This window comes from Zongyangia hominis, assembly GCF_014385095.1.
In the GTDB taxonomy this organism is placed as follows: Bacteria; Bacillota; Clostridia; order Oscillospirales; family Ruminococcaceae; genus Zongyangia; species Zongyangia hominis.
In genome coordinates, this window is record NZ_JACRTC010000009.1 from 1 (window position 1) to 55,258 (window position 55,258).

The 55,258-nt window shown below is 49.1% G+C and carries 64 protein-coding genes and 4 pseudogenes (1 of these 68 cut by a window edge); 11 read left to right on the forward strand and 57 right to left on the reverse strand.

Going from position 1 to position 55,258, the window contains the following annotated elements; genetic code table 11:
• The 3 genes from H8709_RS10510 to H8709_RS10520 form a co-directional block, all read left to right on the forward strand.
• The coding region (locus H8709_RS10510; RefSeq protein ID WP_262398329.1) for a phospholipase D-like domain-containing protein at positions 1-597 on the forward strand (597 nt) is incomplete at its 5' end.
• 12 nt (positions 598-609) lie between these two features.
• Complete coding sequence (locus H8709_RS10515; protein WP_262398330.1) at positions 610-1,773, forward strand: AI-2E family transporter; 1,164 nt, start codon at positions 610-612, stop codon at positions 1,771-1,773.
• A 9-nt stretch (positions 1,774-1,782) separates the two neighbouring features.
• The gene (locus tag H8709_RS10520) at positions 1,783-2,643 is read left to right on the forward strand and encodes a diacylglycerol/lipid kinase family protein (protein ID WP_262398331.1); all 861 of its coding nucleotides are present in this window, start codon (positions 1,783-1,785) and stop codon (positions 2,641-2,643) included.
• A gap of 69 nt (positions 2,644-2,712) precedes the next feature.
• On the opposite strand, the gene mobQ (H8709_RS10525) is transcribed toward H8709_RS10520, so the two are convergent.
• The 8 genes from mobQ (H8709_RS10525) to H8709_RS10560 all read right to left on the reverse strand — a co-directional run bounded on the left by mobQ (H8709_RS10525) (position 2,713) and on the right by H8709_RS10560 (position 9,887).
• On the reverse strand, positions 2,713-4,425 hold the full coding sequence (gene mobQ, locus H8709_RS10525; RefSeq protein WP_262398332.1) for a MobQ family relaxase: 1,713 nt from the start codon (positions 4,423-4,425) through the stop codon (positions 2,713-2,715).
• Positions 4,337-4,819 carry a hypothetical protein gene (locus H8709_RS10530; protein WP_262398333.1) on the reverse strand — a complete coding sequence of 161 codons (483 nt, stop codon included), beginning with the start codon at positions 4,817-4,819 and terminating at the stop codon, positions 4,337-4,339. The genes mobQ (H8709_RS10525) and H8709_RS10530 overlap by 89 nt, the downstream gene beginning before the upstream one ends.
• Positions 4,797-5,000 carry a DUF3847 domain-containing protein gene (locus H8709_RS10535; RefSeq protein WP_262398364.1) on the reverse strand — a complete coding sequence of 68 codons (204 nt, stop codon included), beginning with the start codon at positions 4,998-5,000 and terminating at the stop codon, positions 4,797-4,799. Before H8709_RS10535 ends, H8709_RS10530 begins: the two co-directional genes overlap by 23 nt.
• A 179-nt stretch (positions 5,001-5,179) precedes the next feature.
• Entirely contained in the window at positions 5,180-5,536 is a 357-nt protein-coding gene (locus H8709_RS10540) for a hypothetical protein (protein WP_262398334.1), read from the reverse strand.
• On the reverse strand, positions 5,533-6,492 hold the full coding sequence (locus tag H8709_RS10545; protein ID WP_392391683.1) for a ParM/StbA family protein: 960 nt from the start codon (positions 6,490-6,492) through the stop codon (positions 5,533-5,535). Before H8709_RS10545 ends, H8709_RS10540 begins: the two co-directional genes overlap by 4 nt.
• 574 nt (positions 6,493-7,066) lie before the next feature.
• Positions 7,067-9,121, reverse strand: a complete 2,055-nt coding sequence (locus H8709_RS10550; RefSeq protein WP_262398336.1) for a DUF4368 domain-containing protein — start codon at positions 9,119-9,121, stop codon at positions 7,067-7,069.
• 2 nt (positions 9,122-9,123) lie between these two features.
• Positions 9,124-9,336 (reverse strand): transposon-encoded TnpW family protein, encoded by a 213-nt coding sequence (locus H8709_RS10555; RefSeq protein WP_262398337.1) that lies wholly within the window; start codon positions 9,334-9,336, stop codon positions 9,124-9,126.
• Positions 9,337-9,524: 188 nt separating this feature from the next.
• Entirely contained in the window at positions 9,525-9,887 is a 363-nt protein-coding gene (locus H8709_RS10560; RefSeq protein ID WP_262398338.1) for a cysteine-rich VLP domain-containing protein, read from the reverse strand.
• 157 nt (positions 9,888-10,044) lie between these two features.
• Between H8709_RS10560 and H8709_RS10565 the strand changes: the two genes are divergently transcribed.
• From H8709_RS10565 to H8709_RS10575, 3 genes are all read left to right on the forward strand, one after another.
• Positions 10,045-10,995 carry a hypothetical protein gene (locus tag H8709_RS10565; RefSeq protein ID WP_262398339.1) on the forward strand — a complete coding sequence of 317 codons (951 nt, stop codon included), beginning with the start codon at positions 10,045-10,047 and terminating at the stop codon, positions 10,993-10,995.
• 73 nt (positions 10,996-11,068) lie between these two features.
• Positions 11,069-11,971: a hypothetical protein gene (locus tag H8709_RS10570; RefSeq protein WP_262398340.1), complete on the forward strand. Its 903-nt coding sequence runs from the start codon at positions 11,069-11,071 to the stop codon at positions 11,969-11,971.
• Between the two features lie 19 nt (positions 11,972-11,990).
• On the forward strand, positions 11,991-13,448 hold the full coding sequence (locus tag H8709_RS10575) for an ATP-binding protein (protein WP_262398341.1): 1,458 nt from the start codon (positions 11,991-11,993) through the stop codon (positions 13,446-13,448).
• 44 nt (positions 13,449-13,492) lie between these two features.
• Here the strand turns inward: H8709_RS10575 and H8709_RS10580 are convergent, their stop codons facing one another.
• From H8709_RS10580 to H8709_RS10625, 10 genes are all read right to left on the reverse strand, one after another.
• Positions 13,493-13,864, reverse strand: coding sequence for a TnpV protein (locus H8709_RS10580; protein WP_262398342.1), 372 nt, complete (start codon positions 13,862-13,864; stop codon positions 13,493-13,495).
• A 274-nt stretch (positions 13,865-14,138) separates the two neighbouring features.
• Positions 14,139-14,336, reverse strand: a complete 198-nt coding sequence (locus H8709_RS10585; protein ID WP_002592708.1) for a hypothetical protein — start codon at positions 14,334-14,336, stop codon at positions 14,139-14,141.
• A 241-nt stretch (positions 14,337-14,577) separates the two neighbouring features.
• A complete protein-coding gene (locus tag H8709_RS10590; protein ID WP_002584323.1) occupies positions 14,578-15,915 on the reverse strand; it encodes a virulence-associated E family protein in 1,338 nt (445 codons plus the stop codon).
• Positions 15,884-16,528 carry a CHC2 zinc finger domain-containing protein gene (locus tag H8709_RS10595; RefSeq protein WP_002584324.1) on the reverse strand — a complete coding sequence of 215 codons (645 nt, stop codon included), beginning with the start codon at positions 16,526-16,528 and terminating at the stop codon, positions 15,884-15,886. The genes H8709_RS10590 and H8709_RS10595 overlap by 32 nt, the downstream gene beginning before the upstream one ends.
• A gap of 65 nt (positions 16,529-16,593) precedes the next feature.
• On the reverse strand, positions 16,594-18,174 hold the full coding sequence (gene mobQ / locus H8709_RS10600; RefSeq protein WP_002584325.1) for a MobQ family relaxase: 1,581 nt from the start codon (positions 18,172-18,174) through the stop codon (positions 16,594-16,596).
• A gap of 196 nt (positions 18,175-18,370) precedes the next feature.
• Positions 18,371-18,916 (reverse strand): AAA family ATPase, encoded by a 546-nt coding sequence (locus H8709_RS10605; protein WP_002584326.1) that lies wholly within the window; start codon positions 18,914-18,916, stop codon positions 18,371-18,373.
• 214 nt (positions 18,917-19,130) lie between these two features.
• Positions 19,131-20,591, reverse strand: a complete 1,461-nt coding sequence (locus tag H8709_RS10610; RefSeq protein ID WP_002584327.1) for an Lsa family ABC-F type ribosomal protection protein — start codon at positions 20,589-20,591, stop codon at positions 19,131-19,133.
• Between the two features lie 746 nt (positions 20,592-21,337).
• A complete protein-coding gene (locus H8709_RS10615) occupies positions 21,338-21,634 on the reverse strand; it encodes a DUF3847 domain-containing protein (RefSeq protein ID WP_002584328.1) in 297 nt (98 codons plus the stop codon).
• Positions 21,627-21,968 carry a DeoR family transcriptional regulator gene (locus H8709_RS10620; protein WP_002584329.1) on the reverse strand — a complete coding sequence of 114 codons (342 nt, stop codon included), beginning with the start codon at positions 21,966-21,968 and terminating at the stop codon, positions 21,627-21,629. The genes H8709_RS10615 and H8709_RS10620 overlap by 8 nt, the downstream gene beginning before the upstream one ends.
• On the reverse strand, positions 21,965-22,153 hold the full coding sequence (locus tag H8709_RS10625) for a hypothetical protein (protein WP_002584330.1): 189 nt from the start codon (positions 22,151-22,153) through the stop codon (positions 21,965-21,967). The genes H8709_RS10620 and H8709_RS10625 overlap by 4 nt, the downstream gene beginning before the upstream one ends.
• Before the next feature lie 483 nt (positions 22,154-22,636).
• Between H8709_RS10625 and H8709_RS10630 the strand changes: the two genes are divergently transcribed.
• Positions 22,637-23,443, forward strand: coding sequence for a helix-turn-helix domain-containing protein (locus H8709_RS10630; RefSeq protein ID WP_002584331.1), 807 nt, complete (start codon positions 22,637-22,639; stop codon positions 23,441-23,443).
• A 118-nt stretch (positions 23,444-23,561) separates the two neighbouring features.
• Here H8709_RS10630 and H8709_RS10635 read toward each other — a convergent pair whose 3' ends face one another.
• The 10 genes from H8709_RS10635 to H8709_RS10680 all read right to left on the reverse strand — a co-directional run bounded on the left by H8709_RS10635 (position 23,562) and on the right by H8709_RS10680 (position 30,865).
• Positions 23,562-24,053, reverse strand: a complete 492-nt coding sequence (locus tag H8709_RS10635; RefSeq protein WP_002584332.1) for a nucleotidyltransferase domain-containing protein — start codon at positions 24,051-24,053, stop codon at positions 23,562-23,564.
• A gap of 51 nt (positions 24,054-24,104) precedes the next feature.
• Positions 24,105-24,482 (reverse strand): TnpV protein, encoded by a 378-nt coding sequence (locus H8709_RS10640; RefSeq protein ID WP_002584333.1) that lies wholly within the window; start codon positions 24,480-24,482, stop codon positions 24,105-24,107.
• Positions 24,442-24,804 carry a helix-turn-helix domain-containing protein gene (locus H8709_RS10645; protein WP_007887891.1) on the reverse strand — a complete coding sequence of 121 codons (363 nt, stop codon included), beginning with the start codon at positions 24,802-24,804 and terminating at the stop codon, positions 24,442-24,444. Before H8709_RS10645 ends, H8709_RS10640 begins: the two co-directional genes overlap by 41 nt.
• Before the next feature lie 190 nt (positions 24,805-24,994).
• Positions 24,995-26,602 carry a recombinase family protein gene (locus H8709_RS10650; RefSeq protein WP_117530277.1) on the reverse strand — a complete coding sequence of 536 codons (1,608 nt, stop codon included), beginning with the start codon at positions 26,600-26,602 and terminating at the stop codon, positions 24,995-24,997.
• Between the two features lie 134 nt (positions 26,603-26,736).
• A complete protein-coding gene (locus tag H8709_RS10655; RefSeq protein ID WP_005946147.1) occupies positions 26,737-26,928 on the reverse strand; it encodes a transposon-encoded TnpW family protein in 192 nt (63 codons plus the stop codon).
• A gap of 12 nt (positions 26,929-26,940) precedes the next feature.
• Positions 26,941-27,780 (reverse strand): ATP-binding protein, encoded by an 840-nt coding sequence (locus H8709_RS10660; protein WP_008402238.1) that lies wholly within the window; start codon positions 27,778-27,780, stop codon positions 26,941-26,943.
• Positions 27,777-28,517, reverse strand: coding sequence for a phage replisome organizer N-terminal domain-containing protein (locus tag H8709_RS10665; RefSeq protein WP_117530275.1), 741 nt, complete (start codon positions 28,515-28,517; stop codon positions 27,777-27,779). The genes H8709_RS10660 and H8709_RS10665 overlap by 4 nt, the downstream gene beginning before the upstream one ends.
• A complete protein-coding gene (locus H8709_RS10670; protein WP_006573562.1) occupies positions 28,507-28,701 on the reverse strand; it encodes a hypothetical protein in 195 nt (64 codons plus the stop codon). Before H8709_RS10670 ends, H8709_RS10665 begins: the two co-directional genes overlap by 11 nt.
• A 174-nt stretch (positions 28,702-28,875) precedes the next feature.
• A complete protein-coding gene (locus H8709_RS10675) occupies positions 28,876-30,495 on the reverse strand; it encodes a relaxase/mobilization nuclease domain-containing protein (protein ID WP_262398345.1) in 1,620 nt (539 codons plus the stop codon).
• The gene (locus tag H8709_RS10680) at positions 30,467-30,865 is read right to left on the reverse strand and encodes a plasmid mobilization protein (protein ID WP_040647222.1); all 399 of its coding nucleotides are present in this window, start codon (positions 30,863-30,865) and stop codon (positions 30,467-30,469) included. The genes H8709_RS10675 and H8709_RS10680 overlap by 29 nt, the downstream gene beginning before the upstream one ends.
• A 111-nt stretch (positions 30,866-30,976) precedes the next feature.
• Between H8709_RS10680 and H8709_RS10685 the strand changes: the two genes are divergently transcribed.
• Complete coding sequence (locus tag H8709_RS10685; protein WP_262398346.1) at positions 30,977-31,279, forward strand: hypothetical protein; 303 nt, start codon at positions 30,977-30,979, stop codon at positions 31,277-31,279.
• A gap of 4 nt (positions 31,280-31,283) precedes the next feature.
• Here the strand turns inward: H8709_RS10685 and H8709_RS10690 are convergent, their stop codons facing one another.
• The 15 genes and pseudogenes from H8709_RS10690 to H8709_RS10755 all read right to left on the reverse strand — a co-directional run bounded on the left by H8709_RS10690 (position 31,284) and on the right by H8709_RS10755 (position 39,457).
• The gene (locus H8709_RS10690) at positions 31,284-31,481 is read right to left on the reverse strand and encodes a helix-turn-helix domain-containing protein (protein ID WP_262398347.1); all 198 of its coding nucleotides are present in this window, start codon (positions 31,479-31,481) and stop codon (positions 31,284-31,286) included.
• Positions 31,459-31,917: an RNA polymerase sigma factor gene (locus H8709_RS10695; protein WP_449354616.1), complete on the reverse strand. Its 459-nt coding sequence runs from the start codon at positions 31,915-31,917 to the stop codon at positions 31,459-31,461. Before H8709_RS10695 ends, H8709_RS10690 begins: the two co-directional genes overlap by 23 nt.
• A gap of 229 nt (positions 31,918-32,146) precedes the next feature.
• Positions 32,147-32,368 (reverse strand): PF20097 family protein, encoded by a 222-nt coding sequence (locus H8709_RS11895; protein ID WP_117541246.1) that lies wholly within the window; start codon positions 32,366-32,368, stop codon positions 32,147-32,149.
• A 51-nt stretch (positions 32,369-32,419) separates the two neighbouring features.
• Positions 32,420-32,602, reverse strand: a complete 183-nt coding sequence (locus H8709_RS10700; RefSeq protein ID WP_262398349.1) for a hypothetical protein — start codon at positions 32,600-32,602, stop codon at positions 32,420-32,422.
• A gap of 363 nt (positions 32,603-32,965) precedes the next feature.
• Positions 32,966-33,346: pseudogene (locus H8709_RS10705) on the reverse strand (zf-HC2 domain-containing protein); the annotation flags it as partial.
• 149 nt (positions 33,347-33,495) lie between these two features.
• Complete coding sequence (locus H8709_RS10710) at positions 33,496-34,488, reverse strand: DUF4367 domain-containing protein (RefSeq protein WP_262398350.1); 993 nt, start codon at positions 34,486-34,488, stop codon at positions 33,496-33,498.
• Between the two features lie 4 nt (positions 34,489-34,492).
• Positions 34,493-35,026: an RNA polymerase sigma factor gene (locus H8709_RS10715; RefSeq protein WP_117541252.1), complete on the reverse strand. Its 534-nt coding sequence runs from the start codon at positions 35,024-35,026 to the stop codon at positions 34,493-34,495.
• A 212-nt stretch (positions 35,027-35,238) separates the two neighbouring features.
• Positions 35,239-35,367, reverse strand: a pseudogene (locus H8709_RS10720) (Maff2 family mobile element protein); the annotation flags it as partial.
• 215 nt (positions 35,368-35,582) lie between these two features.
• Positions 35,583-36,407 (reverse strand): annotated as a pseudogene (locus tag H8709_RS10725) (VirD4-like conjugal transfer protein, CD1115 family); the annotation flags it as partial.
• A gap of 85 nt (positions 36,408-36,492) precedes the next feature.
• Positions 36,493-36,858 (reverse strand): hypothetical protein, encoded by a 366-nt coding sequence (locus H8709_RS10730; RefSeq protein ID WP_055195003.1) that lies wholly within the window; start codon positions 36,856-36,858, stop codon positions 36,493-36,495.
• A gap of 78 nt (positions 36,859-36,936) precedes the next feature.
• Positions 36,937-37,110, reverse strand: coding sequence for a transposon-encoded TnpW family protein (locus H8709_RS10735; RefSeq protein WP_005924807.1), 174 nt, complete (start codon positions 37,108-37,110; stop codon positions 36,937-36,939).
• A gap of 64 nt (positions 37,111-37,174) precedes the next feature.
• On the reverse strand, positions 37,175-38,038 hold the full coding sequence (locus tag H8709_RS10740) for an ATP-binding protein (RefSeq protein WP_262398351.1): 864 nt from the start codon (positions 38,036-38,038) through the stop codon (positions 37,175-37,177).
• A complete protein-coding gene (locus tag H8709_RS10745) occupies positions 38,035-38,787 on the reverse strand; it encodes a phage replisome organizer N-terminal domain-containing protein (protein ID WP_173699793.1) in 753 nt (250 codons plus the stop codon). Before H8709_RS10745 ends, H8709_RS10740 begins: the two co-directional genes overlap by 4 nt.
• A gap of 114 nt (positions 38,788-38,901) precedes the next feature.
• Entirely contained in the window at positions 38,902-39,300 is a 399-nt protein-coding gene (locus tag H8709_RS10750) for a cysteine-rich VLP domain-containing protein (protein ID WP_262398352.1), read from the reverse strand.
• Complete coding sequence (locus H8709_RS10755) at positions 39,281-39,457, reverse strand: hypothetical protein (protein ID WP_172674966.1); 177 nt, start codon at positions 39,455-39,457, stop codon at positions 39,281-39,283. The genes H8709_RS10750 and H8709_RS10755 overlap by 20 nt, the downstream gene beginning before the upstream one ends.
• A 106-nt stretch (positions 39,458-39,563) precedes the next feature.
• Between H8709_RS10755 and H8709_RS10760 the strand changes: the two genes are divergently transcribed.
• Positions 39,564-39,842 carry a type II toxin-antitoxin system RelB/DinJ family antitoxin gene (locus H8709_RS10760; protein WP_003509354.1) on the forward strand — a complete coding sequence of 93 codons (279 nt, stop codon included), beginning with the start codon at positions 39,564-39,566 and terminating at the stop codon, positions 39,840-39,842.
• Complete coding sequence (locus H8709_RS10765; protein WP_117142327.1) at positions 39,839-40,129, forward strand: type II toxin-antitoxin system YafQ family toxin; 291 nt, start codon at positions 39,839-39,841, stop codon at positions 40,127-40,129. Before H8709_RS10760 ends, H8709_RS10765 begins: the two co-directional genes overlap by 4 nt.
• A gap of 107 nt (positions 40,130-40,236) precedes the next feature.
• On the opposite strand, the gene mobQ (H8709_RS10770) is transcribed toward H8709_RS10765, so the two are convergent.
• The 11 genes from mobQ (H8709_RS10770) to H8709_RS10820 all read right to left on the reverse strand — a co-directional run bounded on the left by mobQ (H8709_RS10770) (position 40,237) and on the right by H8709_RS10820 (position 50,823).
• Positions 40,237-41,682 (reverse strand): MobQ family relaxase, encoded by a 1,446-nt coding sequence (gene mobQ / locus H8709_RS10770; protein WP_262398353.1) that lies wholly within the window; start codon positions 41,680-41,682, stop codon positions 40,237-40,239.
• 187 nt (positions 41,683-41,869) lie between these two features.
• Positions 41,870-42,160 (reverse strand): DUF3847 domain-containing protein, encoded by a 291-nt coding sequence (locus tag H8709_RS10775; RefSeq protein WP_262398354.1) that lies wholly within the window; start codon positions 42,158-42,160, stop codon positions 41,870-41,872.
• A gap of 28 nt (positions 42,161-42,188) precedes the next feature.
• Positions 42,189-42,650 (reverse strand): RNA polymerase sigma factor, encoded by a 462-nt coding sequence (locus tag H8709_RS10780; RefSeq protein WP_262398355.1) that lies wholly within the window; start codon positions 42,648-42,650, stop codon positions 42,189-42,191.
• A 10-nt stretch (positions 42,651-42,660) separates the two neighbouring features.
• Positions 42,661-43,113: an RNA polymerase subunit sigma-24 gene (locus H8709_RS10785; protein ID WP_262398356.1), complete on the reverse strand. Its 453-nt coding sequence runs from the start codon at positions 43,111-43,113 to the stop codon at positions 42,661-42,663.
• Positions 43,114-43,216: 103 nt separating this feature from the next.
• Positions 43,217-43,630, reverse strand: coding sequence for an RNA polymerase sigma factor (locus H8709_RS10790; protein ID WP_262398357.1), 414 nt, complete (start codon positions 43,628-43,630; stop codon positions 43,217-43,219).
• A 478-nt stretch (positions 43,631-44,108) separates the two neighbouring features.
• Entirely contained in the window at positions 44,109-44,480 is a 372-nt protein-coding gene (locus tag H8709_RS10795) for a metal-dependent transcriptional regulator (RefSeq protein WP_055200208.1), read from the reverse strand.
• A gap of 11 nt (positions 44,481-44,491) precedes the next feature.
• Positions 44,492-46,228 (reverse strand): ABC transporter ATP-binding protein, encoded by a 1,737-nt coding sequence (locus tag H8709_RS10800; protein ID WP_262398358.1) that lies wholly within the window; start codon positions 46,226-46,228, stop codon positions 44,492-44,494.
• 14 nt (positions 46,229-46,242) lie between these two features.
• Positions 46,243-47,988, reverse strand: coding sequence for an ABC transporter ATP-binding protein (locus H8709_RS10805; RefSeq protein ID WP_262398359.1), 1,746 nt, complete (start codon positions 47,986-47,988; stop codon positions 46,243-46,245).
• Positions 47,985-49,499, reverse strand: a complete 1,515-nt coding sequence (locus H8709_RS10810; RefSeq protein WP_262398360.1) for an ABC transporter ATP-binding protein — start codon at positions 49,497-49,499, stop codon at positions 47,985-47,987. The genes H8709_RS10805 and H8709_RS10810 overlap by 4 nt, the downstream gene beginning before the upstream one ends.
• Positions 49,500-49,504: 5 nt before the next feature.
• Complete coding sequence (locus H8709_RS10815) at positions 49,505-50,242, reverse strand: energy-coupling factor transporter transmembrane component T (RefSeq protein ID WP_262398361.1); 738 nt, start codon at positions 50,240-50,242, stop codon at positions 49,505-49,507.
• Positions 50,242-50,823, reverse strand: a complete 582-nt coding sequence (locus H8709_RS10820; protein WP_215633612.1) for an MptD family putative ECF transporter S component — start codon at positions 50,821-50,823, stop codon at positions 50,242-50,244. The genes H8709_RS10815 and H8709_RS10820 overlap by 1 nt, the downstream gene beginning before the upstream one ends.
• A gap of 225 nt (positions 50,824-51,048) precedes the next feature.
• On the opposite strand from H8709_RS10820, the gene H8709_RS10825 reads away from it, so the two are divergent.
• Positions 51,049-52,014, forward strand: a complete 966-nt coding sequence (locus H8709_RS10825; protein ID WP_262398362.1) for a helix-turn-helix domain-containing protein — start codon at positions 51,049-51,051, stop codon at positions 52,012-52,014.
• A 59-nt stretch (positions 52,015-52,073) separates the two neighbouring features.
• Here H8709_RS10825 and H8709_RS10830 read toward each other — a convergent pair whose 3' ends face one another.
• From H8709_RS10830 to H8709_RS10840, 3 genes and pseudogenes are all read right to left on the reverse strand, one after another.
• Positions 52,074-52,427 (reverse strand): TnpV protein, encoded by a 354-nt coding sequence (locus H8709_RS10830; RefSeq protein WP_227884231.1) that lies wholly within the window; start codon positions 52,425-52,427, stop codon positions 52,074-52,076.
• Between the two features lie 26 nt (positions 52,428-52,453).
• On the reverse strand, positions 52,454-54,334 hold the full coding sequence (locus tag H8709_RS10835) for a recombinase family protein (protein WP_262398363.1): 1,881 nt from the start codon (positions 54,332-54,334) through the stop codon (positions 52,454-52,456).
• A 91-nt stretch (positions 54,335-54,425) separates the two neighbouring features.
• Positions 54,426-55,258 (reverse strand): annotated as a pseudogene (locus tag H8709_RS10840) (type IV secretory system conjugative DNA transfer family protein) (its annotated part continues 187 nt past the right edge of the window); the annotation flags it as partial.

The window sequence follows — 55,258 nt, forward strand, 5'->3', positions numbered from 1 at the left end:
GACTACGAAATCTTCTACCCATGGAAAGAACAAGAGTGCCCTGTTACTGCAAAGGGGTTTGTTCAGCCATACGCTGACAGTCCAATGGATGAAGAAAATGTGGGCGAACACGTTTACCTACAAATTATAAACAACGCAAAAGAATATGTGTATATCAATACGCCCTATCTGATTGTTGATGACAGCGTTCTTTCTGCATTGTGTCTGGCAGCAAAAAGCGGTGTAGATGTCCGTATCGTTACGCCGCACCGATGGGACAAGCTGCTGGTACATATGACAACCCGCTCTTATTATCGTGAACTGATAAAAGCCGGGGTCAAAATCTACGAATACAGCAAAGGCTTTATCCACTCCAAAACCTTTGTATCAGACGATAAAACCGCTACTGTCGGTACGACAAATCTGGATTTCAGAAGTTTATATCTGCATTTTGAATGTGGTGCATTGCTTTATGAAAGCAACGCCGTGATGGAAGTCAAGGAGGACTTCCTGCACACGCTGGAAATTTGTCAACAGGTGACGGAGAAAGATTGCAACGCAAATATTGTAATTCGATTGCTTCAGGATATTCTCCGCCTGTTTGCACCCTTGATGTGAGGAGAAAGTAAATTGTTAGAAAATACAGAAAAAAGACACCAGCTTGCCAAATGGCTTATCAGCATTATTACAATTTGCATCCTGATTTATCTTGGCATTCGCCATATAAATCAATTAGCTGTTGCCGTTACATGGTTGAAGGAATTGATGAATCCGCTTCTGATTGGATTCGTCTTGGCACTGTTTTTGAATGTGCCGCTGGGTTTTATTGAAAGGCACCTGTTTCAAAAGAAACCGACTCCGAGGAAAAAGAAAATGCGGAGGCCGTTGGCCATTCTGCTTTCATTCGCTCTTGTGATCGGTATTTTTATCGGTATTGCATTTTTGGTGATCCCTGAGTTGGTAGATGCTGTTGGTATCGTCATTTCCTCTATTATGAACGGTATGGATCAACTCGCGGCTTTTGAAAGCACTGCCGATTATTCCAAGCTGCCATTTGGAGAGCAACTGTCGCAGATCGATATAGACTTTGTTGAAATAAAAACCAAACTCGAAGAATGGATCAAGCAGCTTGGTACCACCGTTGTAGATGGTGCTGCGAGTGCATTGGGAGGAATTACCTCTACCATCTTTGATTTTATTATCGGTCTTGTTTTCTCCATATACATTTTGGCGAATAAGGAGAAACTGAAAAGACAGATTTCGCGACTGATCCGTGTGTGGCTTCCAAAGAAATTTGGCGAGTGGAGTATTCATGTAGCTTCTGTCTGCGGCAGAAATTTCAAACTATTTGTGGCTGGGCAGACAACAGAAGCAATCATCCTCGGCACACTTTGCGCCATAGGTATGCTGATATTAAGAATCCCATATGCGCCGATGATCGGTGCGCTTGTGGGCGTGACTGCATTGATCCCCTATGTAGGCGCATGGATCGCAACGCTTATCGGTGCATTTATGATCCTGACAGTTAATCCCTTTAAGGCACTGGTGTTTGTTATTTTTCTTTTGACATTGCAGCAGATTGAAGGCAACGCCATTTATCCGAAGGTGGTAGGGGCAAAAATCAATCTCCCCGCTATGTGGGTTCTGGCCGCTATCACCGTAGGAGGTAATTTGGGCGGCCCTATTGGTATGTTGCTTGGTGTACCGGCAGCGGCATCAGCATATGCGCTTTTGAAAGAAGCAACGGACAAACGAGAAGCTGTGCAAAAGCAGGCATCCACTACAGAGAAATGAGGAACTCAAATGGCTACAGCATATATCCTTTACAACCCGTTATCCGGCAATGGTGATTGCCTTGAAAATGCGAGGAACCTCGAAGTCTATATTGATGATGATGTTACATATGTAGATATTACACGCATAAAGAGCTATCCCGTTTTTATCAACGTTTTGGAGCCAGATGATTATTTGATTCTTGCAGGCGGTGACGGAACACTGAATCGTTTCGTCAATGGTACAGCCGATATTTCCATTCAACAAGAAATACTGTACTTTCCAACCGGAACTGGGAACGACTTTGCCTGCGACTTACGAAGAACAGCATACACAAATCCTTTTCCAATCAACGAATTTATAACACATCTGCCGACGGTGGAAGTCAAAGGGAAAACATATCGATTTCTCAATGCTGTTGGTTTCGGAATTGATGGTTACTGTTGTCAAGTTGGGGATGAGCTTCGCAAGCAGCCAGATAAAAAGGTAAATTATACTTTGATTGCTGTCAAAGGATTACTGGGGAAATTCAATCCGAGAAACGCCAAAATAACAGTGGACGGAGTTGAACATACTTATCATAAAGTGTGGATCGCACCGACGCTGAACGGAAGATATTATGGCGGCGGCATGATGGCAGCTCCGGAACAGAATAGACTATCAGAGGAACGAACGTTGTCGTTGATGGTTTTTCATGGTGCAGGTCGGTTAAGGACGCTTTGTATATTCCCCGGCATTTTCAATGGGACTCATGTAAAGCACAAAAAACAGGTGGATATCCTTACAGGCTATGAGATTAGAGTAGAATTTGACAGACCTACTCCACTACAGATTGATGGAGAAACTGTACTGGATGTAATGACTTATGTTGCAAGAACACACTTATACTAAAAAAACACCAGCCACAACCCGTGATAATAGGTTGTGGCTGGTGTTTTAAATACCACAGAGACGCAATGTTCAGCGCTCCCAATCGTCCCGTTTTTTCTTGGACTGGGTCTGGCTGCGTTCTTGCCGAAGCCTGCGCTGCTGCTCCCATTTCATTTGCTGAATTTCCTGTCCCTCGGCGTATTCATCCAGAATAAGGGAAACTTCACGCTTGCCGTCAACCATGGTCATGTGGCTGTACTTATCGGCATAGTGTTCCTGCAACTTGCGAACGGCATCCTGTTCCTTTTCCGGGCGGATAGCCTGTCGTGTATCATAAAGCTCGATGGGATCGAAGTCAGTTGCTTGCGCCTGCAATGCGGCAAATTCTTTTTGCGCCGCATCCAATTCTGCGGCGAACTGTGCCTCTTTGCCTTCCAGATTTTTCAGCGAATCTCTCATGTTGGATACGCTGGTTTTTACTTTCTTTACTTCCTTATCGTCAGCGCAGTTCAGTTGATTCAGGAGCATGGTTCGTTCGGAACGCAGTTCCTCCAAATCTTCGGTCAACTCCGTAATGCGCTGAGAAAGCTCCAGCTGCTTTTTGACATTGAAAACAGAAGTGTCTTTCTTTTCAGAGCGCAAAGATTTCTGCTGGCTACTCTTTTCCTTGATTTCCTGTTTCAGTTCGTCATAGCGTTCCAGAATAGGATCTGCGGTATCCACATATTTAGACATACTGTTTTTGCCTTTGCGGATATGCCCAAGCTGATAGCAGAAAATAATCATCTTTGCACGCAGGGATTCCATAGCTTCCGCAAGGGCAGGGACGGTGTTTTTTACTGCGTCTATCAGCTTCTTGACAGATGCTTTCAGTTCTCGCAGCAAAGCATTGTCCGCCTTGATCTGCCTGTTCAGTTCACAGCGGTCAGAGATAATGCCCTTGGCTTCCAGCGCACGGGCAACCACACCCTCATGAATGGTAGGTTGCTCAGTTAAACCTCGCTCGGCATGACTGCGGTGGTCAATACGCTCATCGTGTCCGTATCTCTCCAAATAGCGGTTGGTCACGTCTGCCCACGCTTTGCGCCACTCTATAAGCTGTTCCTCGCTATTCCAACGCTCGGCAATGGGATTCTGCCTGCCGAACTTGGTGCTTTTCGGGTGCTTGTTGGCTCGTTCATATCCGTGCTTTTCAGCTTCGGATGGCGGCATATACACCTTCTTTTTGCCGACCTTGTAGGGGTATTGCTTTTCCCATCCATCAGCTTGTGCCGCTTTGAACTCGGCGGCGGTAAAGCCCCGTTCCTCGCCGCCCTTGACGCAGAGATATTCTTTCTCGGTCTTGTACTGCCAGCGTCCTTGTTCATCCAGTGGGCGCACCGTCAGCATAATATGGGCGTGGGGATTATGCCCTGGTGGATGCGGATCGTGGATCGCAACATCGGCGCACATCCCATCGGCAACAAAGCTGTTCTGAATGAAATCAGTTAAAAGCTCCTGCCATTGTTCCGGTGTCAGCTCAATAGGCAGCGCAGGGACGAACTCACGGGCAAGGCGGCTGTCCCTGGTCTTTTCGTTTTCTTCCACGGCATTCCATAGTACACCTCGGTCTTTCCATTCCGGCGGAGCATACTCCGGCAGGAATACCTCCCGCCATACAAGTCCTTTCTTGCGTGTAAAATCATGTCTTACGCCATCGTAGTCATTGAGAATATTAGTGCAGCTCAGATAAGCGGAAGCTGCCACCGCAGATCGCCCTGTACCTCGGCTGACCACCTTTGCTTCCAAGTGGTAAATCGCCATTCGTTCTCACCGTCCTTTCATCCCTTGTTTTTGTTTCTTTTTCGCAAAAAGAAAATGACCCTAACTTCAAGTTAGGGTCATAACCGCAAACAAAGCTGCCAGTGGCAGGTTTGTGCGGGCAGTTGGTGGAATACCGTCGGTTGAAGCGACGGTATTTTGTATAGGTGGCAACACCGGCCACCAACTGCGTGGCCAATGACAGCAGCACAGCCGTGATGTGGCATTGGACATAAGGCTCCCGCAGGAGCCGCATCCGCCTCGCAGAGCGCACGGTTGCCGCAGGCAATACCACCGCCCCTTTGGGGTGGTGAGTAAGTGCGCCCTTCGGGACAAAAGAAACGGGACGCCCGGTTTCCCAAGCGCCCCTCGTATCAATTCTTTCGTAAAATCCCATATAAAAAGTCCTCCAGTTCTTCAAGGTTCATGGTAGAAGCCTGCGGCAAGGCTTTTTCCAGTATCGCACCCTCCTGGATCAATCGTCTGGTTCGTGCTTTTCGCTCAGCAACACGGTTACGATTCTCTGCCTGTTCCAATCGGTGGCGCTCCTGTAACAGTCTTTTTTCGTCTTGGGTCATATCTTTAGCCATAAAAATCCTCCTGTGATAGTAAAAATAGGTTCGTTTGATAGCAGACAGATACCAAATATCCGTCCACTTGGTATCACGATTTTCATTGAATCTGTGATAAATTTCTCATGGTAGTAAAAATGCCCCCGATGGTATTGCAGTAATACCAATCGAGGGCAATCGTAATATCAGAAGCTGTCCGCAAAGTCCAATGCCGCCGAAAGTTCTTCATCATCCGGCTCCGGTGCGGATATTTGCGGTACAGACTGTGCAAATTGCAGTACCGGGGCCGGGACTGAACGCAAGCCCTGTCCGATCACTTCCATAACCCGCTGAAGAAAAGCATCCTCTTTTTCACGGGTTTCCAGATACGGGTCTGAAGCAAGGCGGTTCTGACGGTCAAAGTGGTCATTGATGGCGGCAACAATCGCCTTGCTGTAAGAGCGATATTTCTTTTTGTCCATCTGCTGTAAATGTTCATAAGCCCTGCGGTCATCCTCGTCTGTAAGATTTAAGCGTAGGGTGGTCGTGTAGATCTGCTTCATACGATGCCGCCTTTTCTGTGGAGCTTCTGCTCGGCAAGCAGTTCGTATCCCTTTGCGGTAGCGCAAATATCATCATTGATGGTCACTCGGTCTTTGTCATAGGTGCCGAAGTTTTTGAGAATACAGTTTCCACCTCCTACCACATACAGGCGCATCAGTTCGGGCTCGTATTCGTGTTCACGCAGTCTGCGGAAGATGCCTTCTGCGTACTCTGTTGCAGTATCACGGATAGCGGTCAGATAGCGTTCGCTGATGTCTGCCGTGCCATGACGGATCACACGGTCAAGGACAGTTTCATCGACGGATACGCCAAACTGCTTCATCAGATTTTCACGCACCGCAAGCATACACTGGTTGGTGCCGTACTTCTCGGTAAAGCACTTTTTCGCAAGAGGGCGGCACTCGTTGATATACATGACGTTCATCGTGCCGTTGCCAATATCGCAGAGCATATTGATACCCTTGAACTCACGGAGCTTATCAGCAACCGCAGAAAAGCCCTGCGGAAAAATATCAGCGCCGACAAATTCCACATGGTAATCCATACCACGGAAAGTGAAGTCGGCGCTGTCATTCTGAAGCAGATATGCCTTGAAGCTGTCTTTCTGCTCGGATACCCAAGTCAGCGGCAGTCCAGCGGCAATGTGGACACGGGCAGAGGTCAGCTTGCGGATATTCAGTTCTCTGGCGATTGCAGCAAGGGTCAGAATATAATAGTCGCTGTCCGTCATCTTGTCGGAGATAAATTCCTTGTGTTCCTCTCCGATGAGATAATATCTGCCCTCGTAGACAAGCAGATTGCTCTTAAAGATCGGCTCTTTGTCATAGGCAGCAACGCCCGTCTTGAAACAGCAGTGGGCAGTTTTGATATTGCCGTAGCCGTGATCAATGCCAATGATAATGGGATTGGTGGTTGTGTTGTTCATAAAATTCATATTGGTTCCTTTCTGCCGCATAGCGGCGATACAAAAATAATGGATGGTTTTGGTAAGTGGACATTTTGTCCACTTACCACTTTAGGCGTTTTTGGCAAGTGGACAAAATGTCCACTTGCCATCTGCGATCAGTTTTTTGGTGGTGGTCATTTTGACCACCACCACTTGATACAGGTCTGAGTGAAAGTTCCCAAATTGGGAACTTTCAGTTTCGGGCAATAAATAAGCGACCTATGATTACTCATAAGCCGCAGGCGGATGGATATTCAGCCACAAAAGTGAAAATTGCCGAATTGACAACTTTCATTTCAAGGAAAATCAAGTGGTCAAAATGGCCACTTGATTTTATGGCCAGGAGCATTGCGTGGTAGGTTTCCAAAACGGCAACCTACCACAACAGGAATATAACATAGATTTTGGCAAGTTCCCACTTTGGGGACTTGCCAAATCAACGGCAGTTTTCACAGAAATCAAGTTCCCAGATTGGGAACTTGAAATACAACACGCCAAAGTGCCAAGTTGGCACTTTGCCACTGAAGGCGCAGAAAAAAACACCTCAAGTTACCAATTTGGGAACTTGAGGTGTTCTATAGCTTTATGCTGTTTTCTGTTCTTTATCCGGTAATGCTGATTCATACGCTGTCTCACGCAAGGCTTTCTTTCGTTCGCCCTGCCGCTTGATCTGCGCCGCATATCGGCACTCATCACAGCAATATTTCACATCCGACCTTGTTGTGGTAAAGGTCTTACCGCAGTTCTCGCAAACAATCTCACGGCTACGCTCCTTTGCCGTTTCCTGTCGGTAGAACTTTGCACGGCAGTTCTTACTGCAATACATCGTAGCGGAACTTCTGGATTCAAATTCCTTACCGCAGCATTTACAAATCAGCTTGAAGGGCTGGCCAACTTTGTGTTCGCCGGCTTTCATCATCTGATAACGCTCACGGCTCCTAATGCGATGGCGCTTGAGCTGTTCCTGTCGCTTGATTTCTTCCTCGGTCAGCTCCGGTGCAGGAAGCTCAAAGTGTCCAATGAACTTCAAGTAGATTTCTACCTCTTGCACTCGGTCGCCGTCCACCTTTTCGGGAGCGTGAACAAGGATTTTGTCGATAAATTCATTTATCATCATTGTAGTCAGCTCGGAAAAGTCGGTGTAGCGCTTGGCAAGCTCCATAAACTGCTCCACACGGGCGGTATCTTCTTCAAAGGAAGAAAGATGTTCCTCGGCGGCCTTTACCGATGCCTGCAATTCTTTCTGCTCGGCTTCATAATCAGCAAGCAGACTGTCAAAGCGCTCATCGTTGATGCGTCCGGTGGCAAAGGATTCATAGAGCTTTTTAATGATATTATCAAGCTCAGTAATGCGCTTACGGTCTTTATTCAGTTTGCGCTTAGTGTCCTTTGCAGCTTCCTTTTGTCTGATCTGCGATGCGGCTCGCACCTTTGCGGCAAATTCCTCTTGATTGGAAATGGCATAGGTGCTGACCGTGCGGATGGTGTTCAAAATCAGCTCTCGCAGCGCCTTGGTGGAAATATGATGGTTGCAGCAGGCTGCAGAGCGTTTCTGTCCTGCCAGCTTATAAGTGGAACACTCATAAGCATCCGACGGATAAGGCTTGCTGTCAGACCCTCGTGTGCGCTGATTATACATCTTTGCGCCGCAGTCCGCACAGAACAGAAGTCCCGTCAGCGGGTTTGCTTCGCCAATGGTATCATGGCGTCTTGGTGTCTTGCGAAGCTGTTGTGCCAGCTCCCAAGTTTCCTTGTCCACGATAGCTTCGTGGGTGTTCTCAAAAATCAACCAGTCCTCTTTAGGATTCATAACAGCGCTTTTATCTTTATAGGACTGCTTGTGAGAACGGAAGTTTACCGTATGCCCCATATATTCGGGCTTGGCAAGGATCTGACCGACAACAAAGCCACTCCAGTTATAAGGGTTGGGAAATTCCTCTTTGCTTTTCCATACGCCCTTGTTCTGCTTACCGAAATACACAGCCGGGGTTTCCACCTTGTCCTCATATAAAATGCGGGCAATATCATAGGGGCCTTTACCCTCAAGGGTTAAGCGGAAGATCCTGCGGACAACTGCCGCCGCTTCTTCATCAATGTGCCAGGTGTATTTATCTCCCGGCATTTTCTTGTAGCCATAGATAGCGGCATTGGTGGTCGGCTTACCGGACTCGCCCTTGACACGAATGGCTGTTTTCTGCTTGCGGCTCAAATCTCGCAAATACCATTCGTTCATGATATTGAGAAACGGCGCAAACTCATTGCTGTTCTGATCGTCGCTGTCCACACTGTTGGCAATCGCCACAAAGTGAACGCCATGCTGTCGGAACATGACCTCGGTGTAAAAGCCAGTCTGCAAATAATCTCTGCCGATTCTGCTCATGTCCTTTACCAGCACATGGGCAACCTTCCCGGCTTCAATATCTGCAATCAACTGTTTCCACGCAGGTCTTTCAAAATTTCCTCCACTCCAACCGTCATCGGTGTAGTGCTGGATATTGGTGTAACCTCTCTGCTGGGCATAGCTTTCGAGGTACTTTTTCTGATTCACGATAGAATTGCTATCGCCAATCTGGTCATCGTCACGGGATAATCTCTCGTACAATGCCGTAATCTTGCTTTCAGTCTGTAATGCTGCCATAATTAGGCGCTCCTTTCAGACTGACGGCTCATTTGTGGTGCATCCATTATACCACAATATCCGCCAGAATCTATCACTTCATTACGAATAATTCGCAAAATTTTATCTTCCATTGTTTCGGTGGCCCCTTCGTTGAACACGACCTTGACCTTGTAGGTGGTGCCGCCGATACGGTGTGTGGTATAAGCAAAGTTCTTGTTTTCGTTTTTTACCATAGGCAAATTTCCTCCATAGATTGAAAAATTCATAGTTTCCGAGTATAATAGTTTTAGTTCCGGGCGAGTGTAACCATTTGCGGGGTTAAAAACAGCGTTTTGGTATAAATACCTTACCCAAGCAGAAATGCCCTCAAAAAAGCCTTGCGGCACAAGGCTTTTCGAGGGCAAAACGGTTACATAGTGTCTTATTTCTTGTTTTCCCTGTGCTTACGCACTCTGGCTGCGGTTTGTCTGCGGCGGGCATCCCTGGCACATTTGTCCGAGCAATATACTCGTTTGCCCTGTGCCGAGAAGTGCTTTCCGCATTCTTTGCAGACCGCCAGCGGTTGCGGCTCGAATACGGCTTGCAGCTCCGGTGCTGTAGGCAGCAGCGCATTGCGAAAGCGTCTGCACAGGGCGCTGTTGGTGTAACAGATACCAAACATAGGACACTCGCAGTCAAGTGGCAGGCAGCCGTACTCCTTGTCGTAGTTGGCGCATTTGGAAACAATCAGCTTCTTTACACGCTGTTTCTCCCGTGCGGTCAGCTCACGGTTGGTTTTGCTCATAGGCAGATTCCTCCTTTCTTTAGTGTCGGTAGTAATATAAAGACAGACAAATTATATTACTCCCTCACTAATAGGAGAAATACTGGGTGTTTAGCGGAACCATTTTTCGCAGAAATGAAGAAAATTTCAAAAATATTTTTGAAGGGAGGTTTCGGCTGTGAACAACGATCCCAGAAGGTATGACAACGACGATCTTTATGAAGAAGATACCGGATATGAAGATGGATACGATACGGATGATTATGATTACATAATCGATGACGAGGACGAAGATGAAAACGCCCTTTGGAACGATGACGAAGATTCCACCGAAGCTGACGAGGATTTGGACGAGCCTCCCCAAAAGAAGCGAAGGAAACGAAAAGAAAAGACTGTCTTTGCCGATATGGATACAGATGAAGCAGAGACAGAGGAATATAATAAAACACAGCGCTCTCTTGCAAAGGAGCTGCGGCTCATTGATGAAATCGAAGCCGATGCCGCTGTAAATCCCATTGAAGATGACGATGACGATACCGGGGAAGAACCGCCGGGACGCAAGCTGCTGAAGCGTGAGCTTCGAGCGCAGGCATTAAAACGCCTGGAGGACTCTGCCCGTACTCTGAGGGATTATGAAAATCTTGTTGCTTGGTATGACAGGCTGGATGCCAACCGTCAGCGCAAGGAGCGTTATCACGAATTGTACCGAAGCGGTGACGATGTTCCCCTTGATTACGGTGCAGCAGCGGACGGCCTGTATTTCCCCGATACCTTAAATGATGTGCTTTCAAAGCTGGAGCGAAAGGGCGAATTTATAGATTCCATCTTTTATTGCCCTTATGACATACATGAACTTGTAACCGATGAGGATGTGTCAAATATCTTGCGAGAACTAAACGAGGATCACAAGTTCCTGTTGTTCCTGTGGGCGCTGCGGCAGTACAGTTCCACAAGGATTGCAACCATTAAAGGGCAGAGTGACCGCAATATCCGCAAGGTGCGAAACACTATGCTGAAAAAGATAAGAAAAAAGCTGCTTGCAGCACTTACAGAAAAAGTGCAGGCAAAACAGCCCTTGACCTTGCTTGAAAAGGATTTTCTGATAGAAAATGGCGTATCTATTGAATAAATCGCAAAAGCAAGTATAATAGTAATATAAATGTGAATTATATGGGTTACGATACATAGTGGAGGTTTTGAATATGAGAAGCCTGTTTGAACGCACCAGTTCCAACTGGGTGCGATACAGTGAATATGAATGGAAAGAAGCGGAGGACGGAACATTATATCTGACTCCGGCAGAAAAAGCACAACCGAGCATTTATGATCCGTTGAGCGAGTATCAGAATATCGTTCTGGATGCCATCAATATCGGGCGTATGAAAGGCGGAAAGAAATCCGATAAGGAAATCCAAAAGGCAATTCAGCAGTTTGCGTTAAAATACGGTCTGCTTGGTCTTATGACCGCCCTGCCTACTACGCCAAACTTTATGGACTATGAAGCGGTATATCTGCCAAAGAATCATTTTATCCGTGAAGAATCCATGTCCACAATGGATTACCTAAATTTGTTCTTCCCGTTTGATAAGCCCGATGTGGTCAAGCGTGGCGTTGAATCCATGTGGACAGTACACAATGACCATGTTATGTTGGCGCTTGCTATGACCATGAGCGACAAGCCTACGGCAGTCAATATGAGTTTCCAGAGAGAATATGCGGAACGATATGAATGGATGCAGCAGCAATTTGAAGATATTGCTTTTACCTATCTGACAGCGATGCTCTACTATGAAGATTATGATTATCTGACTTCTGACCAAAAGAGACTGATGCAGGAGGGCATGGAAGCCTTTGGCGGCATTGCGCCAACATATACGATTCGCCTGCTTGATAAGCCGACAATTGTATGGGATTTCCATTCGCTGATGCTTGGGGTGCAGATGATGTTCAGTTTTATGCTGACAGACCAGGACAAGCCGCTGCGTGTCTGTAGGCATTGTTCTGAGATATTTGTAGCAAGCAGGCCGAGCGCAATTTTCTGTAGCCCGCAGTGTAAAAATAAGTATAATGTTTACAAGAGCAGAGCGAAGGATAAGAAGGAATGATAGGAAGGGATAGGAATTTATGATAAACAGATGGATCGCTGAAGCGACCGAATGTGATTTTAAGGTTGCTTTGGAAACAAAGAAGCCGAAAAGCTGGCTCAAAAGTGTCAGTGCCTTTGCAAATGGTGTCGGTGGCACTCTGTTCTTCGGTATTCGGGACGATAGAGAAATTATCGGCTTGGAGGATGTTCAGGCCGATGCGGAAGCTATCAGCCGCTTGATCAAAGAGCGTATTACCCCTTTCCCGGATTTTATTCTCGTACCCGAAAGGGAAAACGGAAAGGATTTGTTGGTGCTTACGGTATCTCCCGGTCGTGCAACACCTTACTATTATAAGGCAGACGGCGTGATGGAAGCATATATCCGCATGGGCAACGAAAGTGTGATCGCCCCCAATTATGTGCTGAATCAACTGCTGCTTAAAGGAATGAACCGTACCTATGATGCACTGATTTCGGAATACGATTTCAAGGATTATGCGTTTTCCAAGATGCGTGAACAGTATAAGACCTGGACTGGCAACAGTATGGAAGACAAGCTGTTTGAATCCTTTGAAATGCGTGATACAAACGGCAGACTGACCAATGCGGGCGCATTATTGGCAGACCAATCTCCAGTTCGCCATTCCCGTTTGTTCTGCACCCGTTGGAACGGACTTGATAAAAGCGGCGGTATGGTGGATGCCCTTGATAGTGCAGAATATTCCGGCAGCTTGATTATTCTGCTCAATGAGGGTGTCGGCTTTGTAAAAAGGAACATGAAAACCAGATGGAAGAAAACTGCCAATTCTCGCATTGAAATGCCCGATTACTGTGAACGAAGCGTTTTTGAAGCCCTTGTCAATGCGCTGATTCATCGTGATTATACGGTTCTTGGCAGCGAAGTTCACATTGATATTTACGATGATCGCCTTACAATCCATTCGCCCGGTGGTATGGCAGATGGAACGAGAATACAGGAAAGAGATATTTCCAATGTTTCCTCCACACGACGCAACCCCGTCCTTGCAGATATTTTTGGTCGTTTGGGATACATGGAGCGCAAAGGCAGCGGATTTAAGAAAATCACAGAAACCTATTACGCAGCCCATAATTACCGTGATGAATTGGAGCCGAAGTTTTATTCCGATGCCAGCTCATTCCAAGTTACACTGTATAACTTGAACTATGGAACATCCGTAAGCGCAGCTAAGGTTACGATTGAGGACGAAAACATTGCGATTACCTCCGATCATGTTGCGATTGAGGTTGCGATTGGCAAGCTAAACGCAACCCAGGCTACGATTGATAAAGCCAAAGCGGTCTTTGCGAATATGGGCATTGATGGAGTTTTTGGCCGTTCTGATGTTGCGGCTATTACAAATGATTCTGTTACTGCTGCCGGTAATCTCATCAACAAACTGAAAAATGCTGAGTTGATTGAGCCTGTCAGCGGCTTCGGAAAGGGCAAATATAAGTTTGTAGCACCAAAAGAGTAAAGATTATGCCCGTTATCAGCCATACAGCCGATAACGGGCATTCATCATACATATACAATTTCGGACAGCACAATTTCCTCTGCTCGGTTATGGATGCTGTTTTTGCGACGTACCCATTCCATTTGGTCGGTTGCTTTCAGCGCTTCGGTCACACCCTCCTGCTTCGCCATAGCAGTACAGAGATATTCCATACGCTCGTTGCAGCGCTTGTCCACATCAATCAAGTCCTCGAACAGCGTACCCTCTATCACGAGATTAGTATAGAGGACAGGACGATGCTCTTTCAGATAGTTGCGGCGCATACGGCCATATTTGCTGAGCTGATAGTCCGGCATAGGTGGAAGTTCAAGATTGGGGATATAATAATCGTCCTCTTTGCGGTAAGTGCCGCCCATTTCCTCAAATAACGATTTCATAGGCAAAAAGCTCCTTTCTGTGTGATTTCAAGCGGTTATACGGACTTTTTAACTCCTTTCCTACAACTGCTTTTCAATTCACCACAAATGAGCCGCAGTCATATGTATTAGGTGGCAGAAACCACCCTTTACATATTAACTCTTGGTTTGCGATACTGGCACTTTCGCCTTGCAGGTCATCGTCCTTTGACAGCCTGCAATAGACCGCCGCACGATAACCCCCGGCAAGTGCCGAACCGATTGTTCTGTATTCCATTTCGTTCATCATAGCCATTTACCCACACAATCCAGACGGTATCTGGCTCTTTTGAACCTCATCTTCATTATAGCCTATATCTTTCTTTTTAGCAAGATATTCTTTTGCATTTGTCTTTCCGTATTTCTGGGAAATCAGGCTGACGAACACATCAGTGGCGTCAAGCTCCCCGTCAAATACAGTGGTCACATGAATCTCTGTTTTGTTTTTTGCCATAGGCAGTTATCCTCCATACATGAAAATAGCCAGACAGAGGGTGTCGGCAACGAAGTCCGGCAACGGACTTCAAAAGACCTTGCAAACAATCTCAATCTGGCGATGGTTACTATTTATACTTTTCTTTTATTTTTTTGTTGTTTTGGTTGTTATAAGGGAGAAAAGCCCGGAAATAAGGGGTTTTTCCCGGCAACCGGCTCGGCAACGGGATAACAACAGGGGGTGCAACGGGCTGTCCTTTTCAGAATGGAAGCTCCATCTGTTCTGTGACCTCCACAAAACCGTCCATCGTTTTTTCAGACGGGTTGCCGGAGTCCGTTGCCGGGTTTTCACGCTCCCAGCCCTTTTGTCTGCCATATTCGGAAAACATTCTTGGGTTTGGGAAGTACCGCCAGCTGGAAATGCACTGGTTCATAATCTCGTTGATTTCCCGGATTTCCCATTGCTTCGGCTCGTCAAAAGCATGGTTCAAGGCTTCCTTATAGAGCTGCTTGGAGCAGACCATGCTCCCGGTGTATTTATCAAGATACGCCTGTATCATCCCGGCTTTGGTGTCCTCCGGCATAAAATCCCGCTGGTGTTCTTTGAGATACCGCTGCATGGCGGGGCTGAAAGCCAGCTTGAACCTGCCGCTTTTATAAATCTCCATCGCTTCCGCCCACATCTGCCCGATATAGGCTCTGGAAGCGGCTTCATCCTCCAAAATGTGAACTTCCGCCTGCTCCGGGTACACCATGACCGGGATAAAGCGGCGGTTGCCGGAACGGTCAAGGGGCAGGAAGTCAAGGGCATTGGAAGTGCCGCCAAACACGCACTGACGGGGGCGGTCTGCCGGGTGGGTTTCATAAGGTATCTTGTAGACCTCTTTCTGCCGGCTTAAAAATGACTTGATTTCCTCAATGCTCTTGGCGTTGGCGGTTGCCATCATTTCCGACATTTCAATAATCCAGTGACCTTGCAGCTTGCGGTACACATTGTCATCGTCCAGCTTCCGCAAATCATCGGAGAACCACTCGTCCCGGACTGCCAGCAGCCGGAAGAAGGTGGACTTTCCAGCCCCCTGACCGCCTACCAGACAGAGCATGATTTCAAACTTGCACCCCGGCTGAAAGGCTCGTGAGATTGCACCCAGCAGGAACAGCTTCAACGCTTCATAGGTGTAATCGTCTGCGTCAGCCCCCAGAAAGTGCCGCAGGCAGAAGCGGATTCGCTCTGTCCCGTCCCACACAAGGGTATTGAGATAGTCCCGGATGGGATGGTACTTGTTTTCATTCGCCACAATCCCGATGGCGTTATCAATCTTTTTCTCATTGGTAAGCCCGTAGGTTTCTTCCAGATAAAGAAGCAGATACTTCATGTCCGTATCGTTCAGGGCGGTGCTTTCTCTGTGAAAACCGATGGGCTTTATGATGTCCTTGCGGTCAGTCAGGATGTTGTATGCGATAGCCCCTGAAAGCAGAGGGTCACGTTGGAATACGGTCAGGCAGTTCCGTATGCTCTGACGGACACCGCCTTTCTCGGTGGTTTCCAGCCCCGCCTTGATTTCCTCAACGCTCTGGGGCGGCTGCATGGCGTTCATAGTGTTTTTTAGTTCTTGCTGCGTCTGCGGCTGCAAGTTCTGCCATTCGCTGTTCAAGCTGTATCACATCCTTTCCGTAGTCCGTAATCAAATCCGCTTTTTCCTCTGTTTCCCCGAACAGCAGCACATCCAGCAGATATTCCACTTGGGCTTGCTTCTGTAAGGCTTCCACAAACCGGGGATGAAAGGCTTCCTCCGGGGAGTGCGGGGCGTAGTCCGTTCTCCATGCCATCAGCAGATGGAGATAATCGGCAAGAATACGGAAGCAGCGATTCTTTGCTTCCTGAAACTGTTCCTCCGGGGATTTCTGCCGGGTCTTGGGCTTTTTTACCTTTCCCGGCGGTTTCCAGTCCTCATAGGAAAGCCCGAAGTCCTGTGCCAGCTGTACGGCGGCTTCTTTCTTTCCCAGCCCATACAGGGCGGCGGCAAAATCAATCACATCCCCATCCGCACCGCAGCCGAAGCAATGGTAACGCCGATCCAGCTTCATGCTTGGGGTTTTATCGTTATGGAACGGGCAGCAAGCCATCCCGTTCCGACCTACATGGATTCCATAATACTCCGCAGCCTGTCTTGTTGTGACGGACTGCTTCACAGCTTCGAATACATTCAAATCTATCCCTCCTTGAAAATAAGAAAAGCACCTGACATTCTCTAATTGAAAATGGCAAGTGCCTGTTAAAGTTCCATATCCTGTTGTCTGTGTTTCTCCTGTGCCGGGGCGGTTCTTTGTGCTTTTTTCTCGTCAGTCTTATCCTGCAAGACTTCTTTGATGGGCTGCTTCTTGGGCGGCTCTTTGCTTTCCTCTGTGCCGGGTGTGGCTTTCCGTACCCAGTAGCGGATGTCCCGCAGCTTCTTCAAATCCTCCTGTACCTCGGTCAGTGGTACTTTCAGCTCTGCGATTTCGCTGAGAAGCGTTTCCTGCTCCTGTTGCAACTCATTTTTCGTTTTATCCTTATCGTCCGGGTGCTTGGCAAGGTAGTCAGCGGCTTTCTCATACCGGGCAACCTCCGGGTGTTCCTGTTTGAATTTCCCCTTTATTTTCTTAAAAAATATCTTCTGGTACTTCTCATAGACAGCCTTACATTCCTTGCAGTCTGTCCGGCTGGCAAGAATCCCGTCAATCACTTTGCTCCGGGCTTCCTTTGGCTTCATCTGATTGCGGTAATCTGCGGCTGATTTCCCGGAAGATTCCAGAAACGCTTCTAAGTCCTCCACAGTGGAAAGCCCCTTTTGCCGGAGATAGGACAGGGCTTCGCTGACTGCCTTTAAGTCCTGTGAAGTTCCCCGGTTCTGTCCAGCCCTTGTCCAGTCCTTCCGTTCTTCCTTTCGTATCTCCATATACTTCATCAGCAGATTGGGAAGAAGTGTCGCTTCCTCCGCCGCCTTTTGTGCAAGCAGCTCCTTCCGTTTTTCTCCCAGCTCGGTAATCCAGCCTTTGAGGTTTTGGATAAGCTGCCGGATGGACTTCATCAGGCGGTTGGCGGCTCTGATTTCCCGGTTCAGGTTGCCGATATTCGTCTGGATACCTCGCTTTTCCATCTGCCGGACAGCAGTCCCCTCATGGACAGTGGGGACTATATCAAGCCCCTGTCTGGCATAGGAACGCAAGTCCACACGCTCCGGGCGGTCATTGGCGTCCAGATAGCGGTTCTGGATAACCTCCCATTCATGCCGCCAGATTTCACAATACTTCTGGTCGTTCCAGTCCACCGTATCCTCCTTGTGGCTTTTCCACCTGCCGGACGGCAGCTTTATCCGTTCCCCATTCTCGTCAAGGTCATAAACCTTGCGGCTCTTGGGAAGCCATTTTCCATGTTCATCCATTGCCCGCATGGTCAGCAGGACATGGGCGTGGGGATTGTGTCCCGGCGGATGGGGGTCATGGATGGCAAAATCAGCAATCATGCCTTTGGAAACAAACTGCTGTTCACAAAACTCCCGTACAAGGACAGCGTACTGGTCGGGCGGTATCTCTCTGGGAATGGTAAGCACCCACCGCCTTGCAAGCTGGGAGTTCCATTGCTTTTCCACCGCTTCGGCGGCATTCCATAAAGTATTGCGGTCTGCATATTCCTGTGGAGCATTTGCCGGGAGCAGGATTTCATTGTGGACGATACCACGCTTTTCCGGGTAGTGCTTTACTTGCTGGTCGTATTCACAGAACAGCTTTTCGCCGCTTTGGTAAGCAGCGGCGGCAACCGCAGACTGCCGCTGGCTGCGCTGAACAATCGTGATTTCGTTGTGTGGACAAGGCATTTCGTGTCCCTCCTTTCGCTAATTGGTGGATGGGGTGGCGTTTTACCACCTCATTTTGGGCAGAAAAAAAGCAGGAGACCTTTTTCAGATTTCCTGCTCGGTGTGCCACTGTGTGAGCGGCGGGTATTTAGTTGTAAAAGTTCGGGACAAGTTGACCCGATGTAAAGCTAACAAACTGGAATTGCACCAAAACAATCTAAGACAACAACGCTGCCCTACTTGCGATTTTTTCTTGTACTGCGGAAACAGTTTCTTGAATGGAATAAGTGGTCGTATCTATAACATTCGATTCATATATTCCCAGATTGCAAAATTGCTCCCACATGGTTTCTACCAATTCGATATTTGTCTTTCGGTCTAACTTTGAGCGTTCAACAGCTCGCTTCAAGGTTTCTTCCTTACTTGCCCTTAAAATAATATAATGCACCTCATAATGTTCCCGAACAAGACTTTGCCACGGCTTTAAAAACCACGGTCCGATAATACCGTCAACAATTACATCATATCCACCACGAGCATATCGCTTCGCAGCTTCTAAAAACGCTTCAATGACAATCAAATTTTGCTCATTTGATTCCGGCAAATGCGGTGGTATTGCCCCTTTACTCAAATAATGATAAAAGTCATCTGTGTGCATATGCACAGACTTTTCCAAATCTGATTCTTTTGCAACAGCAGATGCCGTTGTAGTTTTTCCTGTCCCCGGCGCACCTGTGATTACAATAATTCTACCTTGATTCATCTATATTTTACCTCCACAAATTACGATTTTCTTAATTCTACAAACTGGAATTTGAGTCTCTGTAAAGCTGGAATTAACCCATACAATTATTTTAATTTAGAGGTTCTTACGCAATTATCCGTATTTTGTAATTTTTCAATACTGGAATGCCAGTGTAAATCAGCATTCTCCATTTTTATTAAAGCGAAAAACGTAAAATTGCGGAAGAACCAATTTAGATATTCACAATTTTACTTGCCACAGTATCTCGAAAAACACTGTCATGTTCTACCAGGAGCATGGTCGGGGCAAACTCCGTTATGAGTTGTTCAATCTGCATACGTGAGTACACATCAATAAAGTTGAGCGGTTCATCCCATACATACAAGTGTGCCTTTTCACAAAGGCTTTTCGCAATTAGGACTTTCTTCTTTTGCCCGCCAGAAAAGTCTTTAATATCCTTTTCAAACTGTACACGCTCAAAGTCCATTTTCCTAAGAATTGCCTTGAACAAACTTTCATCAAGGTTGTTTTCTTCTGCAAACTCGGAAAGGGTTCCACATAAATACGATGTATCCTGTGGCACATAAGAAATTACAAGCCCAGAGCCAAGTGTTACTGTACCCGTATAATCTATGGACTGCCCGACTACCAACTTTAACAGGCTACTTTTGCCACTGCCGTTCTTTCCATCAAGCACAATGCGTTCTCCCTGTCTTATTTCAAACGAAACGGGTTCACAAACTGAAATGCCATCATAATAAACTACTACATTCGATAATGATGCAAGCAAATCTGTATGGTAATTAAGCGGTTGTATCTTGAGGGCTTCTGCGGTTTCCATATTTTTCAGCAATGCTGATTTTTGTTCGATTGTCTGTTGTTGTCTCGCTTCTATAGATTTTGAACGCTTCATCATTTTGGCGGCTTTATGACCGACATAACCTTTATCTGCTGCCCCAATTTTGGAAGCTTCTACACGTTCAGACCATACTGCAGCGCGTTTTGCCGACTGCTGTAATCGTCTGATGTCCTTTTGCAAACGTTCGTTCTGAGCCAGTTCAAATTCTTGCTGTCGCTCAAAATTTGACATCCATGATGAAAAGTTTCCTCTTTGCACTTCGATATTCGCTCGGTTAATCGATAGAATATAGTCAACACAATCGTCAAGAAAGCGACGATCGTGAGAAACTAAGATGAATCCCTTTTTCTTTTTCAGATATGCCGCCACACTTTTTCTCGCTTTGGCATCCAAATGGTTGGTAGGTTCATCAATCAGTAGGAAATGCCCTTCATTAAGAAAAAGAGCGGCAATCAAAACCTTTGTCTGCTCTCCGTTGGAAAGTGTTTCAAAAGGTCGCCAAAGCACATCGACATCAACATCAAGATAAGAAAGTTCTCGCATAAGTTCCCATTCTTCCGCAAGTGGGCAAATCTCCTGCAATATATCCTCTGTAATACGATTCTTATCTGAAACGGGATAAGGAAAATAATCAAACTGTACGGATGATAGGATTTTTCCACTATACTCATATTTCCCAAGCAGAAGATTCAGAAAGGTTGTTTTACCTCGTCCGTTTCTGCCCACAAAACCAAGCTTCCAATCGGTATCAACCTGGAAACTGACATTTTCAAAAACATTATCATAACTTGTCGGATATGAAAACGTAAGGTTTTCAATTTTAATCATTGACATAAATATTATCCTCCTTTGCATGTCATACGATACAAAGTCGGTTCGGTGAATGTTTACTACGTATAGATTTCACCAAAAGGAACCGACACTATACGGAGTGAATCATGTGTAACTATCTGTTCTGCACTATTCATAAAGCACCTCCAAAACAAAATAAGAGCCACAAGAAAGTTTATCCTTGCAGCTCGTCATAGCATAAAATAACACCACTAAGCAAAAGTGGCAACAGCACTATATTGAGTAAGATAGACATATAACTTTCTTGCAATAGACACAATAATGCCAAAGTATAGCACTACCGCATATTTTGATTTTATTTGCAAGAAAAGTTAATCATCTTCCCACCTCTTTCTAAATTTCAAAATATTATACCATAAATCGCAGGCAAATACAAGTGGTTATAAAAATTTAACAAATCGCTTATAATACAATCATATAACTTTACGCATTCCTTACTGACCGTAAAATTCCGATTTATTGCTGACTTTATTATACTTTATTGCCTATCGAAAAGATAGCATATTTTATGAAACTTGTCGGCTGGGAACAGCTTGCAGCGCAAGGTCTCCCCAGATGGCAAGTCCACAAAAGGGTAGCTGGCGGCAGCCAGCGCAGGGGAAGCGTAGCGTCCCCTGTTTGATTTGGAGCAGACCATGACTGCGGAAAATCACAGCCCCCCGGCGAGGAGCCTTCGGAGAACGCAATGCACCAACCTCTGGGTGGTGTATAATTGCGCCCTTAGTAAACTAAGGGGTTTCCGGCTTCTCACGTTCCAGCAGTTTCTTCAATAGTTCCTGCGTGTCCTGCCTGTGAAAAATGAGTGTCAACAACAGCATGACATCATCATCTGTCAGGCGTTCCGGCTCTTGCAGAAAACTTTCCAGCATACCGCCACGAGTACAGAGCCGGTGTGTCCGTTCTTTTCGGGTAAGCTGCTTTAGCTGGTGCTGCAATGCCTTTTCATCATTGATGGCTTTCCGCAGTTTCTTTTCACTCTTTTCCAACTCTCGGTTGAGCTTTTCCAGCTTTGAGGTATCAGGCAAGGGCAGCGTCCTCCTTTCCCGGTATCAGCACATAAATCCTGTTTGGTTCTCCAACGCCCTGACGCACTCGCATGATCAGTCCGGCGGTTTCCAGTTCATTCAGAGAACGCTTGACCGTCATGGGGCTGCGGGACAGGACTGCGGCAATGGCTGTGACAGGGAAGCAGATAAACAGGATTCCGTTCTCGTCCTCCTGTCCGTTGGATAGCATAGCGTCCAACATCCGGCAGTACATGACCTTTGCGGTGCTGCTGACTGGAAATCCTGTCAACGCTCTGGGAAAGGGCATACAGGGCGGCAACGGTGTGCCTATCGTCATAAATTCAAAATTCATTCGGTGTGTTCCTCCTTTTTCTTTGCTCTTTTGGATAAATAACGGGGGCAGTCAACCACAACCGCCCGGAAGCTCTGCTTGCACCCATGCTTGCATTTCCGGCATAATTCGTTGTAAGTGACACGCCCCCGGTCATTGAGGTAAAAAGAAAGCTCATGCTTCCTCTTTTTGCTCATTCTCGGCATATTGCGTTTCCTCCCGTTTTAGTGTATAGTTTCGGGGCGATTTTCGGCAAAATTACGGTCATAGAGCCGTCTAAAATCTCCAGAAGTATCAGCAATAGGGTAGACTATCCCCCTATCAGATTGTCGTGTTTCGGTATCATTTCGGTATCAGTTCGCCAGTTCTCCCCGGTGTCGTTCCTCCCCTGAATCTCACAGCGGCGTATTGCTCCCTTTGGTACGCTCGTTTCGGTCAGGGTTCCTCCATATCCCTGCCAAAAGTCATGGCGCTACATCGCCGGGGAAGCATATCCCACACAGGCTGGTCATTCGATTGGAATAATCCATCGATGAACTACCTGTATCATAGAACATTTTTGTGCCCTGTGCCGTATGTCCACAAAGTAGGAATTAAGGGTAAAAATCAGAAATTTCCACGATTGCGGAAAGTATGATATAATCCAGTTAAGCGGCAGTAATGAAACCGCCGGAAAGGAGCGTGCGCCCATGAAAGGAGCGACAAGCATACAGGAACGCCTTTGGGAACTCCGCAAGGACAAAGGCTTAAATCTGGAAGAATTATCAGAGCTGACGGGCATTTCCAAATCAGCTCTTGGCAGTTATGAAAAAGAGGATTATAAGGAAATCAATCATGGCAACCTTATCACGCTGGCAGACTTCTATGGGGTTTCCGTTGATTATCTGCTGTGCCGGACAGAGAACCGGGAGCAGATCAACACGCCACTAACAGAGCTGCATTTGAATGATGAGATGGTGGCACTTCTGAAAGGCGGTCGGATTAACAACCGTCTGCTCTGTGAGCTTGCCACTCATAAGGACTTTATCAAGTTTCTTGCGGACATTGAGATTTATGTAGATGGGATTGCCACCATGCAGATTCAAAACCTCAACGCCCTTGTCGATACTGTCCGGCATGAAATCATTGAACGGTATCGCCCCGGCGAAGACGACCCGCATTTGAAAGTGCTGCAAGCCGCCCATATCAGCGATGATGAATATTTCAGCCACATGGTTCTTGATGACCTCAATCTCATTATCCGGGATATTCGGGAAGCCCACAAAAAGGACAGCGAGAGTGCGCCCCAGACCACCGTTGCCGATGAATTGAAAGAAAATTTGGAAGCGGTTGAAAATTTCAAGGGCAGTCGGGATGAAAAGCTGGTTGTCCTTTACTGCAAGCAGCTCGGCATCAACTATAAAAATCTGTCAGACGAAGAATTTCGCTGGCTCATTCGGATTCTACAAAAATCAAAGAAAACAGGAACTCCTATCAGTCAAAGGAAAAAACGGTAAAGAAAAACCGCTGTTGCATGGTTGTGTTTGCTTCCATGTAGCAGCGGTTGGTGCTATACTTATTCAGTTAAAATTTCAAAGCGATAAAGTGGAATTTATCTTAGAAATTACAGCAATGTTATTTTGATAAACTTTCAAGAATTGAAATATCATGCTTATCTTTATCTCTTAATTCATAACCTGAATGGAAAACTCTTTGGCCTTTTAAGGATATACAAGGAATTGTTTTTCCTTCAAAAAAAGCACTACCAAAGTAATCTTTTTCAAACTCATACCAGCCACCCTCTAAATCAGCTTGTTTTGAAGTTCCGTCCTCACTTAAAACGAACGGGTGAATGTCTAAGTAACCAAGTTCATCACTATATAACTCTATTCTAACCGGTTTCCAGTCTGTATCAATTTTATAGCCCAGATTCAAAAGCACATTTAACAATTTTTCCGTATGTTGAGCATCAAAATTTATATCTATATCTCTATGAATTCTTGTTTGTTTACCAGCTAAAATATCTACACCCCATCCGCCATCCAACCAGTATGTAATTCCAGTATTTTCGAATAATTCTATTACTTTCATTAAATCTTCTTTTGTTGTTATTTCTTTTCTACCCATACAAAGTCTCCTTTACAACTTCTAATTTGTAATAATCATTCTACCATACCGTTATGAATAAATCATCTCATGTAAAACAATTTCTTCTGCCCGGTTGTGAATGTTATTGCAACGCTGCACCCATTCCATTTGACGGGTACGCTTCAATTCCTCGGTCACGCCCTCGGCAGCTTTCATCTGCTCCATGATGGTGTCTAACCGTTTCTGTGCCTGTTCGTTCAGGTCTGCAAGATATGTCCACAATTCCCCGGTCAGGGTCAATGTGTGTAATCTGGCTGGGCAGACTTCTCTTAAATATTCCCGGTGCATCCGTCCGTACTTTCCGATGGGGCGGTGTTCCTCCGGCAACTTCAAGTCCGGGATGTAGTAATCTCCAACAAGGATATAATCAATTCCGTTTTCTTTTATTCTTGGTTTCAATTCGCTCATGTTCCTTACCTCCTGTGGAAGCAGGCTCGTCTGGTACTAACTCAATCACATCGGTAATCTCACAATTCAGCGTTTCGCAGATACGGGCTAATGTATCCATGCTGATGTGCTTTCCCTCTTTGCTCATGTTGGCAATCATATTTGTTGTCATACCAGCGGCAAGCCTTAAATCCTCTTTTCTCATATCACGCTCTAACAGTGTGTGCCAGAGTGGTTTATAGCTGATGTGCATATTGTTTTCCTGCCTTTCTATCCATACCACCGGAGCGGCTGCCCCGGCAGGAACTTTTCTCTTATTATAGCACCAATCTTGTGAAATCACAATTTATTCTTGTAGCCTGCCGCTGATACCGTCTGGATTGGCTTTTCCTTTCTTTTTGTTCCCTTTAATTAGCCATGAACTGCTTCATGCCCTGGGACTTTGCTTATGTGTGATAAAGAAGTAATAGAAGTGTAAAAAATTTTGCCGTTCCTATCCAATACTTGCCTTTGGTATCGGATAGGGCGGGCGGTCATTCGGGCAAGTCCACTTTGCCGACGAAAGAATAGTAAATCTCAATATCCTGTCTGCGTGTCCCGTTTTCATCGTAGCTGCACTCATGCACAACGATTTTCTCTACAAACTCACGCAAGAGGGTGTGGGTCAGTTCTTCAAAGTTCATGTGCTTGCGGACAATGTTCATAAACTTTTCTGCGTTTACGGTAGCGTCCTGTGCTTTGGAAAGCTCCGCCTGTATTCTGGCAACACGCTCTTTCAATTCCTGCTGTTCGGCTTCATAGTCTGCCGAAAGCTCCGTGAAACGCTCGTCAGAAATGCGACCGCTTACGCTGTCCTCATACAGCCGCTTGAAAATAGCGGAAAGTTCACCGATACGCTTTTCGGCAGCTTCCAGTTCCTTTTTCTTGGCGGCGTTCCGGCGTTTGCCGCCGTCCTCGTTCTGCTCGATCAGCAGCTTCATAAACCGGGCTTCATGCTTTGCCGCATAGTTCGTCACTTTCCGTAGATTGGAGAGAACGCCCGCAGTCAAAAGGTCGGTGCGGATAAAATGTGCGGTGCAGTCATGGGTGCGCTTCTTGTAGTTCCCGCAGATATAGCAGTCCTGTTTCCGCTTATCGGTCTGGTAACGCTGCTGATACATGACGCTGCCGCAGTCCGCGCAAAAGAGCATACCAGAGAACAAGCCCACTTCATCATAGCGGTTCGGTCGCTTGCGCTGTTTGCGTAATTCCTGCACACGCTCCCATGTCTGGGTGTCGATGATAGGCTCATGGTGGTTCTCGAAAATTGCCTGTTTCTCAATGGGATTTTCTATGCTGTGCTTGGTCTTGTAGGACGGTTTCTCCGTCTTGAAGTTCACCAAACAGCCCATGTACTCCCGGTTTTCAAGGATATGCACCACGGTATTTGTCGCCCATTTGCACTCATAGCCGGGGTGATAGCGGCGTGTGCTACCCGTCCTGCGGTATTCCAGCGTTCCCGGCGTTGGGATTTCCTGCTCGGTCAGCATACGGGCTATCTTGGTCGGACCGTTCCCGGCAAGGCACAGACGGTATATCTGCTTGACCACGGGTGCGGCTTCCTCGTCAATGATGAAGTTTTCGTCCTCGTCCATGAGGTAGCCGTACACGGGTTTGCTCGTAACAGGCTTGCCGCTCATGCCTTTTGACCGTTTTACAGCTTTGATTTTCTTACTCGTATCTCTCACCAGCCATTCGTTGAAAATGTTCCGCAGAGGGGCAAAATCATTGTCGCCCTGTGCGCTGTCTACTCCATCGTTGATGGCGATAAAGCGGACGCCTTTTTGTGGGAAAATCATCTCGGTATACATTCCCACCTGCAGGTAGTTTCGCCCTAACCGTGACATATCCTTTACGATAACGGTAGCCACTTTCCCGGCTTCAATGTCCGCAAGCATGGATTGAAAGCCCGGTCTTTGGAAGTTCGCACCAGAATAGCCATCGTCCGTGTACCAGCGCAGATTGGAAAAGCCGTTCTGCTTTGCGTAGGTTTCAAGGATACGCTTCTGGTTGGAAATGGAATTACTTTCGCCTTGCAGCTCGTCCTCATGGGATAGTCTTGGATAAAGGGCGGTGATTTTCTGGGTGGTCTGTCTTAACATAAAATCCTCCGTTTCCGACAGCCAGCCCCACTATTCCGTATTTCGATTATACCACATGGGGCGGCTGTCTGTATAGCGGCTTCTGCTTCTTTACCGCCCGGTAAAATGACGATTTTTCTGTGCGGCTTGTAGCGTTAGGGCGAAAGCTGGGCTTTGTGTCCTGCGGCGGCTTCCGCCTCCAGCACTTTCATCATCTTATCGGCTGCGGTGTCGGTGGTATCTTTTTTGAAAAAGCCGGAAACGACAAGGACGGTGTTGCCCATGCGGATCTCTGTCACGCAGTCCGGGCGGCGTTCCGGGGTGGTGTTCTGCTTGTTCTCTGCCATAGGCAACTCCTTTCATTTCATCAATTCTTTTAGTCTGTTCAGCTTGGCTTGCGCCGTTTCACGGCGGAAGTTCTCTCCCGTAAAGAGGATAGGGGCGCACATTTCCAAAAGGCGGTCATAAATCCGGGCATGGGCGGTGTCCAGCGGATTTTGCAGGCTGTCCAATGTCAGATTGGTGGTAACGATTAAGGGCTTGCGGCTGCGGTAGCGGCTGTCAATCACATTGTAGACCTGTTCTAAACCGTACTCTGTGCCGCGCTCCATTCCAAAATCATCAATGATAAGCAGAGGAAAGCGGCAAAGACGCTCGATATACTCGTTGCGCCCCTCAAAGCTGGCGGTCAGGTCATTCAAAATCGCAGAGAAGTTCGTCATGCGGACAGCGACTTCCTGCTCCATGAGGGCATTAGCGATACACCCGGCAAAATAGCTTTTTCCTGTGCCGACCTTGCCCCATAGCAGATAGCCGATATTTTCCTCGCGCATGATTTCCCAATGCTCCACATAGAAGTGTGCAATCTCCATTTGCGGGCATTTCCCGTTGTCATTGGCAAAAGTCCATTCCTGCATGGTGGGATTGGTAAATCCCCGGCGCTTCAAGTCCTCCACGGTATCAAGGTGCTTTCTGCGCTGCTCGGCGGCTTCACGCTCCAAACGCTGGGCTTTCTGGCAGTCACATTCTGCCGGGTGGCGGTCACGCCCAAACAGGGCGGCTTGCTTTTCCGGGAAGTAGGCTTCTTTCGGAGTGTGACACTTGCCGCAGTAAAGCAGTCCGTCCTCGCCCGTGTAGTCCTCCGGCTGTGGGGTAACAGCCGCCATATTCAAAACTCGTTCTGTAAACAGATTACTCATAAGCTCTCGCCCTCCTTGCAGGTGTATTCGGGTATGCCCTGTTTCGGGGCAGCCTTTGCGGTATCGTCTGCCGCCCATCTGCGGATAGTGGCGGCGTGGTTTTTATATTTCTTGCCCGTGGACGCGATATAGCCGGAAAGCCGCTCAATGTAGTACGCCCATTTTTCGGGCAGCTCCGCTTGCAGTTCGGAAAGCTCCGTATCAGTCAGAAATACATTCTCATATCTGCCATAGCTGCGGGCGGGGGCTTGTCCCTTTAACTCTCCCTCTTTTTCTAACTCTATATCTATCTCTTTCTTTATCTCTATCTCTGGTGGACGAATGTCGGACAAATGTCCGCCATTTGTCCGCGGCGGCAAAAGTGCCTTATTTTCAAGCCTTGCGGCGCGTTTCCGTTCCGCTTCGGTAGAGGATTGACCGATCATCAGCTCGATGTCGGTCATATAAAGCAGCCCGCAGTCAAGCTGCTCCACAAGCCCTAACTGCTGGAAGATGGCTAATGCCCGTTCCACCGTCCCGATTTGGTGACGGGTCAGCGTGGCTATCATCTGGGCGGTATAGGGGATATGCTCGTCAAGCTGCAATCTGCCGCCATTTTTCAACGATTTTAAGTACAGCTTCAAGAGGATATTGGAATACAAAATCCCGTCTTTCATGTCCTCCAACAGCACAATGGAATCGCTGTCGAAGAAGTTTTCTTTCAGTTTGAGGTAGTAATATTTGCGGTTATCTGCCATTGGCGGTGTCCTCCCTGTGTTTCCATCTCTTAGAGAAATACCGGGGGCAGAGGACGATAATCGCCCGGAAGCTCTGCTTGCAGCCGTGTGTGCAGCCCCGGCAAAGGTCATTGTAGGTAATACGGTTTCGGTGGTTGAGGAAAAAGCTCCATTCCAACCGCCGCTTTTTGCTCATGCGTGGCATTTCTCGCTCCTTTCTGCCGTTTCCGCTGGTATAAGCGGATAGGTCGGTAAAAATGTAGTTTCTCGGTGTCATTTTCGGGGATTTCCTGCGCTGTGCACCCCGTTTCAAAGGTGGGCAGTATTGCGGATAGGGTGCAGGGCATATCCCCGTTTTGGTATCGTTTCGGGGCGGTTTTTAACGCTCATGTTCGTGCTTTTTCTCTCTGTCTTTCTCTCCTTGCAGGATTTGAGAAAGATTGCTTTTCACGGTATGCAGCTCCTTGACACGGGCTTTTTTCTCCCGGTATTCGTTGTAATGGGCGTTCTTTTCGGCGGTAAGCCGCTCGATTTCCGCTTGCAGGGCTTTATGGCTTGGCAGCTTGGAAACGCCATGCGCCCGAAAATAACGGGTGGCTGCGTCCGCTATGATAAAATCGCTTTCGTGCCGTTCCCGGTAGGCGCTGCGGGCTTTTTCCGTTTTCTGCGCTTTCAGACCGTCACGGGCAGGCTTGGTCTTGGCATAGGCAAGCACCTGTGTCTGAAGCTCCTTTTTCTCCCGGATAGCAGCGTCCAGGGCTTTCAGCTTGGCGGTGCTGTCCTGTAAATCCGCATTGGCGGATACAAGGGCTGCGTCCAGCTCCTCCGGCGAATAGCCGTACTGCCCGTAGGCGGCAACGGTAGCCGCCATTTGTTTCAGATTGTGGACTGCCGCCCAGCAATCATAGCCCGCGCCCTTTCCCTCCGCTCGCTTCGCTGCCCGGTCAACCATGCGCTGAATACCGTCCTTTTCCGGGGTGGTTTGGACAGCTTTTTTGCCCTGCAAACGCTCCCTTATGTTGCGGGGGTATTCGGGTACGGTTGCGGTCTGCTCGGCGGCTCTGTGGGCGTTCTGTTCCAAAAGGGCAAGAACGGCAGCGCGGTCAAAATCATCTCCCAGCTTGCGGGCGGTAATGGGCTTTGTCCTGTCCGGCGTGAGGTAGGATAGCCGCCCTCGGCTCTCCTTGACAGTCACGCCCTGTTGCAAGAGAACGGCGGCGAACTCGCCATAGCTTGCGGCAGAGGACAGCGCGGTGCGTATGGTCTGCCGCAATTTTTCCTTGTCTGTTTCAAACTTCGTGGGCTTGGCTGTCTGCTCCTCGGCTGGCAAGGCGGCAGCTTCCTTGTCCAGCTTTGCCTGCCCTTTCCGCTGCGCCCAATACTCACGCTCGGTAATGCGGTTTTTGCTGCCATGCAAAAGGTCGATTTGATAGAGATTTTCCCGGTGGCACAGCTCCATGACTTCGGCTTTGAAGTATTCCATCGCCGCGTCTGTGCAGCGGTGTTTGCACCCGGTGCGGGTGTCTGCCGGTCTGTCCATGTAAGGCAGGAACGGAACTTCCTCTATCCGCAGAGAATTGATAACGATATGCACATGGATATTGCCGCTGTGGTTGTGTCCGTCCGGGTGGGTGCAGACAATGGCTTGGTGTCCGGGAAACTGCTTCCGGCAAAATTCCTCGCCCAACGCCTGCGCCCGGTCTACGGTCAAACCGTTGTCCACCGCGTCCCGTGGGTCAAAGCTGATAATGTAGTGGTGGCTTTTTACATCTTCCCGCTTCTGGTTCTTCCCATAGCGGAGATTGGAGCGCATACAGGCAACGGCAAAATCCTCGTCGCCGCAGTTCAGCGTGGCTATTCGATAGTCCTCCCTGAGCATGAGCCGCCCGTTTTCATCAAGGGTGGGCTTCATGGTAAACTCGTCATGTTCAAAGGTGAGGTACTGCTCGGCTGCGCCATAATCCGCATTTTTAGAGCTGATATGTTTGAATGTTGCCAACAGCGTCACCTACCTTTCGCAGGACTTCAAACTTCAAGGCAGCAAGGTCAGAAATGGCGGCGCGGACTTCAACGGACAGGGCGTTGTATGGTGTGCCGTACTCGTTGAGGGCGCGGGCGATCTGATTGAGGTTGCCGCCGATTTTTCCGTATTCGGCGGTCAGCCTGCCAACGGCGGACAACAGTTCATCATTGACCGGGGAAACGGTAACGATGGGGCGAATGGTCGCCCGTGTAATGGCTTGCCGGATAAATTCGGCTTGGCTCATGTCATAGTGTTTCAGCCGCTCGGTAAAGTCGGCGTATTCTTCCTCGGTCATGCGGGTTTTGACCACATGGCAGCGGTGGGGTGTGTTGTATTTTTTCTTCAAGCGTTGACCTCCTTTCTCGCCCGACAGGGCGCATGAGCAGGGTTTGGGGAAGGCACTCCCCAACAAGATTTACCAAAGGGGCAAAACCGCAGATATGCGGATTTTGGCACCGTGGTAGAATCTTGCTCTAAAAAACTACCGCTTTCCTCGGCGGCTCTGGTTTGCGGATATACTGGCTTGCTCCACCAATATAGCGATTGCGGCGGCGTGTTCTGCCCGCTGTTCACCACTACAACGGTGAAAAGGGTGCGTTTTGGCAAACACAGCGGAAAATTTTTTATTTTCCCTGTCTGCTCCCTACAACAATCCAGCGGTGTGGTTTGCCAAAGATTTTTGAAAATGGGCGCAAAAAAAGCAGCAAACCTTTTTCAAGATTTACTGCTTATATGCCGCTGTGATGGGCGGCGGTATTAAATTGTCAGCGGTCAAAGCGGAACTTCAACAGGCTTTCTATCAGTTTCCTGACGATATGCTCCTGCATATCTGTGTTAATATGTCCGTCTATTTTCGCACAAGAGCGGATATATCCGGCATAATGGGATAGGACGGCGGCAACAGCTTCCGGGTCACCCTCGCTTGCCTTAACGATTGTTTCATAGGGAAGTAGCTGGCTCATAGGACAAACCCTCCAACTCTGCCCGTAGCCGCCGTAAAATCGTCTGAATACGCCGCCCGGTTGTGTTGCCAGCCCGTCCATATCTCCGTCCAATCTCCCTATGCGTCAATCGTTGGAAGTAGTACAGGAAAATGATTTCCTGCTCCATCCGTGATAATGCGGACAGGGCTGCGGCAAGCTCTGGACTTTCCAAAAGCACCATCTGACCACAGACGAAAAGCGGATAGCTGGTCATGCCGGATTGCTCCGCAAAGTATTTATCTGTGGTGCTGAATGGATAGTGTTTTTCTTCTATCAGATATTCAAGCGAGATTTCCCGTTTGCGGCGGCTGCGTATGCTCCGGGCTGCGTCTATGGCAGCATAGCGAATGACGGTCTTGCAAAAAACATCGTGTGTATGCTGGATATGTTCTTGATACTTTTCGTGTTCGGTCATGGAAAATCCCCCTTTCTGAATAATGGCAGAGGGCGGCAGCATTTTGTGCTGTCGCCCTCTTGATTACCGAACAGCAAAGACGGGCGGGGCTGTCAACGGCGGCGCTTTTGCGCCGTTCATCTTGACCGTTGACAGGCTCGGCTGGGTTTGCTATCTGTTCTGTTGATTTTAGCACGCAAAATCGTCATCGAATGGCGGTTTCATGTGTTCGGATTTATACGCTGAACAGTTATCTTTCACTCGAATAGTCAATAATGATTTTTTTGCAATCTTCGCACTTGAACGCAAATACGGTGTTGGAATTATCCGCTGCGCCATTGGAAAGGCAAGTGCTTCCCTTGCCCAAAGAAGAAAGTGATGCAACAAGCTGCTTCTTCAATGTCCAATACACGCCATCCCGACATTGGATATAACCCAATGTCATTTCTTTTTCACAATAAGGACACTTCATAAACTCTTTCCCCTTCCATCTTTCAAAGGCGTAAATCGCACGCGTTCTGTTTCATTTATCTCCGTCGCGCTTATTCTCTTTCATTGCCCGCAACAGGCAAAGTCCCATAGCCAAAACGGGCAGCAGCACCCGCAAGCACAAAAAGCCTTGCGGATCACCGAAATGAATATTTGCATCCAGAAGCAGTCCGGCTCCCCACGCTATCAGCGTAAAAACAATAGATGTGATGTACATAATAATATCTCCTTTTTACTTTCATCAATGAGTAAACGACTCTTTATAGGTTGCCGTTGTATCACCCGTTGTTGCTGTGATTTTCACATTATTTGTTCCGTTCTGCCGTGCAACAGGATACGGGATACTAATATCGACGGAATAGGCTTCACCCGGCTCTAATGTAACGGCTTCGGTTTCAAAGGCGTAATCCTCTCCGTTGAGAACAATTTGGGCAATCATATTCTTATCAAAGCTCACCGAATAATCGCCGATATTTTCAACGCTCCATGTGAATTTTAAGCCTTCTTCATCATATACGCCTGCGGTTGCCTTGCGTATCCCAATTTGTAGAGTATCATTTTGAGAAGTGCTTTCTTCTCCTGGCAGTTCACTCTCATTGACGGGAGTTGCTTCAAGTTCGTTATTCAAATTGTTCCAATAAGAGCCAATATCCGCACTCGTGAAATACTCAAAATCGCCTGATTCTGATTTCAAATTGCCGTTTTTAGCTCCATAGCAGGCGTAAATCAAATCGTAACTTGTCCCGTCTGAAAGGTTAAATCTAAAGCTGGTCACATCCGCTCCAGCAGTTTCCTCAGCCGTTTTGTCTTTTAGGGATAAGCCCTTGAACATATCATACAGGGTCTTTATATCACTTTCAGCAACGACTACTTTCTTTTCTGCTGATGCGGGCACTCCGTCGTAGTGGTACATTTCAACGCTTTCGACATCTTCAACCTCAAACGGGAAGTCGATATTGACCGTTTTTCCGTTACAGCCAACAAGCCCCAGCGTTAGGATCAGCGCAAAGATTAAGGCGGTTATCTTCTTCATTTCATTCTCCTTTTTGTATTTGATTATAGTCACTTTCCTTTTCATAAATGAAATCCTCCTTGTTTGTCATTGGGGTTTCATCCAATATAACGCACAAGGAGGAAAAAGGGGACAATATTTTTTGAATTATTTTTTCGTAATGCTTGCGGCGATCTTTGCCAGCTCGTCCGTATCAATAGAGCCGTAAACCGAGAGAAGCAGCCGTCCCGCTCAAAGCAGATATAGCTCATACCATCTTTCTGGAAGAAGTAGCCCGTCACCCCGCCTTTATCAAACGGCTCTATCTTTGTATTTTCGGTATCGAAATAAACCAGATTGTCTGACTGGGTAATCATAATTTCAAAGCTCTCGGCTTCGTTGATGGCATATTTATAGAGAACAATCCCCGGTTCCGTATTCGGCTGCTTAGTCGTATCTTGCAGAATTGCTCCGTCCGGGAGATAGCCAGCCTGATACTCGGTCAAGTCCTGCGGCTCGTCCAGCTCGTCACCGTGCAATTCAAAAATACTGTATTTTTCAAAGGTTTCGATTACCCACGAAATGACTCTTTCCCGGAATTGGGCATTTGCCACCATGCAGGTCGAGAATAGCAAGGTCAAAGTGATGGCCGCAACCGCAACGGTTTTCCAAACCTTTCTGAACGCAATATGTGTCCGGTTGTTTCCTGCCGCCTCATCATCCGCATCTTCTTCAAGTTCGTTGTGCAAATAGCCCTTTAAGGCAATATGACAGGCTTTCACGAAAGTATCATCGGGAATCATACAGCCTGCCTCAACGCCCATACTTGAAGATAGCAGTTCTTTGTAGAAGCGAAAGCGCCCCTTGGCATTTTCCAGATGGAAAAACATTTCTGTCTCCTCCGGGGATAAGCGGAAACAATATCTGCTCAACAGCAGGACGCGCCCCTGATGGGGCAGCAACAAGATTTTCTTGCTCAACTCATGGATCTGTTGTTGGTGCAAATCAATACAAGCGCAGTTGTCATTCTCAGCAGCCGCGAGGGTGTCTGCGGTCTTTTCAAAGCTGGTCGCCGCCGCTTCTTGAAGCAAAGCCTGCCAACTCATATCCATAGTTTTACCCTCCCTCATACAGTTTTCTGAGCTTCTTGACGAGCCGCTGTCCGCGTTTTTTAGCGGCATCCTCTGAAATGTTCAGTAGCTCTCCGATCTCTTTGTGTCCCATTTCCTCGGCGTACCGAAGATAGACAAAGCGCCGATCATCAGGGTCGAGCCGGTCTATCAACTCGGTCAGCTTACGCACATCGGCATTGTGAATACACTCGTCTGCGAGGTCATCGGAGCTTTCATCCGAAACGCAGTCCCAGCGGTCAAGGTGAACGCTCTGCTGGGAATGACGCAGCACATCAATGGAAGCGTTTTTCACTATGGTAACGCAGAAAGCGGTCATTTGGGGACAGGTTAATTCAGAAATTTTTTCGATGTTGTCCATAATCTTTACAAATGCGGTGGACACAACATCTTCTGCGGCTTCTTCTGATTTTACGATTTTGAAAGAAATGCGCTGGAAGTGTACACGATGCTCATGGAATATCCGCTCTACCAGCGCCCGCTGTTCATCATTCAAAACGCCAAATAGGAGTATCATCATAATAGGTTCCTCGTGGGTAATTCGTTGTAGCCTATCTTTATCGGGCAGGAAAACGCACTTACACAAGTGTTTTTCTCACGGCACGATATTTCAAATTATACCACAGAATAATCCTACGGAAAAGAGGTGGAAATGCCTTGTGGTTGCCTTGCTTCGGAATAGTGGCAGGGCTAGCTATCCTTGTTTTGCTTTGTGCTTCTCTACCGTACATGAGCATTCGCACCGGGGTTGTCGTTGCCGTAACCTTCCAGCAGGTTGATGACACCCCAGATGCCGAGACCAGCGCCCAGAGCGATAACGAGGGTCTGAAGAACGGTGATAGCCTGATTGAAAAATGCCATAAATTATAGTTAGCCGGAATCATTTGAAAAGTTTGATTTAGTCATTCATAGGCATACAAAAGCCGGAACAATCGGCACCCGGTTTCCGGGGCCTGATTCCGGCTGTCCTCCTTTTTTCATTATTTTTTGGTGATTGTCCGCTTTGTACGCCGATGGCCCCATCCGGGGCGGTTGAGGCGGGTAGATAAGATCACTCCTTTCACAGCGGAACAGATTTACACGCCCTCTGCGTCTACTTCATACACATCGTAGACCTCGTTGGGCTTGAGCTTGAGCCGGGTGGACAGGAACGCCTCGATGTCAAAGGCGTTCTTGGGGTCCGCGTCGGCGGTGTACGGGTAATTGGGGTGCTTGGTGATGTCGTACTTGTCCGAGAGGAAAGGCCGCACACCGCGCAGCTGGAGGATACACTTGCCGCCGTCCATGACGGCCAGTTCATCCTGGCTCATAAGCTCTTTGCCGAGCTTTTGGTAGTTAAGAGAATGGGATGTCTCGCGGCCCCGGCTCTCGCCGGTGTTGTAGGTGTCGATGGTCTCCTTGCCCAGCACGGCGGCCAGCTCCTTGAGGGTTGTCGGCTCTTTGCCGCCCAGGAAGATGGAGGTATCCATGTTGCCGATGATGGTATCGGCGTTGTCCTTGTAGATAGCTTTGAGCTGGGACTGTGCTTGCAGCACCAGGCAGGCGGAAATCTCACGGCTTCGGATGGTGGCAACCAGCTTTTCCAGCCGAGGGATCTGTCCAATATTGGCGGCCTCGTCAATGAGGCACCGCACATGGACCGGCAGCCGCCCGCCGTACACATCGTCCGCTTTTTCGCAGAGCAGATTGAACAGCTGGGTGTAGCACATGGAGATCAGGAAGTTAAAGCTATCGTCCGTGTCGCTCATAATCAAGAACAAGGCGGTTTTCCGGTCTCCCAGGGTATCCAGCTCCAGCTCGTCGTAGGCCGTGACCTCCCGCAGCTCCGCGATGTCGAACACGGCAAGGCGCGCACCGCAGGAAATCAGGATGGATTTTGCGGTTTTGCCAGAGACAAATTGTCAAGGACTTTTTAATCAAATTCACAAAAAAGCCACAAAAAAGTGCCAGAAGCAGATTTTAGCTCCTGACACTTTTGCGGATGGGTTATTTGCTCCTGCTTAACAGTTCGTCGCAAAGGTACGCATATTCCGGCAGTTGGCCGATATAGGGTTTCCAGCGCCGCTTAATCTCGGCCAGTTCCAGCGGATCGGCGTCCTCGAAGTCATGGTCGTTTCCGGTCATTCCAAAAACATCCAGTGCTATATCATTCAAGCACTCATAACAAAGGCCAGCAGCGGACTCTATCCAGTTGCCGGTATCAATATAGACTGGGTCGATAGATATTGCCAGCCACACATAGCCGACCTTGTCCGACCAAACCAAATCATAAGCAGTCATTTGTTGGATGTGTTTCTCGAACACTTTACGGACGCGCTCAATCTCATTTTTCTCTTTTTCTGTGTACAGCATTTTCATGTCCTCCTTGGCTAAAAGTTTTGGCGTGTACCATCATCAGTTTAACACAAGGCGGCTTCGTTTATCAGTCTGTCACATCTGCTGAATTTCATTTTTGAGCATACGCTTGATTTTATCGCTCATGGTTTCTGTGCTGGTATTGCTGAAATGGACATGAACCTTGTAGGTTGTCTTGCCGATTTTCTTTACCATCGCTGGCGTGTTTTCCGGCGCTCTGGACGCAGTAGCGGCGTCTGCCACCTGCATAGTACGGGGTTCTTTGTTCATGGCGCTCCTTTCTCCGAACGGGTCTGTGCCGCCCGATAAAAAATCAGTCGTGCTTACTGTTTACAATGTCTTTTGCTGTCTGTCGGGTAGCACCGGCATTTTCTTCCCGGAAATTCTTCCCGTCAAAAAGAATCGGCGCACACCGTTCCAGAATACGGTCATAGATACGGGCGTGAGCCAGATCAGGCGGGTTTTTCAACTCGGACAGTTTCAAGTTTGTTGTGATAATCATGGGTCTGCGGCTGCGATAGCGGCTGTCGATGACGAAAAACATCTGCTCCATAGCATATTCGGTACTGCGCTCTACACCCAGATCGTCAATGATAAGCAGGTCGTACTCGTCAAAGCTGGCGATAAAGTCGGCCCTGTCCTCGAAAAACATTCCCGTCAGACGGTTCAGGATGGTGGGGAAGTTCGTCATCAGCACCGGCACATCCCGGTCAAGCAGGGCGTTGGCAATACAACCGGCGAAAAAGGACTTGCCGGTTCCTACATCCCCGAACAACAGCAGGCCGGTGTTGTTTTTATATGCTTCTTTCCAGTTCTCCACATAGGCATGAGCCTTGTCCATCAATGGGTTTTGCCCGTTATCATTGGAAAATGTGTAGTCATACAGATAACGGTCTTGCAAGCCCTGTGCCTTTCGGCGTTTGATACGCTCCATGCGGCGCTGCCGTTCTTCAGCAGTCTTGCGCTGTTCCTCGGCCTCCCGCTGGCACTGGCAGATACAGCGGGGCATGAAGTAGCCTGGTTTTCCAAAGCATGGCACAACGGTCTGCCTCTGTCCGCCGCATTTCTTACAGTGGATGAGACCGTCTGACGGATCTATATACTCGTCCTCAGCCAGTTCCACACCGGCAGCTGCCTTGTCGATGAACGCCCGGATTTCTGCGGTAATCTCAATCATACAGTTTCATCCTCCTTTACGCTGTAATCCCGGTTGCGTGAGGGTGTGATCGTTTTTTTAGCATCCTCACCGGCCCAGCGCCGGATGGTGGCGGCATGGCTCTGATACCGCTTGCCGGTAGAAGCCATGTACTCGGACAGCTTTTCGATGTACTGGCCCCATACAGTGGGAAAGCTGGCCTGTAAGTCTGCCAGTTCCCCGTCCGTCAGGAAAACATTCTGGTAACGGCCATAGGCGTGGGCGCTCTCACTCTCTCTATTCTCTATACTCTTATCTCTAATATCTAATCTCTTATCTCTAATCTCTGGTGGACAAATGTCCCCCTGGCTATATGGTGGACAAATGTCCGCCCCGCCGGATGGGAGCAGTTTTTGACGCTTCAATCGCATACGCTCTTTCTTTTTCCGTTCCCCCTCGGTAGAGGATTGGCCGATCAGCAGTTGGATGTCGGTCATGTAGTAGGCCCCATCGGTCAAAATCTCCACAAGGCCAAATTCAAGGAACACCTTCAAGGCCCGTTCCACCGTCCCCACCTGATGGCGGGTAAAGGTGGCGATGGTCTGGGGCGTGTGGGGCAGATGGTCATTGAGCATGAGGATACCGCCGCTTTTGAGTGACATGAGGTACATTTTCAGCAGCAGATTGGAGTACAGCAGGCCATCCTGCATACTCTCCAAAATAACCATCGTTTCGCTGTTGTAGAAGTTTTCTTTCAGTTTGAGGTAGTAATATTTTCGATTGTCTGACATAGGCTTCCTCCTTGGGGTTTATTTCAGGGGTCTGTATGCCTTTAGAGGGCCGTTTTGGGGGCCAGAGGATAAATCTATCAGGCCCCCAGCGACACCCTCGAAAAAAGCCTTGATTTACAAGGGGTTTTCAGCCCCTAAAGCGTGACATTTCGCCCTTTGTTTCCGCTTGCGCTTTGCGGCGTTGACCCGCTTCATGCGTGCGGCACATTCCGGGCAGTATTTGGCCCGGTTGGAGCCGGGGGTGAACAGCGCCCCGCAGACGGCGCACCGTTTGGCGTCCAGGCGGTGGAACAGGGCCGTTTCCAGTTCTCTGTCCAGCGGCAGCACCGCCGCCCGGAACCACCGGCACAACAGGGAGTAGGAAATGGACTGGACGCAGACACATTCCTCCCCATCATCCAGCGCGATACAGTGGCCGCCGTCATAGTTGCAGCACTCATGTACCAGCCGCCGCGCTCTGCGGTACTGGCGGTAGTCCATGACGGGGACGGGTTCAGGCTTGCTTTTTTTCATGCTGGCACTTCCCACACCCGCCGCAGTTGCCGCAGCCCTGGCAGGCATGGGCCTCCGGCTCCGGGCCGGTGGGCGCGTCTGCCGATTCCGGCTGCAAGAGGGCATGGGGCAGGCGGATATTCAGGTGGATAGTGACGGGCAAAATAATTTGCTTCATACAGTGACCTCCTTCAATGAATTTACTGTTAAATATTCGTGCAAAGTATTGTTTTCTTCGTGCAAATGGCATATACTAAAAGTACCAGCAGAAAGGGGTTGATGATATGGCTGGAAATACCACAAACATCAGCATCCGCATGGACGCGGATTTGAAGGCACAGGCCGACGCCCTGTTTGCGGAACTCGGCATGAATTTATCCACGGCGTTCAACATCTTCGTGCGCCAGTCGCTTCGTGAGGGCGGCATTCCCTTTGAGGTGAAGCTGGAACAGCCCAACAAGGAAACGATTGCTGCCATGCTGGAAGCGGAAAGGATTGCAAAAGACCCGTCTGTAAAGGGATACAATGACCTTGACGAGTTGTTTGCCGACCTGAAAAAATGAGGAAAACAAAGTACACCGTCAAGTACACGACCAGTTTCAAAAAAGACTACAAACGAGCCATCAAGCGTGGCTTGAAGATCGAGCTGCTGGAGCAGGTCGTAGCGTTGCTGGCAATGGGCGAGCCGCTGCCGGATAAGAACCGTGACCATGACCTGTCCGGCGATTGGGCAGGCCATCGGGAATGTCACATTCTCCCGGACTGGCTGCTTGTCTACCGCATAGAAGATGATGTTCTGGTGCTGACGCTGGCCCGCACCGGCACACACAGCGACTTGTTCGGCAAATAAACCGACTGCCGCCGTATGGGGAAACCTGTACGGCGGTTTTTCTGTGTGCAAAAGGGTGTCGTGAAACGCGACGCACCTAAAAGGGGTACGCCAAACCGCGGTAGCCCTTACCGCTCCGGCCCCCGGTCGCGGGGCTTGTCCCGTTCCTGCCGGGCCAGTTGGTCGGCGGCCTTGCGGAGCCGTTCCACAGCTTTTAGCTCCTCCCGCATAGCTTTCATGTCGATGCTGTCCACCTGTTTCTGGGCGGTCAACAGGTCGATCTCACGCCGCCATTCCTTCGGGGTGATTTCTTCGCCGCTGGCTTTCAGTTCTTTCAGATACCGGGCCGCCGCGTCATAGAGGATCAGTTCCCGGCTGTGGCGCTGTTCAAACTGTTCCCGTTTTTCCGGCTTTACTTTGGCAAGCTGCTTGTGGATGGACTTGTACTGGTTGTACTGTTCCCACATCTCCCCGCGCTCGGTAAGGGTAGTGATCCGGCGCTCGGCCTTGACGATCTTTCCCCGCAGGTCATAGTAACGGCTGTTCATATCAGCGATTTTTTCATGAAGCTGCTGCATAGACTGGATGCCGTTTGTCTGCAAAAAGCTGAACAGGGCGGCGCTCTCCTGCAAAGCTCGGATTTTGCCGGTGCGGGTGTCAGGCCGCTTGAGCTGCTGCTGGGCCTCCCACAAGTCAATCATGCTGGGCTGCTGACCCTCCGGCTTTTCGGCTTCGGCCTTAGACCAGTTGTAAAGACGGGTAATGCGGGCTTTGATTTCTTTCAGCAGCTTGTTGTCGGCGGCAATCTGCCGGTTTACTTCTCCCTTGTCGGTGCGGATACCGCGCTTTTCCATTTGGCTGGCGGCTGGCCCCAGATGGACAGAGGGAATTTTATCAATGCCCTGCCGCTTGTAGCTACGGTGGTCAATGCGCCCCGGTCTACCGGCAGATTCCAGCGCCCGGTTGGTGTAGGCTGCCCACGCTGCCCGCCAAATCTCCACATTTCCTTTATCGTTCCAATCGGTTGTATCCTCACGATGATTTTTCCAGCCGCCTTTCCCATCCGGGATACGCTGTCCATTCTCGTCCAGATCGTATGCCTTGCGGCACTTTGCGCCCCACTGTCCATTTTCTTTCAGAGGCCGGAGCGTCAGCATGATATGGACATGAGGGTTGCCGGTTCCCTTGTCATGGATAGCAAAGTCGGCACACATTCCTTTGTCTACAAAGTTGTCCTTCACATAGGCACGCACAAGGGCGAGCTGTTGTTCGCCGGACAGTTCACGGGGCAGGGCTGCTTCAATCTCGCGGGCAAGCTGGCTGTCCCTTGCTTTCTCGATTTGCTCCACGCTGTTCCAGAGGATAGATCGGTCTGCAAATTCCGGCGGCGCGTGGGCAGGCAGCATGATCTCCGCATGGACAATGCCGCCTTTCCGGGTGTAGTCGTGGGTCATTCCATCCCATTCATTTGTCAGCTTGGTTCCGCTGCGGTAAGCAGCTGCGGCAACAGCAGAACGGCCTGCGCTGCGCTTGATAATACTGACGGGGATATGACAGAAATCTATGGGGAACACCTCCTTTCAGTGAGTGGATAACAGGCTCTGTGGAGCCGGACAAGCGCAAAGCGGGTGTTTGGCTGCGCAGAGCGCACAAGGGGTTTGGGGAGCGTAGCTTCCCATCGCGGACGAAGTACGCAACGCCCCCGGCAGGGCGCACAGCCCCGGCAACGGTGTATAAGTGCGCCCTTAGTAAACAAGGGACTTATGGCGTGTCCCCGGATTTTGGCAGGTTTGCAGTCAATTCCACAGCCCCCGGAAGATGGGACAGGGCAATCAGAAATGCTTTGACCTCTGCGCCGGAAAGGTTGGGAGCCAGCGGAAAAATCCCCTCCAAAATGGCTCCGCGCTCAATCAGGCGGCGGGTGCGAACCCTGCGTTCTTCGTTCCGCTGCTTGTTCTCTAAAATCTTCTTGCGGTTTTCAAGTTGCCGGATCTCCTTCAGGACTTTCTCCCGTTCTTCTTTTGAGGGGTGGGCTGTAATTATTTCGTTCATGTCATGCACCTCTTTTCTTTGGAAACGCTCATAGATTGACCGGCCATTTCTGACGCGCAAAGTACCGGCGCAGTCTCCGCAATGCGGCATGGATGGATTTTCCCGCCTGTGATGGCGTGATACCCTCCATTGCGGCAATATCTTTCACTTTCATACCCAGCATATAGCGGGCATGGACACGGCGAGCCTGCATAGGCGGCAGGGAAGAAATGGCTTCATACAATCGCCGTATCAGTTCTTCGTATTCGGCTAATTCTTCTTTTTCTATCAGGTAGTCCTCCGGTGATGGCTGCGCCCAGCCGATGGCGGCATTTTCGATTCCATCGTTACAATCGAGGGAATAAAACGCCTTATACCGGAACATCTTGCGATCTCTGGCGGCCTCGGCTCTCTTGTCCAGAAGAAACGCTTCGACGATCTCATCGGACACCTCCACACAAATGTCCTCTTTGCAAAATGGATAATATTGTTTGAGATTGATGGTCTGCATAGGCACGCCCTCACTCTGTTTGAAAAAGGTCATCATAGCAGCGGCGCATATTCCGCAGACCTCGACGGATGGCAACGCTGACCTTGCTGCTGTGGACGCCCTCTCTCCGGGAGATTTCCGGCTGCTTGATACCAGTAATGTAGTAGGCGTGAACACGGCGGGCCTGTGTCGGAGTGGCATGAGCCAGAGCCATCGGCAGAGCTGCAATCAGGTGCAGGCGGGTGGTCATTTCTTCTCGTTCCAGCAAAATATCTTCCGGCGATCTGCTGTGTTCCAGCGCGTAATTTTCCAGCCAGCTGTATGCGTCCAGAGAGTAGTAGGCGCAGTGGTAGACTTTCCGGCGCTCATAGTTCTCCATCTCCCGCTTGGCCTGATATATCGCTGCCCATACCTCGTCCGTAACATCCACAAACTCGTCATGCCGGTAGTGGGGATACATCCACCGCAGATTGATTGTTTTCATAGGCTTACCTCCTGAAAATCGGAGAGGCGGACAGCTCGTCCGCTGTCCGCCCCTCGCTGAGATAAGGGAAATGATCCCTTTCACTTGGTAGCCAGAAAACAGGTCATTCGTTAAGCCTGTTCTCAAAGAAATTTATAAATTTTTTTCTGACCGCCTCCACACTTTGATAAACAGCCACTTTGGAGCAGCCGCACAGCACACCGATCTCTGCAAGGCTCAGCCCGTCAAGCGCATAGAGCAGGAACCGGCGGCGCTGGGCCTCGGTACAGGTGTCCAGAACAGCCATCAGATCATGCAGCGTTTCCATGCGGCAAAGGTATTCCTCCGGCGTTTCGCTGTAAACGCCCACGCCCTCGGTAAAAGCTATGTACTCGTCAAACTCCCGCCCGTCCCAATGCCGCCGCTGTTCATGGGCAAGGTTTTCCGTTTTGTGATCGGCCCGGTCAAGAAATTCATAGACTTCCAGCGTAACCTCCACGGCCACAGCTTGTCCGTTATAATTGATGGTAACTTCCATCTGCCTTTCCTCCATTCAGATTTTTTTGGTAAATCTGAATGAGGCGGCGGGGCGCGGCACCGGGGATAAAGTTCGGGCCATGCTGACCCGATGTTCCGGCTCCACAGGTATGAAAAAACGCCCGGACAGCAGAAAGCTATTCGAGCGCAAAAACTCCAATATTCACTTACAGAATGACAATTTTCGCACCGGCTGCCAGACGGGGCCTGTTCGTTGACTGGGCTTTTTTTGACGGTAGTGAAATATCGTCTGAATTTGTCGGCGGTCAATGTGCTTCATGGCGGTTCCCTCCTAAAGCCGCCGTGTCAGCGTGTAGTCGTCACTCCTTTGTCGAGGGCATAAGGAACGGCGGCCTTGATGTTACTCAAAACCGCCGCAGTACCCGGAAAATCCATTTTGGGCGCACAAAGCTGCCTGCCCTGCAACGGTTTTTTCCTTTCCCCGTCTTGCGGGGCAGGATCGCTTGGCTTATTCGGTTTTAGTCTTGCTCTTGTTCGACTGCCTCTTTCAGCCGGTCAAAACTCTCATCGCTGATGATGTGTTCAATACGGCAGGCATCGGCCTCCGCAGTTTTGGGGTCAACGCCTGCGGTGATAAGCTGCTCAGTAAAGAAGCAGTGACGCTCGTAGATTTTTTCGGCTACCTCGCGGCCCACATCGGTCAGATGGAGAAAGTGATCTTCGTCCATCATAAGAAAGCCGCCGTCCCGCAAGGTAGCCACTGCATGGCACACGCTGGGCTTTGACACCTCCATGTGCCGGGCCACATCTACGGAGCGCACCATACCGCGTTTCTTTTGGAGAACAAGGATGGTTTCCAGGTAGTCCTCCCCGGACGCATGAAGTTTCATCTGAACCTCCTTTACTGAGCCAGCTTCCAGCCGATGGCCTCTTGTCTGGCCGATACAAAGTCAGCATACAGGCCCTTCTGCTGGATCAGCTCCGCATGAGTGCCGCGCTGGACGATATGAGCGTTGTCCAGTACAAGGATCTGATCGGCGTTGCGGACGGTTTTCAGCCGGTGGGCAATCATGATGATAGTCTTGTCATGGGTCAATGCCTCGATAGCCCGCTGCAATTCATCCTCATTCTCCGGGTCAACACTGCTTGTCGCCTCGTCCAAAATGATGATGGGTGCGTCCTTCAGCATGGCGCGGGCGATGGAAATCCGCTGTTTCTCGCCGCCGGACAAAGTACCGCCTCCCTCGCCAATCACGGTGTCATAGCCATCCGGCAGGGCAGAAATAAAGTCATGGCAGCAAGCCTTCTTCGCCGCCTCAACCACCTGCTCATGGGTGGCGTCCGGGCAGCCAAACTTGATATTGTTCTCAATTGTATCTGCAAAGAGGTATACGCTCTGGAACACCATCGAGATATTTTTCATCAGGCTGTCCAGCTTAAAATCTCGTACATCCGTACCGCCTATGGTAATCTTCCCGGCATTCACATCCCAAAAACGGGCAATCAGGTTGCACATCGTTGTCTTTCCTGCCCCGGAAGGGCCGACAATGGCCGTAGTCGTTTTTTCGGGAATGGTAAAGCTGACCTGATCTAATATCTTGCGGTCTGCGTAGGAAAAATCCACCTTGTCAAACACGATCTCGCTGGACTTCGGCGTAATGTCAGCGCCTTTCTCGTCCATCACCGGCGTGTCATCAATGGAGTTTGCCGTATCCATCGAGGCCGCCAGCATTTGCAGCAAAGAGGCCATATTCCCGGCGTTCTCCAAATCGTTGAACACCATGAAAGAAGCAATCACCAAAATCAGACCGTAGGCCAGCGGCAGGGAGCCGTCCAGCCAGAACCAGACCGAGGCTAAAAGCAACAGGACGCTGAACACTCGGACAACAGCCTGTTTGATAGCGTCATAGGGAACGCTGGCCTTTGTCAGTTTCAGGTTGTCCCGGCAGCTCGCCTTAATTGCACTGCCAATAGACTGCGTGCTGTCCCGTTCAAGACCAAATGCTTTAACAATCCCCATGCCCTGAATGTACTCCAACACGGACTCTACAAGGGACTCCTGTGTGTGCTGACGCACCCCGCTGAGCGCGGCAGATTTGCGAAGAGCCAGTTCCGCCGCCGCAAGGTAAATCAGGACACCGGCAGCGGCCACAAGACCGATCCGCCAGTCAAATACCAACAGGACGATGACGAGGGCAACCGAGTTGAAAAAACCGCCCAGCACTGACACCAGAACACGAGCTGCTGAGTTCTCTACATCGCCCAAAGTTGTTGTGACAATGGCGGTAATATTCCCGATACTATTCTTGTTGAAGTAGCCCATCGGGATGTAGCGCAGCCGATCTCCGATGTGGATACGCTTTTCCGCCACCATGCAATAGCCGGTTTCCGTCTGCTCCATCGTGGAAAAATAGGTCGTGATGATACGCCCAATGAGGGAAACGGCCATAATTCCCAGCGAAATGCAGATAAACTTTCCGTCCCGGTTGTCAGATACCAGTGCACCAATTACCACAAAGAGGGCGGCAAACTGCATGGCTGAAAACAGCCCGGACAGGAATGAGAATAACAGGGATTTTTTTAGAAGCCCCTTTTTGCTGCCTGCAAAAGCAAAGATTTTTTTCAATGTTCCATACATCTGACAACACCCCCTTACATCTGGTCTTTCGCGCCGATGTGCGCCTGCCACATATCCCGGTAGAGGGGGCAGGTTTCCAGCAACTTCTCATGCGTACCCTGTGCGTGGATGGTTCCATCCTTCACCACAACGATGTTATCTGCGCCAACAATGGTAGACAGCCGGTGTGCAATCACAATCAGGGTCTTGCCGACAGTTAAAGTGGAAATGGCTTTCTGCACCAGCGCCTCATTCTCTGGGTCGATATAGGCAGTTGCCTCGTCCAAAATGACAACCGGCGCATTTTTCAGCATGGCGCGGGCGATGGCAATCCGCTGGCGTTCACCGCCGGAAAGATGGGAACCGGCGCTGCCGACAACCGTATCATAGCCATTATCCAGCTTGCGGATAAAGGCGTCGCAGCCGCTTTGTTTGGCCGCCTGCTCCACCTCTGCGTCCGTGGCACTGGGTCTTCCCATGCGGATATTCTCCCGGATACTGCGGTTAAACAGGTAGTTGTCCTGAGATACATAGGAAATCTGGTCTGCAATTTCAGACAGCGGCATATCCTTCAGCTCATGGCCGCCGAGGGTAATGCTGCCGGATGTAACATCCCAATACCCGGCAATCAGCTTTGCCACCGTAGACTTGCCGGAGCCGGACGGCCCTACAAGGGCGGTCATGGTTCCGGGGTGGATGGCGAGATTCACATCATGCAAAACCTCTGTTGTCCCGTCATAGGAAAACGACACAGACCTAAGAGAAATGCCGGTATCTTCCAGCTTGATCGGCGTTTCTTTATGGTTCAGTTCTTCGGCGTTCAGAAGCTGGCTGATTTCTTCCACATTTGTCCCCAGTACAGCCAAATCGTCCGTAAAGGTAAAGGCCGCAATAATCGGCCCAATCAGCCCCAGCGAGAAAATCACAATGGATAGGAAGGTGGAAAGCTCCAGACTGCCGGAGAGCCAGAATGCAAAACCGCAGGGCAGCACGCAAATCAGTACTGAGGGCAGGATGGCGTTGTAGGCGCTCATGGTTTTCTGGTTTTCCCGCATCCAGTCCACATAGTAGTTGGCGTTATAATTCACCGCGTCAGAATATTTTTTGTAGGAACCGGCGGATTGGCTGAACGCCTTTACCACCTCAATCCCGCCTATGTACTCTACAATGGCATTTGCCATCTGCTTGCCTGCCTTGACAGCACCCTCCCATTTGACGGGATAATTCTTCATACCGGCAGACATGACAGCAAGGCCCACCACCAGCGTAACAAGGGACAGGAGCGCCATGCGCCAGTCCAAAAGGAACAGGTACACGGCGATTACAAGCGGCACCAGCACATTTGCGGTCATTTCCGGGATCAGGTGTGCGAAGGTCGATTCCATGCCTTCCACCCGGTCAACAATCGTCATTTTATACTGGCCGGACGGAGTATCTAAAATCGTCCCCATCGGGACGCGAGCCAGCTTTGCGGTGATATTCTCCCGCAGATCACGTAGCGTGTAATAGGTCGCTGTGTGGGAAATCGTTGTAGAAAGACAGGAAAACAGCACCTTCCCAAAGTAGCCGCACAATGCAATAATACCAGCGGTCACATAGCGGGATAAATTCTGTTCCCCAGACAACATCATTGTGACAATATGCGCCACGCAGAAATAGGGCACCATCTGGCAGGCCACGCCTAATACCGCAAGGATAACACTGCCGATGAATTTTCCATGATAGGGCTTGCTCCATCCCCATAAGACGCCTATGGGCGACTCTTTCTTTTCCTCCTTCATTCTGTGGACACCTCCTTCTTCATATCACTCAGGAAAAACTTTAGCAGGCGTTTTCGGCCATCGCTGTCCTCTATGGAATAACTTTCCTGAATTTGCCCATTTTCTAAGTGAAGGACATAATTGCAACAGCGTAGAATAAATTCCGGGTCATGCGTTACCACAAGCGCGGTTCTTCCGGCATTTGCCACCTGATTGACAACATTAGCGACCTGCCTCATGTGAAACAGGTCAAGGCCGCTGGTCGGTTCATCGAATAAAATCAAAGGGCGCTCCGAAGCAATCGCAGAGGCAACCGCCACGCGCTGCTTTTGGCCGCCGGACAGTCCCATCGGGTGGCAGTCCTCATAAGGCAGCAGGTCCATCTCCTGCAAGATTTCTCTTGCCCTCTGCTTATCCTCAGTTCCCATACTGAGCAGAATTTCATCCAGAACACTTTCGGTAAAGAGTTGGTGGTTCACATCCTGCATGACCATATAGCAGAGTTTCAATCGTTCTTTTCTGGAATAAGTCTTGCTCTGATCCTGCACTGTTCCCTTGAAGTGCTTTTCCAATCCGCATAGACACCGGGCAAATGTGGATTTTCCAGCACCATTATGTCCGATGATGGCCGTGGCGCTGCCGGATGGGAAAGAGGTTTCCGTTATATGCAAGGTTTCCGGCTCATGCTTATAGGCGAAGGACACATTCTTTATCGTCCAAACCGCCTCATTCATTCTCTGCGGCGTGCCTTCAACTTCTGAAAGCCCCGCAAGATCAAGAGGGCGCAATCCCATATCATCGCGCTGTCTTGCCGACAGGCCGCAAAATTCCTCTGCTGTATAATCACCTTCGATTTCTCCATCTTTTAGGTACAGGACACGGTCAAAGAGGCCGGACAGATAATACAGCCGATGTTCAGAGATGATGATGGTCTTTCCCTGCGATTTCAAAGTAAAGAGTAGCTGTCGAAAATCAGCGATAGCGTATGCGTCAAGGTTGGATGATGGCTCATCAAGCACATAAATATCCGGGTCAATCGCCGCTGCCGATCCGCAGGCGATTTTTTGCTTTTCACCGCCGGACAAAGAAAAAATACTTCTATCAAGCAGCGGCTCCAACTTTAGCTGTGCAGCTACACGCTTTACACGGTCACGCACAAGATCTTCCGCTATGCCGTGATTCTCTGGGCCGAAAGCCAGTTCGCTGGTCGTGTCCACATTGAAAAACTGAGAACGCGGATTTTGAAATACAGAACCGACTTTCAGAGAAATATCAAACAGTGACAGGTCACGGGTATCCTTTCCATCCAGATAGACGGAGCCGGTATAAGTCCCCTCATGATAATGGGGGATCAAGCCGTTAAACAACCGGGTCATGGTTGTTTTCCCACAGCCGGAAGTCCCGCAGAGCAGGACAAAAGAACCGTCCTCAATAGTGCAGGAAATATGTTTCAAAGCGCCACCGGCCTGCCTCTCACTGTCGGGAAGGGTACTGGCAGGATAAGAAAAGGACACATCTTGACATTCAATCATTTCCTTCACCTCCTTGCGGCAAGCACATAGATTTGCGCTGCAAATGCTCCCAGACAGATCAGCAGGAAAATAACATCCTGCACATGAAAACCCAGCTTACAGATATTCGTCCGTTTTACCGGGCCTCCCAATCCCCGCGTAAGGGCTGCCTGGGACAGTTCCTCTCCGATTTTGACGGAGCAGATCATCATGGGGACAATCCGATACTCTAAAATCGCACCGACTTTTCCACCACCAAAGCGGATGCCACGCATCCGCATGGCGTCCCCAATAGCGCTCCATTCTTCCGCAACCGTGGGAAAGAAGCGAAACATCACAGACATAGGAATGGTGATCTGCTGCGGCAGGTGGAGCCGTTCCATCGCCGCAACAAATTCGCTGACCGTGGTTGTAGTTACCACGAAATATCCCATGACCACGCTGGGGGTGAACCGCAGAAGAATACCAACGACGGCTACCGCGATGTAGTTTGCTACGCCGGTCAGTCGGGACAGGCCGAACATTTCCAGACACAGACTGCCTCCAAAAATCAGGATATAGAGAACAGCGCCTTTCCATTTTCTGGCCGCTGACAAAAGTAACAGCGGGATCGCCGCCAAAACGATGATGTAATACTGCATGATACCTTCATACGAACCGCCTAAAATAAAGACAGCTATGGTAATCAGTACCGCCAGTTTTGTCCGGGGGTCTAATAAAATTCCGCTATTGTTTTTTTGACTTGCAAGAAGTTCGCGGCTCATTACACAATTCCCGCCCGCTCAAAGTGCTTTTTGAAAATCTTCCGTCCAATCAGACCGCCGACAAGACCGCTGACGAAAGCAGCAATAAGCAGTGCCGGCAAAATCCAGTCTGGCATATAAGCCATAAGCGTGTCGGCATATTCCTGACCATAGCCGGGGAGCAGGCTCTGGTAGTAAGCGTCACGCGTCACAACGATGGGAATAAACGCCCCGATTACCCACATGGAAAAAACGCCGTGGATCAGCACTTCACGCTTGGCGTTCTTGTAGTCACAGGCTTTCATCATAAAATCGGAAATCAGCCCGAAAATCAGCCCGGTAGGGATGCACCACCAGCCCATGCCGGTCAGCAGCATAATGATACCGAGCAGCACCCCGCAGATGGTAAGCATACCGAATTTTTTGATTTTGGAGAAGAACAACATCATCGGAATACCGCCCACAAGCGGCACGATCACGCTGATAAGCGGAATGAAAATCGGGATAAAACCGATGGACGCCGCAGCGAAAATGACGATAAAATAAATCGCCGTGAAAATACCGATATTGATGAGATCCTTTCCTTGCAATTTGTTGTTCATTGCGAAACCTCCTAACATGATTACTTTCGTCTTGATTAGTTCTTGCTAACCAACCCTAATGATAGCATAAACTCAGCTGTGCTTCTATGCACATATCGGTATTTTAAGCCCGTATAGCAAGGAGCTTTTTCGCTCTACCAGAATATCCATTGACCAGGAGTTTTCTCGCAGGTATAATAATATCAGCGATTTTGCGTGATGAAAGGGGCGAAGCAGTTGCGTAACATGATATACAACATTTTAGAAAACAGCGATGCTGTTTCTGGTGTGACCTTGAAAAACAGTCCAAATAGCAGCACATTGCTTTTGGATCGGGCAGATGGCAAGGGACGTATGACATTCCATACGCTCTTTCCGGGGCTGACTTTGGCTTTTATTTTTGTAAACGCTCCCGTATGGCCGGAGTCGGATGAAAATTCAAATCTAAAGCCTTTGCTGATTAACTATTGCGTTTCGGGCAGAAGTGAATTGCTTCTGGATGACGGCTCCTACATTTACCTGAAGGAAAATGATTTTTGTGTCAGTGAACAGACCGCACAGAAAGAATATATCTTTCCTACGAAGCAGTATCAGGGGATAAAAATATACTTTGACCTGTCACTTCTTCTTCAGTCCTGTGGTGAACTTTTGAAATCTTTTTCACTTGACCTCCCTACGCTGGAAGAAAATTATTGTGGCAATCATAAGACATATATCAACGAAGCGGATAGTGAACTGGAAAATATATTTCAAAACCTCTGGCGGCTTTCTGAAAGGCCTTCTATCTTCCATTTGCAAATCTATACGCTTGAACTTCTCCACCGGCTTCTCAACATGGAAATCCGGCCTCCGAAAACCTGCGGCTTCTACACGGAAACGCAGGTTGAAATTGCAAAAAGGGCAGCGCAAATCCTTTCCGATGATCTTCGCCAGCACATTCCTGTACGGCAGATTGCAGAACGCTTTTCGGTCAGTGAAACCAGCCTGAAAAACTATTTTCGAGGCGTATATGGACAGAATATATCCACTTGGCTGCGGGAAATCCGTATGAACGAAGCCGCAAGGCTTCTTTCGGACACAAAGCGTCCGATTGCCGAAATATCCGAACAGGTCGGCTACTCTAATCAAGGAAAATTTGCAGCCGTGTTCAAAAAGCAGTTTTGTCTTTCTCCGCTGGAATACCGGCGGTCAAAGAATTTGGGAAATATATAAGAGTAAAGCCGGGATTTTCCACTTGATAGAAAAGTCCCGGCCTTTCTTGTGCCTAAAAACTATTTGTAAATCAGTTCATCTTGAATAATTTCCTCTGCCTGCGCTTTCAGCGTGTTCATTAGCCCCACCCAGCGCATAGGGTCACAGGCTTTCAGTTCTTCCGTGACACCCGCAGTCTCCATCATGTGAGGCAACATGGTGTCCACACGCTCCTGCGCTGTCCGGTCAATCTCTATCAGGTGCGGATACAGCTTCTCGCTCATCAGCAGTTGGTTGTAGAGAATGGGGCGATGTTCCTTTAGGTAGGATTTTCGCATTCTGCCGTACTTGCCGATAGAAGTTTCCGGCTGTTCAGAAAGTTTTAGGTTGGGTATATCATAATCTCCACAACGAATGTAAGTCAACTTACTCATATTCATTCTCCTTTGCTTCGTGATGATTAGACTGCTGCGCTGGCTGCTATGCTGCCTTTGCGCGGTTCTTCTTTTGGTAGCTGACCGATAGTAGAAAAAACACCTTTTTTCATATCCTCAGCCCGGATCAAGGCTTTCTTAGCGTCCATTTCCGCTTTTTTCTTCGCCTTGATTTTGTTCTCATACCGTTTCTGTGCGCCGCTGGCTTTCCGCTTCAAATAATTCTGATGAAGCCTGTCCTTGCGTTCTTCTTTTTTCCGCAGTTCTTCCTGTTCCTCCGGGGTTAAAGGAACCGGCTGTAAGGATGGTGGGATATAGCGTCCTAAAAAATTGAAGTAGATTTCAATTTCCTGCGTGGTGTCCTGACTGCCTTTTCGGGCGCGTTCGTGGACAAGGATTTTCTCTACAAACTCATTGAGCATGGTGTTTGTCAGAGTGTCAAAATTCTCGTACTTATCAATCAGGGCTATAAATTTCTCCGCTGATTTCTGGCTCTGCTCATAGCCGGTAACAGCCTTTTCCAGCTCTGCAATTTCAATCTCAAGTGCATCCTGCTCTTTGGCATACTGTGCATCAAGCGCCTTATATCGTGCATCCGGCAGCTTGCCGAGGGCGTTGTCCTCATAGATTTTGCAAATCAGTTTTTCCAGTTCTCCGGCTCTCTTTTGGGCAGCAGCCAAACGCCTGCGCTTTTTCGATATATCGGCACTCTGTTGAGCAACCTGCGTCTCCTGAACAGTGTGAATAAATTCCGTCCGGTCATTTCTGGAATATTCAGCAATAGCCCGGAGCGTGTCGGAAACCAATGTCAGGACAGCACTCTCATTGATACGGTGTTGTGTAGGGCATAGTGTCCCACACGGAACTTTGGTATAATTGGAACAGGTATATTGAGAAATCCGCTTGCCATTGTTGGTGCGGTGGACATACATCTTGCCGCCGCAATCGGCACAATAGAGCAAGCCTGTGAGGGGAGCCGCTTCGCCCCAGCCGTTTGGATAACGCCGTACATTGCTGCGGATTTTCTGCGCCAAATCAAAGGTCTGCTGGTCGATAATGGCTTCATGGGTATTCTCAAAGATCGTCCATTCGTCCTCAGAAACATAGTGGCTTTTCTTGTCCTTAAAGTGCTTGCGGGTCTTGAAATTGATGGTATGCCCTAAATACTCTCGTTTTTTCAAAATGTTCACGATGGTAGATGATCCCCATCCATAGGGGTCTTTGACCGGCTTTGAACGGTTCACACCCTCGTTGAAGCGGGCAAGGTGTACGACAGGAATTTCAATCCGGTCTGTGGATAATTTGCAAGCAATCTGATAAGGCCCATATCCCTCCAGCGTGAGGGAAAAGATACGGCGTACCACTTCGGCGGCGGCTTCATCCACAAGCCAGTGTTCCCGCTTTTCGTCCCACAGATAGCCGTAGATAACGGTGCCGGTCAGGTGCTTGCCGCTCATGCCTTTTGACTTAAACACAGAGCGAATTTTCCGGCTGGTATCACGGGCGTAAAATTCATTCATGATGTTGCGGAACGGGGTAAAATCGTCATCGCCTTTCAGACTGTCCACACCGTCATTGATGGCAATCAGACGAACGCCTCGCTGCCGCAAAACCTCCATAACCTGACCGACCTTCAGATAGTCGCGCCCCAACCGGCTCATGTCCTTGATGACGATTGCCTCTACACGCCCTGCCTCCACTTCCTCCATCATCGCCAAAAATCCGGGGCGGTCAAACCGGGTGCCTGAGATACCATCATCGGTAAAGTGCGTAGGGTTGGGCAGCCCATTCCGGCGGGCAAAATCCTCTAACATCTGTTTTTGGTTGGATATGGAGTTGCTCTCGCCCTGTAACTCATCGTCCCGGCTCAGGCGCTCGTACAGTGGGGTAATTTTTTCATTTCTCATGGCTGTACCTCCTGAAACAAAAATGCTCTAAGTGACTGCTTCACTAACCATGACAAAAACCATGATTAAGAAGTCACTTAGAGCATATATCACCCGCAGCCAGCTTGTACTTTTTGTACTGACGGACGGCGAAGTGGTTGGGCTTCTCTGCCTCCAGCGCGTCAAACATCAGGTCCACGGGGTTCTTGAACTCCTCGTCATCCTCCCGGACCTCCATCGCGTTGATGAACTCGATGAGGGTGGAGAAATTCTGTTCCTCCACCGGGGCCTCGTAGTGGATATACCCAATGAGGGCGCAGTACAAAAGCGTCTCGGCCTTAACCCAAAAATCGTCCCCGGCCTTGCCCTCGCCCTTGGTGTTGGCGATCAGCGTCGTGACCAGTTTCAAGATGTCCTTTTCGGAGTGGATGTAGGCAAAGGGATTATAGTGCATGGACTTCTTGAAGTTGATGGTATTGAGGACTTTGATCCGATAAGGCTCATAGATGTCCTTGCCGTGCTTATCCTTCATGGGCTTGCCGTCCTTGCCCAGCTTGGGTGTGCCGCGCTGAAGCATTTTGCCGCACTCCACCAGGATGGTGCCTTTTGGGTCTGTCACCACATAGGAGCTGTGCATCTGCATCAGGTTCGGTTTCAGCCAGAAGCGGGTCTTGCCGGAACCGGAGCCACCGATCACCAGCACATTTTTGTTTCTGGCGGTCTTGGGGTCCTTGGGGCGGCTGTTCATGGTCAGGCTCTCGGTTTTAGTCAGAATCACATTGTTCTGGAACACCGGGTCGATGTAGGGTGCGATGTCCTCATGGGTGCCCCATCGCGCCGACCCGTATTCCATACCGTGCCGGTACTTCTTGGCGTTCTTGCTTTTGAGATACACGGCCAATCGCAGGCCAGCGCCGCAGCACAGCCCCACCAGCAGGTCCAAAG

Bases quoted from the DNA above. Each gene is read 5' to 3' on its own strand.
- H8709_RS10520 (WP_262398331.1), top strand. From the start codon at position 1,783: ATGGCTACAGCATATATCCTTTACAACCCGTTATCCGGCAATGGTGAT.
- mobQ (WP_262398332.1), bottom strand. From the start codon at position 4,425: ATGGCGATTTACCACTTGGAAGCAAAGGTGGTCAGCCGAGGTACAGGG.
- H8709_RS10530 (WP_262398333.1), bottom strand. From the start codon at position 4,819: ATGGGATTTTACGAAAGAATTGATACGAGGGGCGCTTGGGAAACCGGG.
- H8709_RS10535 (WP_262398364.1), bottom strand. From the start codon at position 5,000: ATGACCCAAGACGAAAAAAGACTGTTACAGGAGCGCCACCGATTGGAA.
- H8709_RS10540 (WP_262398334.1), bottom strand. From the start codon at position 5,536: ATGAAGCAGATCTACACGACCACCCTACGCTTAAATCTTACAGACGAG.
- H8709_RS10545 (WP_392391683.1), bottom strand. From the start codon at position 6,492: ATGCGGCAGAAAGGAACCAATATGAATTTTATGAACAACACAACCACC.
- H8709_RS10550 (WP_262398336.1), bottom strand. From the start codon at position 9,121: ATGGCAGCATTACAGACTGAAAGCAAGATTACGGCATTGTACGAGAGA.
- H8709_RS10555 (WP_262398337.1), bottom strand. From the start codon at position 9,336: ATGGTAAAAAACGAAAACAAGAACTTTGCTTATACCACACACCGTATC.
- H8709_RS10560 (WP_262398338.1), bottom strand. From the start codon at position 9,887: ATGAGCAAAACCAACCGTGAGCTGACCGCACGGGAGAAACAGCGTGTA.
- H8709_RS10570 (WP_262398340.1), top strand. From the start codon at position 11,069: ATGAGAAGCCTGTTTGAACGCACCAGTTCCAACTGGGTGCGATACAGT.
- H8709_RS10575 (WP_262398341.1), top strand. From the start codon at position 11,991: ATGATAAACAGATGGATCGCTGAAGCGACCGAATGTGATTTTAAGGTT.
- H8709_RS10580 (WP_262398342.1), bottom strand. From the start codon at position 13,864: ATGAAATCGTTATTTGAGGAAATGGGCGGCACTTACCGCAAAGAGGAC.
- H8709_RS10585 (WP_002592708.1), bottom strand. From the start codon at position 14,336: ATGGCAAAAAACAAAACAGAGATTCATGTGACCACTGTATTTGACGGG.
- H8709_RS10590 (WP_002584323.1), bottom strand. From the start codon at position 15,915: ATGAACGCCATGCAGCCGCCCCAGAGCGTTGAGGAAATCAAGGCGGGG.
- mobQ (WP_002584325.1), bottom strand. From the start codon at position 18,174: ATGCCTTGTCCACACAACGAAATCACGATTGTTCAGCGCAGCCAGCGG.
- H8709_RS10605 (WP_002584326.1), bottom strand. From the start codon at position 18,916: ATGAATCAAGGTAGAATTATTGTAATCACAGGTGCGCCGGGGACAGGA.
- H8709_RS10610 (WP_002584327.1), bottom strand. From the start codon at position 20,591: ATGTCAATGATTAAAATTGAAAACCTTACGTTTTCATATCCGACAAGT.
- H8709_RS10620 (WP_002584329.1), bottom strand. From the start codon at position 21,968: ATGAATTTTGAATTTATGACGATAGGCACACCGTTGCCGCCCTGTATG.
- H8709_RS10625 (WP_002584330.1), bottom strand. From the start codon at position 22,153: ATGCCGAGAATGAGCAAAAAGAGGAAGCATGAGCTTTCTTTTTACCTC.
- H8709_RS10630 (WP_002584331.1), top strand. From the start codon at position 22,637: ATGAAAGGAGCGACAAGCATACAGGAACGCCTTTGGGAACTCCGCAAG.
- H8709_RS10635 (WP_002584332.1), bottom strand. From the start codon at position 24,053: ATGGGTAGAAAAGAAATAACAACAAAAGAAGATTTAATGAAAGTAATA.
- H8709_RS10640 (WP_002584333.1), bottom strand. From the start codon at position 24,482: ATGAGCGAATTGAAACCAAGAATAAAAGAAAACGGAATTGATTATATC.
- H8709_RS10650 (WP_117530277.1), bottom strand. From the start codon at position 26,602: ATGTTAAGACAGACCACCCAGAAAATCACCGCCCTTTATCCAAGACTA.
- H8709_RS10655 (WP_005946147.1), bottom strand. From the start codon at position 26,928: ATGGCAGAGAACAAGCAGAACACCACCCCGGAACGCCGCCCGGACTGC.
- H8709_RS10660 (WP_008402238.1), bottom strand. From the start codon at position 27,780: ATGAGTAATCTGTTTACAGAACGAGTTTTGAATATGGCGGCTGTTACC.
- H8709_RS10665 (WP_117530275.1), bottom strand. From the start codon at position 28,517: ATGGCAGATAACCGCAAATATTACTACCTCAAACTGAAAGAAAACTTC.
- H8709_RS10670 (WP_006573562.1), bottom strand. From the start codon at position 28,701: ATGCCACGCATGAGCAAAAAGCGGCGGTTGGAATGGAGCTTTTTCCTC.
- H8709_RS10690 (WP_262398347.1), bottom strand. From the start codon at position 31,481: ATGAGCCAGCTACTTCCCTATGAAACAATCGTTAAGGCAAGCGAGGGT.
- H8709_RS10695 (WP_449354616.1), bottom strand. From the start codon at position 31,917: ATGACCGAACACGAAAAGTATCAAGAACATATCCAGCATACACACGAT.
- H8709_RS11895 (WP_117541246.1), bottom strand. From the start codon at position 32,368: ATGAAGTGTCCTTATTGTGAAAAAGAAATGACATTGGGTTATATCCAA.
- H8709_RS10700 (WP_262398349.1), bottom strand. From the start codon at position 32,602: ATGTACATCACATCTATTGTTTTTACGCTGATAGCGTGGGGAGCCGGA.
- H8709_RS10710 (WP_262398350.1), bottom strand. From the start codon at position 34,488: ATGGATATGAGTTGGCAGGCTTTGCTTCAAGAAGCGGCGGCGACCAGC.
- H8709_RS10715 (WP_117541252.1), bottom strand. From the start codon at position 35,026: ATGATGATACTCCTATTTGGCGTTTTGAATGATGAACAGCGGGCGCTG.
- H8709_RS10730 (WP_055195003.1), bottom strand. From the start codon at position 36,858: ATGCTGTACACAGAAAAAGAGAAAAATGAGATTGAGCGCGTCCGTAAA.
- H8709_RS10735 (WP_005924807.1), bottom strand. From the start codon at position 37,110: ATGCAGGTGGCAGACGCCGCTACTGCGTCCAGAGCGCCGGAAAACACG.
- H8709_RS10740 (WP_262398351.1), bottom strand. From the start codon at position 38,038: ATGATTGAGATTACCGCAGAAATCCGGGCGTTCATCGACAAGGCAGCT.
- H8709_RS10745 (WP_173699793.1), bottom strand. From the start codon at position 38,787: ATGTCAGACAATCGAAAATATTACTACCTCAAACTGAAAGAAAACTTC.
- H8709_RS10750 (WP_262398352.1), bottom strand. From the start codon at position 39,300: ATGAAAAAAAGCAAGCCTGAACCCGTCCCCGTCATGGACTACCGCCAG.
- H8709_RS10755 (WP_172674966.1), bottom strand. From the start codon at position 39,457: ATGAAGCAAATTATTTTGCCCGTCACTATCCACCTGAATATCCGCCTG.
- H8709_RS10760 (WP_003509354.1), top strand. From the start codon at position 39,564: ATGGCTGGAAATACCACAAACATCAGCATCCGCATGGACGCGGATTTG.
- H8709_RS10765 (WP_117142327.1), top strand. From the start codon at position 39,839: ATGAGGAAAACAAAGTACACCGTCAAGTACACGACCAGTTTCAAAAAA.
- H8709_RS10775 (WP_262398354.1), bottom strand. From the start codon at position 42,160: ATGAACGAAATAATTACAGCCCACCCCTCAAAAGAAGAACGGGAGAAA.
- H8709_RS10780 (WP_262398355.1), bottom strand. From the start codon at position 42,650: ATGCAGACCATCAATCTCAAACAATATTATCCATTTTGCAAAGAGGAC.
- H8709_RS10785 (WP_262398356.1), bottom strand. From the start codon at position 43,113: ATGAAAACAATCAATCTGCGGTGGATGTATCCCCACTACCGGCATGAC.
- H8709_RS10790 (WP_262398357.1), bottom strand. From the start codon at position 43,630: ATGGAAGTTACCATCAATTATAACGGACAAGCTGTGGCCGTGGAGGTT.
- H8709_RS10795 (WP_055200208.1), bottom strand. From the start codon at position 44,480: ATGAAACTTCATGCGTCCGGGGAGGACTACCTGGAAACCATCCTTGTT.
- H8709_RS10800 (WP_262398358.1), bottom strand. From the start codon at position 46,228: ATGTATGGAACATTGAAAAAAATCTTTGCTTTTGCAGGCAGCAAAAAG.
- H8709_RS10805 (WP_262398359.1), bottom strand. From the start codon at position 47,988: ATGAAGGAGGAAAAGAAAGAGTCGCCCATAGGCGTCTTATGGGGATGG.
- H8709_RS10810 (WP_262398360.1), bottom strand. From the start codon at position 49,499: ATGATTGAATGTCAAGATGTGTCCTTTTCTTATCCTGCCAGTACCCTT.
- H8709_RS10815 (WP_262398361.1), bottom strand. From the start codon at position 50,242: ATGAGCCGCGAACTTCTTGCAAGTCAAAAAAACAATAGCGGAATTTTA.
- H8709_RS10820 (WP_215633612.1), bottom strand. From the start codon at position 50,823: ATGAACAACAAATTGCAAGGAAAGGATCTCATCAATATCGGTATTTTC.
- H8709_RS10825 (WP_262398362.1), top strand. From the start codon at position 51,049: ATGATATACAACATTTTAGAAAACAGCGATGCTGTTTCTGGTGTGACC.
- H8709_RS10830 (WP_227884231.1), bottom strand. From the start codon at position 52,427: ATGAGTAAGTTGACTTACATTCGTTGTGGAGATTATGATATACCCAAC.
- H8709_RS10835 (WP_262398363.1), bottom strand. From the start codon at position 54,334: ATGAGAAATGAAAAAATTACCCCACTGTACGAGCGCCTGAGCCGGGAC.